Origin of the sequence: Streptomyces viridochromogenes (genome assembly GCF_001270495.1) — a bacterium.
Taxonomy (GTDB): domain Bacteria; phylum Actinomycetota; class Actinomycetes; order Streptomycetales; family Streptomycetaceae; genus Streptomyces; species Streptomyces viridochromogenes_A.
Genome location: NZ_LGUR01000200.1, coordinates 1 through 55,787, shown reverse-complemented (window position 1 = coordinate 55,787; position 55,787 = coordinate 1). Strand labels below are relative to the sequence as shown.

The 55,787-nt window shown below is 70.4% G+C and carries 55 protein-coding genes (1 of these 55 running past the window's edge); 31 read left to right on the top strand and 24 right to left on the bottom strand.

The genetic code is table 11. The features are described from left to right. The 3 genes in view from ADK36_RS22660 to ADK36_RS22650 are tightly spaced (at most 13 nt apart) and all read right to left on the bottom strand, a layout consistent with a single transcriptional unit that may run on beyond the window. Nucleotides 1-100, bottom strand: partial view of a cob(I)yrinic acid a,c-diamide adenosyltransferase gene (locus ADK36_RS22660; protein WP_048582928.1) — the 5' portion only. Its footprint begins 473 nt before the window's first position; the window shows 100 of its 573 coding nt (coding positions 1-100); it begins with the start codon at nt 98-100; its stop codon lies beyond the left edge, outside the window. A gap of 13 nt (nt 101-113) precedes the next feature. After that, nucleotides 114-863: an ABC transporter permease gene (locus tag ADK36_RS22655; protein ID WP_048582927.1), complete on the bottom strand. Its 750-nt coding sequence runs from the start codon at nt 861-863 to the stop codon at nt 114-116. A gap of 10 nt (nt 864-873) precedes the next feature. Next, nucleotides 874-1,656: an ABC transporter ATP-binding protein gene (locus ADK36_RS22650; protein ID WP_053198766.1), complete on the bottom strand. Its 783-nt coding sequence runs from the start codon at nt 1,654-1,656 to the stop codon at nt 874-876. An 80-nt stretch (nt 1,657-1,736) separates the two neighbouring features. Here ADK36_RS22650 and ADK36_RS22645 point away from each other — a divergent pair, with 80 nt between their 5' ends. The 4 genes from ADK36_RS22645 (at nt 1,737) to ADK36_RS22630 (ending at nt 6,748) form a co-directional block, all read left to right on the top strand. Continuing rightward, nucleotides 1,737-2,378, top strand: a complete 642-nt coding sequence (locus ADK36_RS22645) for a TetR/AcrR family transcriptional regulator (RefSeq protein WP_048582925.1) — start codon at nt 1,737-1,739, stop codon at nt 2,376-2,378. 137 nt (nt 2,379-2,515) lie between these two features. Continuing rightward, nucleotides 2,516-3,364 (top strand): 3-hydroxyacyl-CoA dehydrogenase family protein, encoded by an 849-nt coding sequence (locus ADK36_RS22640; protein ID WP_048582924.1) that lies wholly within the window; start codon nt 2,516-2,518, stop codon nt 3,362-3,364. A gap of 207 nt (nt 3,365-3,571) precedes the next feature. Further along, entirely contained in the window at nt 3,572-3,895 is a 324-nt protein-coding gene (locus tag ADK36_RS22635; protein WP_048582923.1) for an STAS domain-containing protein, read from the top strand. 261 nt (nt 3,896-4,156) lie between these two features. Continuing rightward, the gene (locus tag ADK36_RS22630) at nt 4,157-6,748 is read left to right on the top strand and encodes an ATP-binding protein (RefSeq protein ID WP_048582922.1); all 2,592 of its coding nucleotides are present in this window, start codon (nt 4,157-4,159) and stop codon (nt 6,746-6,748) included. 112 nt (nt 6,749-6,860) lie between these two features. Here ADK36_RS22630 and nucS read toward each other — a convergent pair whose 3' ends face one another. Further along, the gene (gene nucS, locus ADK36_RS22625) at nt 6,861-7,532 is read right to left on the bottom strand and encodes an endonuclease NucS (protein ID WP_048582921.1); all 672 of its coding nucleotides are present in this window, start codon (nt 7,530-7,532) and stop codon (nt 6,861-6,863) included. Nucleotides 7,533-7,796: 264 nt separating this feature from the next. On the opposite strand from nucS, the gene ADK36_RS22620 reads away from it, so the two are divergent. Further along, nucleotides 7,797-8,189 (top strand): SCO5389 family protein, encoded by a 393-nt coding sequence (locus tag ADK36_RS22620; RefSeq protein ID WP_048582920.1) that lies wholly within the window; start codon nt 7,797-7,799, stop codon nt 8,187-8,189. Between the two features lie 101 nt (nt 8,190-8,290). Here ADK36_RS22620 and ADK36_RS22615 read toward each other — a convergent pair whose 3' ends face one another. Beyond that, the gene (locus tag ADK36_RS22615) at nt 8,291-9,319 is read right to left on the bottom strand and encodes an LLM class flavin-dependent oxidoreductase (protein WP_048582919.1); all 1,029 of its coding nucleotides are present in this window, start codon (nt 9,317-9,319) and stop codon (nt 8,291-8,293) included. A 223-nt stretch (nt 9,320-9,542) separates the two neighbouring features. On the opposite strand from ADK36_RS22615, the gene ADK36_RS22610 reads away from it, so the two are divergent. Continuing rightward, nucleotides 9,543-9,875, top strand: a complete 333-nt coding sequence (locus tag ADK36_RS22610; protein ID WP_048582918.1) for a hypothetical protein — start codon at nt 9,543-9,545, stop codon at nt 9,873-9,875. Nucleotides 9,876-9,901: 26 nt separating this feature from the next. Here the strand turns inward: ADK36_RS22610 and ADK36_RS22605 are convergent, their stop codons facing one another. The 7 genes from ADK36_RS22605 to mce form a co-directional block, all read right to left on the bottom strand. Continuing rightward, complete coding sequence (locus tag ADK36_RS22605; RefSeq protein ID WP_053198764.1) at nt 9,902-10,771, bottom strand: ABC transporter permease subunit; 870 nt, start codon at nt 10,769-10,771, stop codon at nt 9,902-9,904. Continuing rightward, entirely contained in the window at nt 10,768-12,036 is a 1,269-nt protein-coding gene (locus tag ADK36_RS22600) for an ABC transporter ATP-binding protein (RefSeq protein ID WP_053198762.1), read from the bottom strand. Before ADK36_RS22600 ends, ADK36_RS22605 begins: the two co-directional genes overlap by 4 nt. 164 nt (nt 12,037-12,200) lie before the next feature. Continuing rightward, on the bottom strand, nt 12,201-12,971 hold the full coding sequence (locus ADK36_RS22595) for an ABC transporter permease (RefSeq protein ID WP_048582915.1): 771 nt from the start codon (nt 12,969-12,971) through the stop codon (nt 12,201-12,203). 2 nt (nt 12,972-12,973) lie between these two features. Beyond that, the gene (locus tag ADK36_RS22590) at nt 12,974-13,942 is read right to left on the bottom strand and encodes an ABC transporter ATP-binding protein (protein ID WP_048582914.1); all 969 of its coding nucleotides are present in this window, start codon (nt 13,940-13,942) and stop codon (nt 12,974-12,976) included. Nucleotides 13,943-14,028: 86 nt separating this feature from the next. Next, the gene (locus ADK36_RS22585; protein ID WP_030046672.1) at nt 14,029-14,964 is read right to left on the bottom strand and encodes a cellulose-binding protein; all 936 of its coding nucleotides are present in this window, start codon (nt 14,962-14,964) and stop codon (nt 14,029-14,031) included. 183 nt (nt 14,965-15,147) lie between these two features. Further along, a complete protein-coding gene (gene scy, locus ADK36_RS22580; protein WP_053198760.1) occupies nt 15,148-18,996 on the bottom strand; it encodes a polarized growth protein Scy in 3,849 nt (1,282 codons plus the stop codon). Between the two features lie 233 nt (nt 18,997-19,229). Next, complete coding sequence (gene mce / locus ADK36_RS22575; protein WP_048582912.1) at nt 19,230-19,670, bottom strand: methylmalonyl-CoA epimerase; 441 nt, start codon at nt 19,668-19,670, stop codon at nt 19,230-19,232. 148 nt (nt 19,671-19,818) lie between these two features. On the opposite strand from mce, the gene ADK36_RS22570 reads away from it, so the two are divergent. From ADK36_RS22570 to ADK36_RS22560, 3 genes are all read left to right on the top strand, one after another. Beyond that, entirely contained in the window at nt 19,819-21,021 is a 1,203-nt protein-coding gene (locus tag ADK36_RS22570; protein WP_048582911.1) for an acetyl-CoA C-acetyltransferase, read from the top strand. 48 nt (nt 21,022-21,069) lie between these two features. Further along, nucleotides 21,070-22,026 (top strand): methylmalonyl Co-A mutase-associated GTPase MeaB, encoded by a 957-nt coding sequence (gene meaB, locus ADK36_RS22565; protein ID WP_030046677.1) that lies wholly within the window; start codon nt 21,070-21,072, stop codon nt 22,024-22,026. Nucleotides 22,027-22,204: 178 nt separating this feature from the next. Beyond that, entirely contained in the window at nt 22,205-23,476 is a 1,272-nt protein-coding gene (locus ADK36_RS22560) for an MFS transporter (RefSeq protein ID WP_053198758.1), read from the top strand. 2 nt (nt 23,477-23,478) lie between these two features. Here ADK36_RS22560 and ADK36_RS22555 read toward each other — a convergent pair whose 3' ends face one another. Further along, nucleotides 23,479-24,171, bottom strand: a complete 693-nt coding sequence (locus ADK36_RS22555; protein ID WP_048582909.1) for a PepSY domain-containing protein — start codon at nt 24,169-24,171, stop codon at nt 23,479-23,481. Nucleotides 24,172-24,321: 150 nt separating this feature from the next. On the opposite strand from ADK36_RS22555, the gene ADK36_RS22550 reads away from it, so the two are divergent. Together ADK36_RS22550 and ADK36_RS22545 are read left to right on the top strand one after the other, a co-directional pair. Then, nucleotides 24,322-24,999, top strand: coding sequence for a response regulator transcription factor (locus tag ADK36_RS22550; RefSeq protein WP_053198756.1), 678 nt, complete (start codon nt 24,322-24,324; stop codon nt 24,997-24,999). Further along, on the top strand, nt 24,996-26,426 hold the full coding sequence (locus ADK36_RS22545; RefSeq protein WP_048582907.1) for a sensor histidine kinase: 1,431 nt from the start codon (nt 24,996-24,998) through the stop codon (nt 26,424-26,426). The genes ADK36_RS22550 and ADK36_RS22545 overlap by 4 nt, the downstream gene beginning before the upstream one ends. 12 nt (nt 26,427-26,438) lie before the next feature. Here ADK36_RS22545 and ADK36_RS22540 read toward each other — a convergent pair whose 3' ends face one another. The 4 genes from ADK36_RS22540 to ADK36_RS22525 all read right to left on the bottom strand — a co-directional run bounded on the left by ADK36_RS22540 (nt 26,439) and on the right by ADK36_RS22525 (nt 29,086). After that, the gene (locus tag ADK36_RS22540; protein ID WP_048582906.1) at nt 26,439-26,915 is read right to left on the bottom strand and encodes a MarR family winged helix-turn-helix transcriptional regulator; all 477 of its coding nucleotides are present in this window, start codon (nt 26,913-26,915) and stop codon (nt 26,439-26,441) included. A 101-nt stretch (nt 26,916-27,016) separates the two neighbouring features. Then, on the bottom strand, nt 27,017-27,805 hold the full coding sequence (locus tag ADK36_RS22535; RefSeq protein ID WP_048582905.1) for an AIM24 family protein: 789 nt from the start codon (nt 27,803-27,805) through the stop codon (nt 27,017-27,019). Then, a complete protein-coding gene (locus ADK36_RS22530; protein WP_048582904.1) occupies nt 27,802-28,452 on the bottom strand; it encodes an AIM24 family protein in 651 nt (216 codons plus the stop codon). The genes ADK36_RS22535 and ADK36_RS22530 overlap by 4 nt, the downstream gene beginning before the upstream one ends. 1 nt (nt 28,453) lies before the next feature. Beyond that, complete coding sequence (locus ADK36_RS22525; RefSeq protein WP_048582970.1) at nt 28,454-29,086, bottom strand: AIM24 family protein; 633 nt, start codon at nt 29,084-29,086, stop codon at nt 28,454-28,456. Nucleotides 29,087-29,259: 173 nt separating this feature from the next. Between ADK36_RS22525 and ADK36_RS22520 the strand changes: the two genes are divergently transcribed. The 9 genes from ADK36_RS22520 (at nt 29,260) to ADK36_RS22480 (ending at nt 35,677) form a co-directional block, all read left to right on the top strand. Continuing rightward, nucleotides 29,260-29,604 (top strand): DUF3817 domain-containing protein, encoded by a 345-nt coding sequence (locus ADK36_RS22520; RefSeq protein ID WP_048582903.1) that lies wholly within the window; start codon nt 29,260-29,262, stop codon nt 29,602-29,604. Next, a complete protein-coding gene (locus tag ADK36_RS22515) occupies nt 29,601-29,897 on the top strand; it encodes an MTH1187 family thiamine-binding protein (RefSeq protein ID WP_048582902.1) in 297 nt (98 codons plus the stop codon). The genes ADK36_RS22520 and ADK36_RS22515 overlap by 4 nt, the downstream gene beginning before the upstream one ends. 540 nt (nt 29,898-30,437) lie before the next feature. Next, on the top strand, nt 30,438-31,547 hold the full coding sequence (locus ADK36_RS22510) for a SchA/CurD-like domain-containing protein (protein WP_048582901.1): 1,110 nt from the start codon (nt 30,438-30,440) through the stop codon (nt 31,545-31,547). Between the two features lie 98 nt (nt 31,548-31,645). Beyond that, nucleotides 31,646-32,110 (top strand): cupin domain-containing protein, encoded by a 465-nt coding sequence (locus tag ADK36_RS22505; RefSeq protein ID WP_048582900.1) that lies wholly within the window; start codon nt 31,646-31,648, stop codon nt 32,108-32,110. Continuing rightward, entirely contained in the window at nt 32,107-33,378 is a 1,272-nt protein-coding gene (locus tag ADK36_RS22500; RefSeq protein ID WP_048582899.1) for a beta-ketoacyl-[acyl-carrier-protein] synthase family protein, read from the top strand. Before ADK36_RS22505 ends, ADK36_RS22500 begins: the two co-directional genes overlap by 4 nt. Continuing rightward, entirely contained in the window at nt 33,375-34,622 is a 1,248-nt protein-coding gene (locus ADK36_RS22495; RefSeq protein ID WP_048582898.1) for a ketosynthase chain-length factor, read from the top strand. The genes ADK36_RS22500 and ADK36_RS22495 overlap by 4 nt, the downstream gene beginning before the upstream one ends. 23 nt (nt 34,623-34,645) lie before the next feature. Further along, the gene (locus ADK36_RS22490; protein ID WP_048582897.1) at nt 34,646-34,912 is read left to right on the top strand and encodes an acyl carrier protein; all 267 of its coding nucleotides are present in this window, start codon (nt 34,646-34,648) and stop codon (nt 34,910-34,912) included. Nucleotide 34,913: 1 nt separating this feature from the next. Continuing rightward, the gene (locus tag ADK36_RS22485; protein WP_048582896.1) at nt 34,914-35,369 is read left to right on the top strand and encodes an SRPBCC family protein; all 456 of its coding nucleotides are present in this window, start codon (nt 34,914-34,916) and stop codon (nt 35,367-35,369) included. After that, nucleotides 35,354-35,677 carry a TcmI family type II polyketide cyclase gene (locus tag ADK36_RS22480; protein WP_053198754.1) on the top strand — a complete coding sequence of 108 codons (324 nt, stop codon included), beginning with the start codon at nt 35,354-35,356 and terminating at the stop codon, nt 35,675-35,677. The genes ADK36_RS22485 and ADK36_RS22480 overlap by 16 nt, the downstream gene beginning before the upstream one ends. A gap of 51 nt (nt 35,678-35,728) precedes the next feature. Here ADK36_RS22480 and ADK36_RS22475 read toward each other — a convergent pair whose 3' ends face one another. Both ADK36_RS22475 and ADK36_RS22470 read right to left on the bottom strand, forming a co-directional pair. Further along, nucleotides 35,729-36,697, bottom strand: a complete 969-nt coding sequence (locus ADK36_RS22475) for an amidohydrolase family protein (protein ID WP_048582894.1) — start codon at nt 36,695-36,697, stop codon at nt 35,729-35,731. Between the two features lie 134 nt (nt 36,698-36,831). Further along, complete coding sequence (locus tag ADK36_RS22470; RefSeq protein WP_048582969.1) at nt 36,832-38,487, bottom strand: FAD-dependent oxidoreductase; 1,656 nt, start codon at nt 38,485-38,487, stop codon at nt 36,832-36,834. Nucleotides 38,488-38,631: 144 nt separating this feature from the next. On the opposite strand from ADK36_RS22470, the gene ADK36_RS22465 reads away from it, so the two are divergent. From ADK36_RS22465 to ADK36_RS22445, 5 genes are all read left to right on the top strand, one after another. After that, nucleotides 38,632-39,900, top strand: coding sequence for a cytochrome P450 family protein (locus ADK36_RS22465; protein WP_048582893.1), 1,269 nt, complete (start codon nt 38,632-38,634; stop codon nt 39,898-39,900). A gap of 19 nt (nt 39,901-39,919) precedes the next feature. After that, nucleotides 39,920-40,234 carry an antibiotic biosynthesis monooxygenase family protein gene (locus ADK36_RS22460; protein ID WP_048582892.1) on the top strand — a complete coding sequence of 105 codons (315 nt, stop codon included), beginning with the start codon at nt 39,920-39,922 and terminating at the stop codon, nt 40,232-40,234. Between the two features lie 63 nt (nt 40,235-40,297). Further along, on the top strand, nt 40,298-40,807 hold the full coding sequence (locus tag ADK36_RS22455; RefSeq protein ID WP_048582891.1) for a MarR family winged helix-turn-helix transcriptional regulator: 510 nt from the start codon (nt 40,298-40,300) through the stop codon (nt 40,805-40,807). Nucleotides 40,808-40,884: 77 nt separating this feature from the next. Then, a complete protein-coding gene (locus tag ADK36_RS22450) occupies nt 40,885-41,217 on the top strand; it encodes a DUF3817 domain-containing protein (protein WP_048582890.1) in 333 nt (110 codons plus the stop codon). Between the two features lie 74 nt (nt 41,218-41,291). Beyond that, nucleotides 41,292-42,992: an acyl-CoA mutase large subunit family protein gene (locus ADK36_RS22445; protein ID WP_053198752.1), complete on the top strand. Its 1,701-nt coding sequence runs from the start codon at nt 41,292-41,294 to the stop codon at nt 42,990-42,992. Between the two features lie 27 nt (nt 42,993-43,019). On the opposite strand, the gene ADK36_RS22440 is transcribed toward ADK36_RS22445, so the two are convergent. After that, nucleotides 43,020-43,661 (bottom strand): TetR/AcrR family transcriptional regulator, encoded by a 642-nt coding sequence (locus tag ADK36_RS22440; RefSeq protein ID WP_048582888.1) that lies wholly within the window; start codon nt 43,659-43,661, stop codon nt 43,020-43,022. A gap of 222 nt (nt 43,662-43,883) precedes the next feature. Here ADK36_RS22440 and ADK36_RS22435 point away from each other — a divergent pair, with 222 nt between their 5' ends. From ADK36_RS22435 to ADK36_RS22415, 5 genes are all read left to right on the top strand, one after another. After that, the gene (locus ADK36_RS22435) at nt 43,884-44,858 is read left to right on the top strand and encodes a tetratricopeptide repeat protein (protein WP_048582887.1); all 975 of its coding nucleotides are present in this window, start codon (nt 43,884-43,886) and stop codon (nt 44,856-44,858) included. A gap of 662 nt (nt 44,859-45,520) precedes the next feature. Then, a complete protein-coding gene (locus tag ADK36_RS22430; protein ID WP_048582886.1) occupies nt 45,521-46,159 on the top strand; it encodes a DUF6230 family protein in 639 nt (212 codons plus the stop codon). Nucleotides 46,160-46,301: 142 nt separating this feature from the next. After that, nucleotides 46,302-46,886, top strand: coding sequence for a DUF6114 domain-containing protein (locus ADK36_RS22425; protein WP_048582885.1), 585 nt, complete (start codon nt 46,302-46,304; stop codon nt 46,884-46,886). Further along, complete coding sequence (locus tag ADK36_RS22420) at nt 46,876-48,243, top strand: membrane-bound hydrophilic protein (RefSeq protein ID WP_048582884.1); 1,368 nt, start codon at nt 46,876-46,878, stop codon at nt 48,241-48,243. Before ADK36_RS22425 ends, ADK36_RS22420 begins: the two co-directional genes overlap by 11 nt. A gap of 140 nt (nt 48,244-48,383) precedes the next feature. After that, on the top strand, nt 48,384-48,773 hold the full coding sequence (locus ADK36_RS22415; protein WP_159391182.1) for a hypothetical protein: 390 nt from the start codon (nt 48,384-48,386) through the stop codon (nt 48,771-48,773). Nucleotides 48,774-48,890: 117 nt separating this feature from the next. On the opposite strand, the gene pyk is transcribed toward ADK36_RS22415, so the two are convergent. The 3 genes from pyk to pta all read right to left on the bottom strand — a co-directional run bounded on the left by pyk (nt 48,891) and on the right by pta (nt 53,729). After that, nucleotides 48,891-50,321, bottom strand: a complete 1,431-nt coding sequence (pyk, locus tag ADK36_RS22410) for a pyruvate kinase (RefSeq protein WP_048582882.1) — start codon at nt 50,319-50,321, stop codon at nt 48,891-48,893. Between the two features lie 82 nt (nt 50,322-50,403). Continuing rightward, entirely contained in the window at nt 50,404-51,630 is a 1,227-nt protein-coding gene (locus ADK36_RS22405; RefSeq protein WP_053198749.1) for an acetate kinase, read from the bottom strand. Next, nucleotides 51,627-53,729: a phosphate acetyltransferase gene (gene pta / locus ADK36_RS22400; RefSeq protein WP_048582880.1), complete on the bottom strand. Its 2,103-nt coding sequence runs from the start codon at nt 53,727-53,729 to the stop codon at nt 51,627-51,629. The genes ADK36_RS22405 and pta overlap by 4 nt, the downstream gene beginning before the upstream one ends. Before the next feature lie 240 nt (nt 53,730-53,969). On the opposite strand from pta, the gene ADK36_RS22395 reads away from it, so the two are divergent. Continuing rightward, nucleotides 53,970-54,995, top strand: coding sequence for an ATP-dependent 6-phosphofructokinase (locus tag ADK36_RS22395; protein WP_048582879.1), 1,026 nt, complete (start codon nt 53,970-53,972; stop codon nt 54,993-54,995). 47 nt (nt 54,996-55,042) lie between these two features. On the opposite strand, the gene ADK36_RS22390 is transcribed toward ADK36_RS22395, so the two are convergent. Beyond that, nucleotides 55,043-55,777, bottom strand: coding sequence for a helix-turn-helix domain-containing protein (locus ADK36_RS22390; RefSeq protein ID WP_053198747.1), 735 nt, complete (start codon nt 55,775-55,777; stop codon nt 55,043-55,045). Nucleotides 55,778-55,787: the final 10 nt, after the last annotated feature.

Here is a 55,787-nt window from a genome sequence, read left to right as displayed (position 1 = left end):
CCGAGATCCGCAGATCGGTCTTGGCGACCCGGCTCATGTCGCCGAGGGCGGTGGTGCCCTGGTCGCCGGTCCTGGTGTAGATGCGCGTCAGATTGACCATGTGGCCAGCGTAGTTACGCTCCGGCGGTTCGGAACACGCGTGTGCCGACTGTCACGGCCAGTGCGGTGAAGGCGAGCGCGACCAGGCCGCCGTACAGCATGTGCGCCGTCGCGTACGAGCCGACGTACGCGTCCCGCACCGCGTCCACCAGATAGCGGAACGGCACGAAGTGGGAGAGGACGTCCAGCCACGCGGGCCCCAGTGTCATCGGCAGCATCAGGCCCGACAGCAGCATCATCGGCATCGTCATGGCGTTGATCGCCGGGCCGAACTCCTGCGGGGTGCGCACCTTCATCGCGAGCGCGTACGACAGAGAGGCCAGCGACACCGTCAGCAGCGCGACGAACGCGAAGCCGATCAGGACGCCGGGCAGGGGCGCCCGCAGCCCCATCACCAGCGCGGCCAGTACCAGCAGCACCGCCTGGAAGACGAACACGGTGGCGTCGCGCAGCACCCGGCCCAGCAGCAGCGCCAGGCGGCTGACGGGCGTCACGCGCATGCGCTCCACCACCCCGTGGCCCTGCTCGATGATGATCGAGAAGCCCGCGAACGACGCCCCGAACAAGCCGAGTTGGAGCAGCAGTCCGGGCACCAGCACCTGCCACGAGCTGCCGCGCCCGCCGAGCGGCAGGTCGGTGAGAAGCGGGCCGAAGAAGAGCAGATAGAGCAGCGGCATCAGCACGCCGAAGAGCAGGGCGAAGCGGGAGCGCAGGGACTGACGGAGATAGCGGCCGTAGATGAGGGCCGTGTCGTGCAGCAGCATCAGAGGCGTCCTATACGGCTACGGGGGCGGCGTCGGCCGGCGCGGCACTGCGGCCGGTGACGGCTAGGAACGTGTCCTGGAGCGAGGCGTCGACCGAGCCGCCGTACTCCAGCTTCAGCGCGCTCGGGGTGCCCTCCGCCACGACCACGCCCCGGTCGACGACGACCAGACGGTCGGCGAGGGCGTCGGCCTCGTCGAGGTAGTGGGTGGTGAGGAAGACCGTGGTGCCGTGCTCGTCGCGCAGGCGCCGGATCAGGTCCCACAGGTCGGCCCGGCTGCCGGGGTCGAGGCCCGTCGTCGGCTCGTCGAGGAACAGGACCTGCGGGCGGTGCGTGAGCGCCATCGCGATGTCGAGGCGCCGCCGCTGGCCGCCGGAGAGGGTGCCGGCCTTGCGGTCGAGGAGGTCGGTGAGGCCCAGGTCCCGGGCCAACTCCCCGGCGCGCTCGTTCGCTTGGGTTTTCGGTAGGCGGTACAGGCGGCCCTGGGTGACCAGTTCCTCCCGCACGGTGATCTGCGGATCGACCCCGCCCGACTGGGCCACGTATCCGCACGCCCGCCGCACCCCTGCCGGGTCGTTCGCGAGATCGCGGCCGGCCACGGTGGCCGCGCCGCCGGTGGGCGCCAGCAGGGTCGTCAGCATCCGCAGGGTCGTCGTCTTGCCGGCCCCGTTCGGGCCCAGGAAGCCGAGGATCTCGCCCTCGCGGACGGTCAGGTCGATGCCGCGCACGGCCTCGACGGGGCCGAGCTTGGTCTGGAAGGTACGGGCCAGTCCGGCCGTACTGATGATGGGCATGACCCCAGAAAAACAGAGTCTCTTAAATTTTGCAATGGCTCCAAAATTTCAGCGGACCCAGCGAAGCTAGGATGAGGACCATGGCTGAGGGGCTCAGGGAGCGGAAGAAGCGTGAGACGAGGCAGCGGATCTCGGACATCGCCACCGGGCTGTTCCTGGAGCGCGGCTTCGTGACCGTGACCATCGCGGAGGTGGCGGAGGCCGCCGACGTCTCCGTGAACACCGTCTACAACTACTTCCCGGCGAAGGAGGACCTCTTCTTCGACCGCTCCGCCGGCGTCGTCGAGCAGCTTTCCCGCTGGGTGCGCGCCCGGGACGAGGGGGAGTCGGCCGCCCGGGCCGTGCTGCGGGAGATGCGCGCCGAGGCGGAGGCGGTCTCGCCCCGGCTCGGCCTCATGGAGGGCTACGACCGTTTCATGCGCGTCATCCACGAGGCGCCGCCGCTGCGCTCCCGGCTCTGGAGCCTCCAGCAGGAGATCCACGACCACCTCGAAGCGACCCTGCGCGAGGAGGCGGGCGCGTGTGCCGGCGACCCGCTTCCGGGCCTGATCGCCGGTCAGATCGCCTGGATCCATCAGACGGTTTTCGTCGCCGTCGGCCGCGAGATGCTCAAGGGGCGCAATCCGGGCGAAGTGTCACGCGAGATGCTCGTACTTCTCGACGACATCGAGGAGCTGTTGAGCGAGAAGGTGCTCAACTACGCCGTCCGAGGCGTGGAATGACCCGTGCCGGTGTGATGTCCGTCAGATGAGACGTGACTCGCGTTACTAACCGGTCACACAGTCCCTCACGAGCGCTAAGGTCCGCCGAAGAGGCAACCTAAACAGGGTGTAAGGCGTTTCAAAGGGGAGTCGCAACAGTGGCACGGAAGCTTGCCGTCATCGGCGCCGGCTTGATGGGTTCCGGGATCGCCCAGGTCTCCGCTCAGGCGGGGTGGGACGTCGTCCTCAGGGACGTCACCGACGAGGCTCTCAAGCGTGGCACCGACGGCATCAAGGCGTCGTACGACAAGTTCGTCAGCAAGGGCAAGCTGGAGGCGCACGACGCCGACGCCGCCCTCGCCCGTATCACCGCGACCACCGACCTGGACGCCGTCGCCGACGCGGACGTCGTCGTCGAGGCCGTCTTCGAGAAGCTCGAGGTCAAGCACGAGATCTTCCGCGCGCTCGACAAGATCGTGCGGGACGACACCGTCCTCGCCTCCAACACCTCCGCCATCCCGATCACCAAGATCGCGGCGGCCACCGAGCGCCCCGAGCGGGTCGTCGGTGTCCACTTCTTCTCGCCGGTGCCGATGATGCAGCTGTGCGAGCTGGTCCGCGGCTACAAGACGAGCGACGAAACCCTCGCCACCGCACGGGAGTTCGCCGAGTCCGTCGGCAAGACCTGCATCGTCGTCAACCGCGACGTCGCCGGCTTCGTGACGACCCGCCTCATCTCGGCCCTCGTCGTCGAGGCCGCCAAGCTGTACGAGTCGGGCGTCGCCACCGCCGAGGACATCGACCTCGCCTGCAAGCTGGGCTTCGGCCATGCCATGGGCCCGCTCGCCACCGCGGACCTCACCGGCGTCGACATCCTGCTGCACGCCACCAGCAACATCTACACCGAGTCCCAGGACGAGAAGTTCGCTCCGCCGGAGCTGATGCGCCGGATGGTGGACGCAGGTGACATCGGCCGTAAGAGCGGGCAAGGCTTTTACAGCTACTGAGGTTTCGTAGACCGTCGCACAGCCCCCGCGCCCATCACGCGATGGGGTGAATTCGGTATCGGTTCGCTTACAGACGGCAACCTCTGGCCGCTCAACGCAGTCAGAGGTTGCATCACCCGTCACAGCGAAGACTCATAGCAAACACAGGCACAGGCACAAGCACAGGCAACGCATCGCGGAGCACCAACGCACGCTTGGGGAGCGCATATGCACATCAGGGGCGACCACGCCGAACTGGTCGTCGGGGGCGTCCTCGACGTCCGCAGCGCGGCGGACGCCCGTACGGTCCTGCACTCGGCCGTCGACGACGGAGTCGGCGATCTGGTGCTCGACCTGTCCGAGCTGGACACCTGGGACGCCACCGGACTCGGGGTGATCATGGGGGCCCACCGGCGGGCCGGCCGCTGCGGCCGGCGCCTGGTGCTGCGCGGCGTGCCGCCGCAGATGCAGCGCCTGCTGGTGGCCACCCGGCTGCACCGGATCCTGGCGATCGAGGGCGGTATCGGGGTGGAGTCCCTGCCCCGGGTGTGACACCCGGCACCGGTGGGGCGGGACAGTCGGACGTTCCGGTTGCGAACCGTACGTCGCGCACAATCCTCACGAGACTGTGACGTCTCGGACGGCGCGGTACCCCGACCTGTCGTAGATACTGTGCAAAGGTTTAGGGTTCGGCTGCCCGCCGCCTAGACAAACCCCTTCGAGCGGGCCCGGACCAGAAGCGACAGCGCAGTGTGCAGCAAGGCCGGGAGGGGCTTGGCTTGGGCACACGACGCTTTTGGGGGGCTTGAACCTATGGACCCGAACAACCGGGGACCCGAGGAGTACGGCCATGACGGTGACGGCCAGTCGTCGCGCCATCGCCCGCCCAGGGACCCCCTCACACCCGACTTCGGACAGCACTCGCCCGCGCTCGCCCGCACGGTGCAGCTGGTCTCGGGCGACTTCCTGCTCACCGTCAACCCCGTCGACGGCAGCGAGATCGAGGTCTGCCCGCCGGCGGAGCGGCCGTCGCGGCCCGAGAAGCTGACCCCGGCCGAACGCGCCGAGGTCGACCGCGCCGCCAAGCCGCCCGTCCCACCCGGGCCGGCCCGTTCCGCCGAGCCGCTGCTCACCCGCCAGGACGAGCGCGAACAGCTGGTCCGGATGCTTGCCCGCGGCCGCTCCGTACGCCTGGTCGGTTCCGCCGGCGCCGGCCGCACCAGCCTCCTCGACCTCGTCGCCGAGGACTGCGCGGACCTCGCCCCCGACGGCGTGGTCCGGCTCACCGGCTTCCACCGCACGCCCACCGACCTCCTGTACGACCTCTTCCACGCCGTCTACAGCGCACCCCTGCACCGTCCGGATCAGGACGACCTGCTCGCCCTCGTGCGTGAGATCGGCGCGGTCGTCGTCGTGGACGACCTCGAATTCGGCGGTGCCGCGCTCGACGAACTGCTGGACGCGACCCCCGAGTGCGCGTTCCTGCTCGGCGCCACGCCCGACGTGCCCGTGCCGTCCGTCGACTCCGGCGTCGAGGAGGTCGCCCTCGGCGGCCTCGACCGTGCCGCGAGCGTGGAGCTCCTGGAGCGCCGGATCGGCCGGGTCCTCACCGAGGACGAGGCGAACTGGGCGGGCGACCTGTGGTTCGAGTCGGAGGGCCTGCCGCTGCGGTTCGTCCAGGCCGGGGCCCTGCTGCGGCAGCGGGACCGGCTGCGGGCCGGCGCGGACGCCGTAGACGAGTACGGGGTCTTCGAGGACACACCGCCGCAGGACGCGCCTGTCGACGCGGCGTACGGCGGTACCGAGGCCCGGGGCGAGGAGACACCCCTGCCGTCGCTCGGCGAGGCCGCCGGACCCGCGCCGCTGCTCGCCTCACGGCTCAGCGCCTCGGCCCGCGCCACCCTGACGTTCGCCGTGGCGCTCGGCGGCGAGGTGCCGCACCAGGCGCATCTGCCCGCGCTGGTCGGTGACACCCACGCGGACGCCGCCCTGGGCGAGCTGGCCGACTGCGGGCTGGTCTCGCCGGTCGGCTCCCGCTACCGGCTCGCCGCGGGCGTACAGGCGCAGCTGGCGGCCGCCGGCTACGCCGAGGACATCCGCGGCAGCGCCCTCACCGCCGCACGCCACTACGCCTGGTGGGCCGGGCACCCCTCGGTCACGCCGGAGCGCGTGTGCGCCGAGGCGGACGCCGTGCTCGCCGCGCTGGGCGTGCTCGTGCCGGGTACGACGCCGCCCGCCGAGGACGAGGAGAGCCCGACCGTGCGGCTGGCCCGCACCGCGGGGCCCGCGTTCGCGGCCGGGCTGCACTGGAGCGCCTGGGAGCGCGCGCTGCGGGCGGGCGCCGAGGCCGCTCGCCTGGCCGGTGACGTCACCGAACAGGCCTACTTCCACCACGAGTTGGGCATCCTCGCGCTCTGCGGCGGCCAGCTGGACCGGGCCCGTGCCGAGCTGGAGACCTCCATCGGCCTGCGCGGAGCCCTCGCCGACAAGCGCGGCACGGTCGCGGGCCGCCGCGCCCTCGCGCTGGTCTCGGACCGCTCCGGTACGACGCCGGGGTTGGTCGCGTTCGGTGCGACGGCGGGGGAGGAGGTGCCGGACGCGCGGTACGAGGAGTCGCAGTCGCCGCCGGGAGGAGTGCCGGCCGCGGCGTTCCCGCCGGGCGGGGACGGCACGACCCTGGTCACCCACCGGGCCTCGTCGACGGCCTCGCCGTCGTCCTCGGCGCCCTCGCACAAGGGCCGTGGCGGCGTCCGGGGCTTCGCGCGGCGCAACCTCGTCGCGGCCGGCTCGGGCGCCCTGCTCGTGGCCGTGCTCGGCACGGTGGTGACGCTCGGCGCCACGTCCGACAACGACCCCAACAGCCCGGCCACCCAGGTCGGCGTGAACCCGTCCGCCAGCCAGGGCATCGGCGACGACAGCATCGGCGCCGACAAGGCGGAGGGCGACGACGGCAAGGGATCCGGCGACACCGGCACGGCCACGAGCCGCCCGACCGACCCGGGCCCCGACGGGACGTACGGCACGTCGGACGACCCGACGCCGACGGACGGCGCGACGGAGCCGTCGGACGACCCGAGCGGGACGCAGGGGTCCGGGGGCCGGCCGACCGACCCGACGGATGACCCGACGAAGCCGACGACCAGCCCGACGAAGCCGACGACCAGCCCGACGAAGCCGACGACCACCCCGACGGATCCGACGGACGACCCGACGCCCACCGACGATCCGACGCCGACGGACGATCCGACCGACGACCCCACGGACCAGCCGACGGATCCGCCGTCCACCTCGACCTCGGCCAGCAGCTCGACCTCCGCCACGCCGACCGAGGCCGGCAGCTCCGCGAGCGCCCCGCAGAGCACGGACGACGGCACGCCCAGCACCAGCTCGGACGCCGTGATCTGACGCCCGCTGCGGGACAAGCCGGGAGACAAGAGGGCCGGGTCCGTTCTCAGGACCCGGCCCTCACCGTCGTACAACCGCAAACCGCAAACCGCCGACTGCCGAGAAGGGCGCGTCAGAAGAGCCGCAGCTTGTCGTCCTCGATCCCGCGCATGGCGTCGTAGTCCAGCACCTGGCAGCCGATCCCGCGGTCCGTCGCGAGGACGCGGGCCTGGGGCTTGATCTCCTGGGCCGCGAAGATGCCGCGGACCGGGGCGAGGTGGGGATCGCGGTTCAGCAGCTCCAGGTAGCGGGTGAGTTGCTCCACGCCGTCGATCTCGCCGCGGCGCTTGATCTCGACCGCGACGGTCCGGCCCTCGGCGTCCCGGCACAGGATGTCGACCGGGCCGATGGCCGTCATGTACTCGCGGCGGATGAGTGTGTAGCCCTCGCCGAGGGTCTCGATGCGGTCGGCCAGGAGCTCCTGGAGGTGCGCTTCCACGCCGTCCTTGATCAGGCCGGGGTCCACGCCGAGTTCATGGGAGGAGTCGTGGAGGATCTCCTCCATCGTGATGATGAGCTTCTCGCCCCCCTTGTTGGTGACCGTCCAGACGTCCTTCTGCTCGCCGTCACCCTCCTTCAGGGTGCAGGGCGGCGACATCCAGTTCAGGGGTTTGTAGGCCCGGTCGTCCGCGTGGATCGAGACGCTGCCATCCGCCTTGACCAGGATCAGACGGGGCGCCGAGGGCAGGTGGGCGGTGAGCCGGCCCGCGTAGTCGACGGAGCATCGGGCAATGACGAGACGCATGGTCCGCAACGCTACTCGACGGGTCCCGGTCGACGCGATTCGCCCTGGGGGAGTCCGTATGACCCCGGACTGCCCCTGTTCATTTCTGGCCGATTGTGCGCCTAACGAGGACTGCCCATGTACGCATTCTCCTGGTGCCGTCACCGTCTGTTGCCTACCGTATTAAACGGGAGGTCGCGATGCGTGTACGCAGAGTGTTCGGTATCGCGAACTCCCCTATCTGTCAGGCAACCCCCGCTGTTTGGGGGTGCGAGAGGAGAACCCATGTCGCTCGACGTCTCACCGGCCCTACTCGAACAGGCCGAGCGAGGCGAGGTCGACGAAGCAGCCTTCGTCGACTGCGTCCGGACCTCCCTGCCCTATGCGTGGGAGATGATCAGCTCCCTGGTGGCCCAGCTGAAGGTCGACGGCGGTCAGTTCGCCGACAACCAGACGCCCCCGCCGGACGAGCAGGCACGTGGCCAGTTGCTGCGTGCGCTTGCGAGTGACGCGATACGCGGCGCGCTGCAGCGGCACTTCGGGGTGCGACTGGCCTTCCAGAACTGCCACCGGGTGGCGGTGTTCCCGCTTGACGCCTCGGTCGACGAGACGCATGCCCGCTTCACCTCGGTGCGCAGCCAGCTGCTGAACCAGTCCCCGGAATTCAGGGACTGCTGACGCGGTAAGCCGCTTGCTTGCCGCTCCGTACGCGGGAGGTGCGATCAGTACGGGGCGGCAAGTCCCCGGCGGTACCGGCCGTCGATCCGCGACCGGGCGATTCAGCCGAGGTGCGGCAGCACTTCGGCGCCCAGCCGTCGTACGTTCTCCTCGGTCGCCGCCAGGTCGCCCGAGCCCTCCACGAGCAGGGCGAAACGGGAGATACCGGTCCGTTCGCTGGTCGCCGCCAGGCGGTCGGCGCACAGGCGCGGGGTGCCGACCGGGTGCAGTCCGCAGAGCAGTTCGGTGTACGCCAGCGGGTCGCGCATCGCGCGATGGCGGCCGTCCACCGTCACATGGGCCTCCAGGCCCTGGCGGAGCCAGCCCGGCATCGCCTTCGTCAGCGTCTCCACCGCGTCCGTGCGCCGGTCCGCGATCTGGCAGACCCCGGCCGACACATGGGCCGCGCCGCGGATCTCGTCCGGCGACCGCCCGGCCGCACGCGCGTGCTCCCGCCACAGGGCGACCATCTCGGCCTTCTCCTCGTCGCCCACATGCATCCCGAGCAGCATCGACAGCCCGCGCTCGGCGGCCAGGCGCACGCTCTGCGGAGACGTACACGCGACGACGACCTCGGGCCCCTCGGCGTCCGTGAGGCACTCCGACGGCCGCGGTACGACGGGGACTTCGCGGAAGTCGAACTGCTCGCCGGCGGACGCGACCGAGGGCTCGCGCAGCCAGCGCAGCAGCAGATCGAGCGATTCGGGGAACCCCTGCTCGTACGCCTTGAGACCCGAGCCGAAGACCTCCAGGTCGACCCATGGCCCACCGCGCCCCACACCCAGCGAGAACCGTCCGCCGGAGGTGATGTGCAGCAGTGCGGCCTGTTCGCCGAGGGCCACCGGGTGGGCGGTGGGCAGCACGCTGACCGCGGTGCCGACCCTCAGTCGCCGGGTACGGCCGAGCAGCAGGGCGGCCAGGGTGATCGCGGACGGACAGGTGCCGTACGGCACGAAGTGGTGCTCGGCCACCCAGGCCGTGTCGAGCCCTGCTTCCTCGGCGACCTCGGCGGAGCGGACGGCGCGGTGCAGCGCCTCCCCCTCGCCCTGTCCCGGGAACCGGGCCGCCAACACGAAACTTCCTACGTGCATTGACTTTTCCTGCTTCCTTGGCTCCGACGCGGAGCTCCCCCACCCGGCATAACCGTCTGACACGTGCCGAGGACACGGCTTGACGAAGAGATTTGCGGATTGTCTGCAGAATCGATCGTCGGCGTGGGGGACTTGTGGGGGTTGGTGCCGCACGAGTACCCGTGTCCGCGCCGCGTAGGCTGGACATGCCCCCTGCATCCTGTATAGCCCCGTGAGGTGTTCCGTGTCCCCGCGTCGCAACCGACCCAAGGGAGTCGGCTCGTCCGGAAACAGCGCCGAGGACGACCGTTCCGGCCGCTACGGCGGCTGGCAGTCCACGGAGAACTGGCAGGGCGAGGAGTGGAACGTACGGCATGTGGCGGGCGCCAGCGCGCAGGGCAAGGCGTACCGCTGCCCCGGCTGCGACCAGCTGATCCCGGACGGCGTCCCGCACGTCGTCGCCTGGCCGGACCACTCGGGCGTCGACGACCGCAGGCACTGGCACAAGGCGTGCTGGAACGCGAAGGACCGCCGCACCACGCGGGTGCAGCGGTCCCGTAACGCGCCGAAGTTCTAGGCCGGACACGGCCTAGCCGGAAACGCTCACACGTCCCGCTTCTCCAGCAGCGCGTAGGCGGCGGCGAACGCGGCAGCCGTCACGCCGAGCATGATCCACAGGGGGTCCCAGCCGGACGGGCCGGAGTCGCTGAGGGACTGGGAGTAGAAGACGCTGAGCTGGTTCGGGATGGAGTACTCGAACAGGGCCTGCTGCAGGTCCTGCAGCGACTCCGAGAACATGAACAGCGCGATGACCAGCGGCGCCAGCAGCACACCGATCATGATCGTGATCGCGCCCGCCGAGTGCCGGATGATCGAGCCGACGACGAGCGAGAGCAGGCCGAGCAGCGCCATGTAGAGCGAGATGCCGACCGTGCCCTTCAGCCACTCCTCGCCGCTGGGGTCCCGCGCGTCCAGCATGGACACGTCGGCGAGGGCGACGAGCAAGGCCGACGCCAGCGTCACCACGAACGCGACCGCGAAGAACACGATCGCCTTCGCGGTCAGCACCCGGCCGCGGGACGGGCATGCGGTCATCGTGGTCCGGATCATGCCGGTGCCGTACTCCGAGGCGGTGGTCAGCACGCCGAGCGTGATGACGCACATGCTGCCGAGCAGCAGCCCGAAGAAGCCGAACGACAGCGGGTTCTCCCGGCTCAGGCTGCCGTCCGGGGAGCTGCCGGCGACCAGCGCGGCGGTGCCCAGGCCGATGCCGACGACGAGCAGCACGAACACGCCGAGCGTCCACATCGTGGAGCGCACCGAGCGGATCTTCGTCCACTCGGAGGCGAGCGCGTGCCCGAGGTGCGTGCGCACGACGGGGATCGGCGAGGTGTAGCCGGGGTACGACGAGCCGGGCGCCGCCTGCCAGTTCGGTGCGGCGGTCTGCGGCATCGGAGGCTGGGGCGTGCTCATCGGGCGTCCTCGGGCTTGGTCGGGGCGGCAGGGGCGGAGGGGGCGACGGGTGCGGGGGCCACGGGCGGCTGTGCCGGGGCCTGCGGCGGCGCGGCAGGGGGCTGAGCCTGGCCCTGGGGCGCCTGGGGCGCGTGCTGGGCGTACGGGTTGGGCGCGTCCGCCCCCGGTGCCGCAGCGGGCGCGCCAGGGGCGCCGTACGGCCCCGGCCCGCCCTGCGGCGCGGCGAACGGCTGCCCGCCCTGCTGGGGCGGCGGCGGGGCGTACCAGCCGGGCTGGCCCTGCCCCGGCACCGGCATCGGCGGCTGGGCGCCCGGCGGCAGCGGCTGTTGGAGACCTGCCTTCTGGTCGATCGTCGAGCGGTAGTCGACGGCACCCTGTGTCATCCGCATGTACGCCTCCTCCAGCGAGGCCTGGTGCGGCGACAGCTCCCACAGCCGTACGTCCGTGTCGTGCGCGATGTCGCTGATGCGAGGGAGCGGCAGCCCGGTCACCCGCAGCGCGCCGTCCTGCTCGGGCAGCACCTGCCCGCCCGCCTCGGCGAGCGCCGTGGACAGCTTCTCGCGCAGCTGCGGCTCGGTGTCGGGCGTACGGACCCGGGCGAAGCCGGCCGAGTTCGCCGCGATGAAGTCCTTGACGCTCATGTCGGCGAGCAGCTGGCCGCGCCCGATCACGATCAGGTGGTCGGCGGTCAGCGCCATCTCGCTCATGAGGTGGGAGGAGACGAAGACGGTACGGCCCTCGGCCGCCAGCGACTTCATCAGGTTCCGCACCCAGAGGATGCCCTCGGGGTCGAGGCCGTTGACCGGCTCGTCGAACAGCAGCACCTGAGGGTCGCCGAGCAGCGCGGCGGCGATGCCGAGCCGCTGACCCATGCCGAGCGAGAAGCCCTTGGAGCGCCTGCCGGCCACGTCCTGGAGGCCGACCACGCCCAGCACCTCGTCCACCCGCCGGGCCGGGATACCGGACAGCTGGGCCAGGGACAGCAGGTGGTTGCGGGCGGCCCGGCCGCCGTGCACGGCCTTGGCGTCCAGCAGGGCGCCCACCTGGCGGGGGGCGTTGGGCAGCTTGCGGTACGGATAGCCGCCGATCGTGACTTGTCCCGCGGTCGGGTTGTCCAGGCCGAGGATCATCCGCATCGTCGTCGACTTGCCCGAGCCGTTGGGTCCCAGGAATCCGGTGACGGAACCGGGCCGCACCTGGAAGGACAGGTTGTACACAGCGGTCTTGTCGCCGTAGCGCTTGGTCAGGCCGACTGCCTCGATCATGCTCCGCACCCATCGAAAGGTTCAGGACAGCGGGGCACACGCCCCCCGTAAGGGTTAGGAGGATACCGAGGCGCTGACGGTTCCGCTCAAGGGCAGGTAAAACTTCGCGCGCCGACGGCTCTCCGGAGCCCCCACGTCCCGCCGCACGCCCCCTGCGCGTCCCGCTATGCGTCCCGCTTCCTGAGCGTGACGTAACCGCCGACGAGTGCCGCGATCACCCACAGCACCATGATCCCGAGCCCGCCCCAGGGTCCGTACGGTGTCTCGTCGTCGACCGGGGTGACCACCTGCATGATCTTGCTGCCGGCCTGGTCGGGCAGATAGCGGCCGATCTTCTCGGTCGCCGAGACGTTGCCGAGGATGTTGGAGACCAGGAAGAAGAACGGCATCAGGATGCCCAGCGACAGCATCGGCGAGCGCAGCATCGCGGCGACGCCCATCGAGAACATCGCGATGAGGGCCATGTAGAGCCCGCCGCCGATCACCGCGCGCAGCACTCCCGGGTCGCCGATCTCCGCCCGGTGCTCGCCGAGCATCGCCTGCCCGAGGAAGAAGGTGACGAAGCTGGTCGCCAGGCCGACGACGAGTGCGAGGCCGGTCGCCACCGCGATCTTGCTGGCCAGGAAGGTCCCGCGGCGCGGTACGGCGGCCAGCGAGGTGCGGATCATGCCGGTGCTGTACTCGTTCGAGACGACGAGCACGCCGAACACGATCAGCGCGAGCTGACCGAGGCTCATCCCGGCGAAGCTGATGAAGGTCGGATCGAAGGAGAGCCTGTCCCGCTCGCTCATGTTGTCGAACTCGTTCGCCGACAGGCCCGAGATCAGCATGCCGAGGGCGATGGTGACCACCACGGCGAGGGAGAGCGTCCACACGGTGGAGGCCACGGACCGGATCTTGGTCCATTCGGAGCGGACGACCTGGGTGGCTGCCATGCTCAGCTCCTCCTCCACTCGTTGCCCCACGACTGCTGCACCTGTCGCTGCTCACGACGCGGCGTGTCCGCGTGTGCGTGGTACTCCACCGACTCCGCGGTCAGCTGCATGAACGCCTCCTCCAGGGAGGCCTGTTGCGGGCTCAGCTCGTGCAGCACGATCCCGTGCCGCGCCGCCAGCTCCCCGATCTGCTCGGCCTTGCTGCCGTCGACCTCCAGCGTGCCGTCCCCGCTCTCCACGGCCGTCGTCCCGGCCGTGTGCAGGACGTCGAGCAGCCGCTCCCGCTGCGGGGTGCGGATACGGACGTACGACCGCGAGTTCCGCTCGATGAAGTCGGCCATGGACGTGTCGGCGAGCAGCCGCCCCTGGCCGATGACCACGAGGTGGTCGGCGGTCAGGGCCATCTCACTCATCAGATGGGAGGAGACGAACACGGTCCGCCCCTGGGCGGCCAGGGATTTCATCAGGTTGCGGATCCAGTGGATGCCCTCGGGGTCGAGCCCGTTGACCGGCTCGTCGAACATCAGGATCCGCGGATCGCCGAGCAGCGCGCCCGCGATCCCGAGCCGCTGCCCCATACCCATCGAGAAGCCCTTGGTCTTCTTCTTCGCGACCGCCGTCAGCCCGACCGTCTCCAGCACCTGGCGCACCCGGCTCCGCGGAATGCCGTTGCTCTGCGCGAGGCACAGCAGATGGTTGAAGGCGCTGCGCCCGCCGTGCCAGGCCTTGGCCTCCAGCAGGGCGCCGATATACGTCAGCGGGTCCTTGAGCTGGTCGTAGTGCTTGCCGTCGATACGGACGTCGCCGACGGTGGGGTGATCGAGGCCCAGGACCATCCGCATGGTCGTGGACTTCCCGGCGCCGTTGGGGCCGAGGAAACCGGTGACGATGCCCGGTCTGACGGTGAAGGTGAGGTTGTTGACCGCCACCTTCTCGCCGTACCGCTTGGTCAGCCCCTCGAGCTCGATCATGCCGCCCACGCTAAAACGGGACAAAGCCCTCTGCCACCCCAGTGGCAGAGGGCTTTGCCAAAATTCAGCAGACGTGTACCGGATCGTTACCGGGTCTGCTGGGCGGGAACCCCCCGGGAGATCGGCTCGTCCTCGGCCGGGGTGCCGGCGGCGGCCACCGCGGCGCCCGTGAGGGTCGCCAGCATCTCGCGGACGTTCGTCAGCTGAGCGTTGATGCTGTCGCGGCGGTTGGTGAGAGCCGCGAGCTCGCGCTCGGATTCCGAACGGATGCGGTCGGCCTTGGCGTTGGCGTCCGCCACGATGTCCTCGGCCTGACGCTGGGCCGTCTCCACCGTCTGGCGGGCCCGGCGCTCGGCGTCGGTGCGCAGCTTCTCCGCCTCCAGGCGCAGCTGCTCCGCGCGGTGCTCGATCTCCGCGAGGCGCTTCTCCGCCTTCTGCTGACGGGACGCCAGGTCGCGCTCGGACTGCTCGCGGCGCTTGGCGAGGTTCGTCTCGAAGTCGGCGGCGGCCTGAGCGGCCTTGGCACGGGTCTCCTCGAAGAGGGCGTCGGCCTCCTCGCGCTTGGACTGCGCGTCCTTCTGCGCCTCGGAACGCAGCTGGGAAGCGTCGCTCTTGGCCTTCTCGACGATCCGGACGCCTTCGTCCTCGGCCTTGGCCTTGCGCTCCGCAGCGAACGATTCTGCGTCGTTGCGGACCTGCTGGGCCGCCGACTCCGCGAGCTCGCGGTGCTGCTCGGCCGCGCGACGTGCCTCCTCGCGCAGATCCTTGGCCTCTTCCTCGGCGAGGCGGAGGATCTTCTCGACACGCGCGCCGAGACCGGCGTACGACGGCTCTGCGTCGGTTACCTGAGCCTGGGCGTTCTGCGTTTCGAGGTGGAGCTCCTCGATGCGCTTTTCCAGAGCGGTGATGCGGGCGAGAGCGCTGTCACGGTCGGAGACGAGCTTGGAGATCCGTTCGTCCACCTGAGCGCGGTCGTACCCACGCCGCACAAGCTCGAAGCCGTAGGGGGAAGTGTCGCTCATGGGGTTCCTGTCGAATGAGACCGGTGAGGTGATAAGTGGAATCCTAGGGGCCGAAGCGGTGTGTCATCGAGCGGATACGTGTTTGATCTGGAGAATGAGACCCCTTTTGAGTGGCTAACCGTCGGACGGCTTGCCAAAAACTTGGTCAAAGGCCCCAGGAGACACCGGAACCCGCTCGCTCCGCTAGCTGTCTGACGACTTGCCACCCGATCGAGGGGCGCCCACCGTCGCACCCGCCTTGACCCCGCCGTCCTTCGCCGCGGCCGGTGTCTCGAAGGACTCCAGCGCCTCCAGGACGTCCTGGACCCGGGAGATTTCGGCGTTGATGTCCTCGCGGCGCCGGACCAGGACCTCCAGCTCGCGCTTGCCCTCCTCGACCGTGCGCCGGGCCTCGCGGACCGCCTCGGCCTTGAGCTCCTCGGCCTCCCGGATCAGCGTGGACCGCTTCTGCTCGGCCTCCTTCAGCAGGCCCTCGGCCTTCTTCACGGCGGCGATACGGACCTTGCCCGCCTCGGAGTTCGCCTCCGAGACCAGCTCCTTGGCCTTCGCCTGCGCCTTGGCCAACTGCTCCTCGGCGGCCTTGATGAGGGCGTCGCAGCGGTCGCCGGTCGACTTCATCGTCTCGGCGGCCTCACGGCGGGCCCGCTCGTGCAGGTCCTCGATCTCGCTCGTGATGCGGTCGCGCAGCTCCTCCGCGCGCTCCCTGATCGAGGTGGCGTCCCGGCGGGCGCCGACGAGCAGCTCGTCCGCGTCCGTACGGGCCTTCTCCACCATCGAGTTGCCCTCGACCGTCGCCTCGGAGACCAGCCGGTCGGCCTCCTTGCGGGCGGCGCCCACCATGGTGTCGGCCTGTCCCTCGGCGTCCGCGGTCGTCTTGTGCGCCTGCTGTTGCGCCTCGGTGAGCAGCTTGTCGGCCTCGGCCGTGGTCTCCGTGATGAGCTTGTCGACCTGCTCGGCCGCCTCGGAGCGCCGCTTGTTGGCGTTCTTGCGGGCCTCGTCGAGGGTGCGCTCGGCCTCCTCGCGCGCGGAGCTGACCAGCCGCTCGGCCTCCGCCGCCGCCTCTGCCTTGACCCGCTCGGAGTCACTGCGGACCCGCTCGGCGTGCTGCTGTGCCGACCCGACCGTCTCCGCGGCCTCGGCGCGCAGCCGCTCCGCGTCCGACGTGGCGTCCCCGACCAGCTTCTCGGCCTTCGCGAGCGCGTCGGTGCGCACCCGGTCGGCCTCCGCGACCGTCTCCGACTGGAGCCGCTCGGCTTCGTTGCGCGCCTCGGTGATGAGGGTGTCGGCCTGCGTCGCCGCGTCCGACCGGATCCGGTTGGCGTCCTCGCGGGCGTCGGCCCGGGTGCGCGACGCGGCCTGGTCGGCCTCGGCGATCGCGTCCGACGCCTCCGTACGCACCCGCTGGGCGTGCTCGGCGGCGTCCGACCGCAGCCGCTCCGCCTCGGCGATGGCCTCCCCGACCGTCCGCTCGGCGAGGGACTTGGCGGCCTCGGACTCCTCGTTCGCCTCGCGCCGGATACGGCCCGCGTCCTCGCTGGCCCGCTCCCGCTCGGCGTAGGCGTCGGAGCGGACCCGGTCGGCCTCCTCCTGCGCCTCCCGACGGGTACGGTCCGCCGCGTGCTCGGCGGCGCTGCGCAGCCCGGCGATCTCCTCCTGGGCCTGCTCGTGCAGCCCGGACACGGAGTCGCGGACCTGCTGGGCGTGCTGCTCGGCCGCCGACACCATCTCGGTGGCGCGCCGGTCGGCCTCCTCGACCAGCCGCACCGCCTCGGCCTGGGCCTCCTCCACCCGCTTACGGGCGGAGGCCAGCAACTCCTCGCTCTGCTCGCGGGCCCGCTCGCGCTCCTGGTCCGCCTCCTGGCGGGCGGAGCCGAGGGTCTCCTCGGCCTCGCGGTGGCGCCGGGCGGCCTCCTCCTGGGCGGCGGCCAGTGTCTCGGACGCCTCCGTGGCGAGCCGCTCGGCGGCGGCCTGCGCCTCCGCTCGGACCCGGTCGGCGGTGTCCTGCGCCTCCGACTTCAGCCGCTCGGCCTCGGCCGCGGCCTCCGACCGCAGGCGTACGGCGATGGCCTCGCCCTCGGCACGGGACGCGGACGCGTCCGACGCGGCCTCGTCGCGCAGCCGGTCGGCCTCGTCCTCGGCCTGCTGCTGGAGCGTACGGATTCGCTCGGCGGCCTCGGCGCGCAGCCGGTCGGTCTCCTCGACGGCCTCGCGCCGGATGCGCGCGGCCTCCTCACGGGCGTCGGTGAGCGCCTGCTCGGCGGCGGCGAGGCGCTGCTCGGCCTCCGACTGCAGCCGCGTCAGCTCCTCGGCGGCTTCAGCGCGGCGACTCTCTATGGCCCGCTCGGTCTCCTCGTGCAGCTCACGCGCGGCGCGCTCGGCGTCGGCCTTGATGCCCTCGGCCTGCTCGACGACCTCCTCGCGGTGCCGTTCGGCCTCCTGGCGGGTGCGCTGGAGTGTCTCCTCGGCCTGGCGGCGCAGTGTCGTCGCCCGCTCGATGGCCTCGGTACGGACCTTCTCGCTGTCCGTCGTGGCCTTCTGGCGCAGCTCGTCCGCGTCCTGCCTGGTCTTGGACAGCAGCTCCTCGGCGGTCTTGGCCGCCTCCTCGATCTGCTGGACGGCCTCCTTGCGGGCCTCCGCGCGGATCTTCTCGCCCTCGGCGACCGCCTCGGAGCGCAGCTGCTCGGCCTCGCCGCGCAGCCGGCGGGCCTCCTCCTGAAGCTCGACCGTCTTGGCCCGGTACTCCTTGGTGTCGTCCTTCGCCGACCCCTTGAGCTGCTCGGCGATGTCGTGCGCCTCGGCCCGCAGCCGGTCCGCCTCGGCCTCGGCCTCGGTGCGGATCCGCTCCGCCTCCTCGGCTGCCGCCTTGGTGGTGTTCTGGGCGTCCTCCTGCGCCTTGTTGAGGACGTCCTCGGCCGTCTTGGCCGCCTTCGACAGCTGGGTCGCGCTCTCCTCGGCGGTGATCGTGCGGGCCTTCTCGGCGGCCTCCTCGACGATCTTCTCGGCCTCGGCACGCGCGTCCGCGACGATCTGCTCGGCGTCCGCCTTGGTGCTCTCCGCCTCCTTGGTGGCCTCGCTGACCAGGCGGGCGACCTGCTCCTTCGCCGTACGCGTGCGCTGCTCGTTGGCCGACTCGGCGCTGGAGAGCGTCTTCTCGGCGGCCGTCTTGGCCTCGGCGACCAGCTTCTCGGCCTCGGACTGCGCCTTGCGCAGCGCCTCCTCGGCCTCCGCCATGCGCTGCTCGGCGGCCCGGCTGAGCTCGGTGGCCTGGCGGCGCGCGGTGTCCGACTCGGTCGCGGTGGAGCTGCGCAGCTGCTCGGCGTGGTCGGTGGCCTCCTGGGCCTGCGTGGACGCGGCGTTCAGCAGCCGCTCGGCGTCCGTACGGGCCCGGAGCAGGATCTGCTCGGCCTCCGCACGGGCCTCCTCGGCCGCGCCGGTGAGGCGCTGCCGGGCCTCGCTGGTGAGCCGCTCGGCCTCGGCGCGTGCGGCGGCCATGGCCTGGTCGGCCTCGGCGCGCGACTCGTCGAGGAGCCGACGGGCCTGCTGCTCGGTCCGGGCGCGCAGCTGCTCCGCCCACGCCACGTTCTCGTTGACGTGCGACTCGACCGTCTGCCGGCGCTCGGCCAGCTCCTGGTCCAGCTGCTGGCGGCGGGTCACCGCCTCCTGGTGCAGCTCGGCCTGCAACCGGGCCGCGTTCTCCGCGTGCTCCTGGAGGATGCGCTGGGTCTGCGCCCGGGCCTGGCTCAGCTCCCGCTCCGCCTCCTGGCGCAGCTGGTCGGCCTGGACCTGGGCGTTCCGCAGCAACTGCTCGGCCTGATAGCCGATGTCACCGCCGTCGAAGGCCGGCCGGGACATGATGGTGCGCCGCGCCTCGTGCAACTTGGCGCGCAGCACCTCGACCTGGTAGCCGAGGTCCTCGGCGTGCTGGATCGCCTTTTCCCGCTCGGTCTTCAGCCGATCCATCTCGGCCTCGAACCGAGAGAGGTGGTCGACGTCAGCCGCCGGCTCTCGCTCCTGGCGTTCGTAGCCCCGCACTGCGCGGTCCCATCCGTCCCCTGGTCGCAAGTCTCTCCATACGAGCACCGTCCATCCGCCGAACGGGGCCCCCGGGGAATGGTGTCAGATCAACGGCGGAGCACGGGCTGTTGCCCCACCCTCGTCCCCCGAAACCCGGACCCCGGAAACGGTCCCACCGTTGACGGAGGGGCCGGGTCACCCTGGACTGAGCGGCGACCGCCCCCAACCCTACCGGCCCATATGTACGGGGGTCAGTGCTCAGGTGACTCAACAGGCGCCGAAGTGACCAGTTCTGTCAGTACGCCATGGCAATCCTTGGGGTGCAGGAAGGTGATCCGTGACCCCATGGAGCCGCGTCGCGGCTCTTCGTAGAGAACGCGTACGCCCTTGTCCTTGATGTCCGCGGCGTCGCCGTCCACGTCCGCCGTACCGAAAGCGATGTGGTGGACACCCTCGCCGTTCTTGTCGAGCCACTTCGCGACGGTGGAGTCCGGGCGGGTGGGTTCGAGAAGTTGCAGGTAGGAGGCTCCGCCGTCGGAGGTGTCATTGATCTTGAGCATGGCCTCGCGGACGCCCTGCTCCTCGTTGACCTCGGAGTGGAACACCTCGAAGCCGTAGGTGGCCCGGTAGAACTCCACGGTCTTGTCCAGGTCGAAACAGGCGATCCCGATGTGGTCGATTCGCGTCAGCATGGAACTCAGTGCAGCGCTCCCGAGGTGGTTACGCAACGTGCGCGCGATCACACCGACGGCCCGGTGACGGCACGGAGTGCCACTCAGTACATTCGAAGTAAACCCTCGTTCACTCCTCGGCAGTGCAGCCGGAAGGGGATCGCACCTCATGTCTGGAACGAACAGCACGACCTCGGTCATCGTCGCGGGCGCCCGTACGCCCATGGGACGGTTGCTGGGCTCGCTGAAGTCCTTCTCGGGAGCCGACCTCGGCGGCTTCGCGATCAAGGCCGCCCTCGACCGCGCGGGGATCGGCGGCGACCAGGTGCAGTACGTGATCATGGGCCAGGTGCTGCAGGCCGGCGCGGGCCAGATCCCGGCCCGCCAGGCCGCCGTGAAGGCCGGCATCCCGATGAACGTCCCAGCGCTCACCGTCAACAAGGTGTGTCTCTCCGGCCTCGACGCGATCGCGCTCGCGGACCAGCTGATCCGCGCCGGCGAGTTCGACGTGATCGTCGCGGGCGGCCAGGAGTCCATGACCAACGCCCCCCACCTGCTGCCGAAGTCCCGCGAGGGCTTCAAGTACGGCGCGGTCGAGATGATCGACGCGATGGCGTACGACGGTCTGACCGACTCCTTCGAGAACATCGCCATGGGCGAGTCCACGGAGAAGCACAACACCCGCCTCGGCATCCGGCGCCCCGAGCAGGACGAGATCGCCGCCCAGTCCCACCAGCGCGCGGCCGCCGCCCAGAAGAACGGCATCTTCGAGGCCGAGATCACCCCGGTCGAGATCCCGCAGCGCAAGGGCGAGCCGGTCGTCTTCAGCAAGGACGAGGGCATCCGCGCGGAGACCACGGCGGAGTCGCTGGGCAAGCTGCGCCCGGCGTTCTCGAAGGACGGCACGATCACCGCGGGTTCGTCGTCCCAGATCTCGGACGGCGCGGCCGCGGTCGTCGTCATGAGCAAGGCCAAGGCGCAGGAGCTGGGCCTGGACTGGATCGCGGAGATCGGCGCGCACGGCAACGTGGCGGGGCCGGACAACAGCCTTCATTCCCAGCCCTCCAACGCCATCGCGCACGCCCTCAAGAAGGAGGGCCTGGAGGTCGCCGACCTCGACCTGATCGAGATCAACGAGGCCTTCGCCGCCGTCGCGGTGCAGTCAATGAAGGACCTCGGAGTGTCATCGGAAAGGGTGAACGTCAACGGCGGAGCGATCGCCCTGGGGCACCCGATCGGTATGTCGGGTGCGCGGCTCGTCCTGCACCTGGCCCTGGAGCTGAAGCGGCGGGGCGGCGGCGTGGGCGCGGCCGCCCTGTGCGGTGGCGGCGGCCAGGGTGACGCGCTGATCGTGCGGGTACCCAAGGCCTGAGTCCCCTGTGCGGGACGTCGTAGGACCTCTTTCGTGAACGGAGCTGTGATGCAGGACGTCTCCACCCTGGTGGCCCAGGCCAGGGAAGGCCGGCCGCGGGCCGTGGCCCGGCTGATCTCCCTGGTGGAGGGGGCGTCCCCGCAGCTGCGGGAGGTCATGGCGGCACTGGCCCCGCTGACGGGCAACGCGTACGTCGTCGGCCTCACCGGCTCCCCGGGCGTGGGCAAGTCGACGTCCACGTCCGCCCTGGTGACGGCGTACCGCAAGCAGGGCAAGCGGGTCGGTGTCCTGGCCGTCGACCCGTCCTCGCCGTTCTCGGGCGGCGCCCTGCTCGGCGACCGGGTGAGGATGTCCGACCACGCCTCCGACCCCGGCGTCTACATCCGCTCGATGGCGACGCGCGGCCACCTGGGCGGCCTCGCGTGGGCCGCCCCGCAGGCGATCCGCGTCCTGGACGCGGCGGGCTGTGACGTGATCCTGGTCGAGACGGTGGGCGTCGGCCAGTCGGAGGTGGAGATCGCCTCGCAGGCGGACACCTCGGTGGTCCTCCTCGCCCCCGGCATGGGCGACGGCATCCAGGCGGCGAAGGCGGGAATCCTGGAGATCGGCGACGTGTACGTCGTCAACAAGGCCGACCGCGACGGCGCGGACGCCACCGCCCGCGAGCTCAACCACATGCTCGGCCTCGGCGAGTCGCGCGGCCCCGGCGACTGGCGCCCCCCGATCGTCAAGACGGTGGCCGCACGCGCCGAGGGCGTCGACGAGGTCCTGGAGGCGCTGGAGAAGCACCGCGCCTGGATGGAGGAGCACGGCGTCCTCGCGGAGCGCCGCCGCGCCCGCGCCGCCCGCGAGATCGAGACCATCGCCGTCACCGCCCTGCGCGAACGCATCGCCGACCTCCACGGCGACCGCCGGCTAGGCGCGCTGGCAGAGCGGATCGTCGCCGGGGAACTGGATCCCTACCGGGCGGCGGACGAACTGGTGGCCGGGCTCACGCGGACCTGAGCCCCGCCCCCGCGCGGGCACTTCGTGGAGGCAACTCGCGGACCCCGCTGATAAGTTGAACGACATGTACCTCCTCATGGCATAGGGCTCGCCCTGACCGCGCACGGTCCACGGCCTGTCGGCCGGGGCCGTCGCGGCGGTTCGGCGTCCCCTTTCCGCCTCGAGTCGAGGAACTCCCGTGTCTTCCACGTCTGTCGCGCGGCCTTCGTATGCCGCCGTTCTCCGGATCCCGTACGCCCGTCGCACCTTCGCCGCCGCCCTGCTGGGCAGGCTGTCGTACGGGATCGTCCCGCTGGCCGTGATGCTCGCCGTGACCCGGGCCTCCGGGTCGTACGCGGTGGCGGGCACCGTGATGGCGCTGTTCTCCGGGACCAGCGTCTTCCTGTCGCCCGCGAGGGCGGCCCTGATCGACCGGTACGGGCCGCGCCGGGCGCTCGTGCCGATGGCCGCGGCCTATACCGCGTCGCTCGGGCTGCTGACGGTGGTCGTCTGGCGCCCGGGAGCCGCCTCCCCGCTCGTGCTGGCTGCCGTGACCGCCGCCGCGGGCGCCTGTACGCCGCCGCTGGGGCCGACCATGCGGGCCGTGTGGGGCAGGATCGCCGGCGACCGGGCGTTGGTGCAGCGCGCCTACAGCCTGGACGCCGTCGCCGAGGAACTGCTCTTCGTCTCGGGGCCGTTGCTGGTCGGCGTGGTCGTCGGGTTCGCTCCGCCGGCCCTCGGGATCGTCGTCGGGGCGGTGCTGATCGCGGCCGGGACGGCGGGGTTCGTGTCCTCGCCGGCCGTTCGGGAGGTGCCGCCCGGCGACGCGCGGGAGAAGTCGCGCGGCGAGGGGCGGCGTCGGGTGCTGCGGGGGATCCGGCGGCCCGTGCTCGCCGCCACGGGGGTCGGGCTCGCGCTGGGTGCCGTCGAGTTGCTGGTCGTGGCGTTCGCCGACGGGCGCGGTCACGGCGGTGAGAGCGTGGCCTGGGTGCTGGCCGCGCTGTCGGCCGGAAGCGCCGTGGGCGGCCTCGCCAACGGGGCCGTCACCTGGCGTACCGCGGCAGGGCTACGGCTGGTGTTGCTGGCTGCCGGCCTGGGGCTGGCGTTGATCGGCGCGGGGCTGGCCCCGGGGCTCGGCACGCTCGCGGCGGCCATGGCGGTCGCCGGGCTCTTCGTGGCCCCGACGATCACCACCGCGTATCTCATCGCCGACGAGGCCGCCGCGCCCGGCGCCCGGGTCCAGGCCGGGGCCTGGGTGAACACGGCCGTCAACGCCGGGATCACTGCAGGCACCGCGGCCGCAGGGGTGCTGGTCGGACGGCTGTCCACGGGGTGGTGCTTCGCGGTGACCGGCGCGGTGACACTGCTCGCTGCCCTGGCCGTGGCGAGGGGCGCCACCCGTGACGGGGGCGCCCCTGCGGAAGAGGAGGTGAGGGAGGCACGGGACGGGGGTGCCGTGCGGGCGGTCTGACGTCAGTCGTCGTCGCCGTCGCGGTCGTCCTGACCGTTCCGGCCGTCCCGGTCGTCGTCGTGGACCTGGGTGACCTTGCCGGTCTTGAGGTCGACCTTCCACTCGCCCTTCGTGGTCTCCACGCTCCAGGCCGCGGGGCCGTCGTCGTCCAGGTCGACGTCGGTGACGGTGCCCTTCGCCGCGGCGGCCACGGCGGCCTCGCGGGCGTCCACGCTCGCGCCCTTCAGCGCGGTGAGGTCCTCGCGGCCGTCGTTGTCGTCATCGGCGTCGCGCTGGGCGCCGAGGACCTTGCCGTTGTCCGCGGAGACCCGGACGTCGTAGTCGGTGCCGTCGCCCTTCACGACGTTCACCTCCCAGACGTTCGAGCGGTCGTCGTCCAGGTCGGCGGCGACCGCCGTGCCCGGCGTGTGCTTCAGCGCGGCCGCGATCGCGTCGGCGGCGGTGACCTTGGTGGCGGTGGTCGCCGTACGGCCGTCGGCGGCGTCGTCGTCCCGGTCGTCGGCGGCGTCGTCCGCCCGGTCCGCCCGGTCCTCCGCCGCGTCCTCCGCGCTGTCGTCCCGGTCGTCGGTGACCCGGACACTGGACTGACGCTGCGTGGGCGCGCTGTCGTCGTCACCGGACGCGTAGGCCGCGACGGTGCCGCCTCCGATCAGGGCCGCGGCGGCGACGGTGGCGATGACGATGTTGCGCTTCATGGGGTTCCCTCCCGGGTCGTTGCGTTTCGCGTCGTTCCGTGTGACTTCGTGTCGCTTGGTTTCGACGAGGACCAATCTGCCGAACCGACGCTGAGAGGAACCTGAAGCCCCCTGAAGAGATCTTCAGCTTCGCTTTGCGAACCTTTACGCATGCGCCTGTTGATCGTGGAGGACGAGAAGCGGCTGGCCCTGTCGCTCGCCAAGGGCCTGACGGCCGAGGGATACGCCGTGGACGTCGTCCACGATGGCCGGGAGGGGCTGTACCGGGCCTCGGAGGGGTCGTACGACCTCGTGATCCTCGACATCATGCTGCCCGGCATGAACGGCTACCGCGTCTGCGCCGCCCTGCGCGCCGGCGGCCACGACGTGCCGATCCTGATGCTCACCGCCAAGGACGGCGAGTACGACGAGGCCGAGGGGCTGGACACCGGCGCCGACGACTACCTGACCAAGCCGTTCTCGTACGTCGTCCTCGTCGCTCGCGTGAAGGCGCTGCTGCGGCGCGGGGGACAGGGGGCAGGGGCCTCGCCCGTGCATGTCCACGGAGATCTCAAGGTCGACACCGCCGCCCGCCGGGTCTTCCTCCGTGACGGCGAAGTGGTCCTCACCACCAAGGAGTTCGCGGTGCTCGAGCACCTCGTGGTGCGGGCCGGGGAGGTGGTGTCCAAGACCGAGATCCTGGAGCACGTCTGGGACTTCGCCTACGAGGGCGACCCGAACATCGTCGAGGTGTACATCAGCACCCTGCGACGCAAGCTGGGCGCCGGGCTCATCCGGACGGTGCGCGGGGCCGGTTACCGGCTGGAGAGAATCGAGGCAACGCCATGAGCGGCCGTCTGTTCGGTTCCGTCCGGTCCCGGGCGACGCTGGCCGCCACCCTGGTGGTCGCCGTGGCACTGGTCGCGGCCGGGACCGCCGTACTGCTGTCGCTTCGGTCCAACCTGGTCGGGCAGGCCGGCACGGAGGCGGAACACACCGCGCGTGCCGTCGCCACGGACATCGCGCTCACGCGCCCCGGTCAGCCCCTGTCGGCGGACAACGACGAGCCCGTCCAGGTCCTCGACGAGAAGGGGAAGCTGCTCGCGGCCAGCGAGGACCTTGAGCGGATCAGCGGCACGGGCACCCAGGCGGTGCGGCCGCAGCCGCAGACCTCACCGGGCAGGGACGGGAGCGGCGAGGACTCCGACGACGACGCCGACGACGAATCCGCCCTCGAATCCCTCGAACCGGGCGAGATCAGCGAACACACCAGCTTCACGAACGGCACCGCCACGCTCGACGGCGAGACCGACGACTACCGCTTCGCCGAGGTCCACGTCGAGGTCGAGGGCCGGGGACAGCTCACCGTGTATGCGGGCGCGCCCCTCTCCGCCGAGCAGAGCGCCGTCCGGACGGCGTTGACCGTCATGCTGATCGGCTTCCCGCTGCTGCTGGCGGTCGTCGCGGGCGTCACCTGGCTGGTCACCCGGCGCGCCCTGCGCCCGGTGGAGGGCATCCGCAGCGAGATGGCCGCGATCACCGCGTCCGAGGACCTCGCGCGCCGCGTGCCGGTGCCGGACACCCACGACGAGGTCGCCCGTCTCGCGCTGACCACGAACGAGACGCTGGCCGCGCTGCAGACCTCGGTGGAGCGCCAGCGCAGCTTCGTCGCGGACGCCTCGCACGAGCTGCGCAGCCCGATCGCGTCCCTGCGCACCCAGCTGGAGGTGGCCGCCGCGCACCCCGAGCTGCTCGACCTCGACGGCGCCGTGGAGGACACCGTACGGCTCCAGGACCTCGCGGCCGATCTGCTGCTGCTCGCCCGTCTGGACGCGGGGGAACGGCCCGCTGACACACGGTTCGACCTCGGTGCGCTGGCCCGCGAACAGGCCGCGGGGCGTGCGGGTGTGACGGTGGATGCGCAGACCCTGGAGGTGGCCGGGTCACGGGCGCAGGTGGGGCGGGTGCTCACCAACCTGCTGGACAACGCCCGGCGGCACGCCCGCTCGGAGGTCACGGTGACCGTGCGGCGGGAGGGGGACCGGGCTGTCGTGGCCGTCGCCGACGACGGGGACGGGGTGGCCGAGGCCGACCGGGAGCGGATCTTCGAGCGGTTCGTACGGCTGGACGAGTCCCGTAGCCGCGACGACGGCGGTGCCGGGCTGGGCCTGGCCATCGCCCGCGACGTCGCCGTACGGCACGGGGGCACGCTCACCGTGAGCCGGGGGCCGGCGGGCGGAGCCCTGTTCGAACTCCGCCTGCCGCAGGCTCACTAGTACCGGTCCGTGTTACGGACGTCCCCGCTGGCCGCGCAGGTGCTCCGCGATGGGCTTGAGGGCCTTGTCGAGTTCGGTCATGGACTCGGGGGCCAGCAGGTCGATGAAGTGTCTCCGCACAGACGCCACATGATGCGGCGCGACCTTCTTCATGGTCTCCATACCGTGCTCGGTGAGGACCGCGTAGAGCCCGCGGCGGTCGGACTCGCAGTTCTCCCGCCGGACCAGGTTCGCGTTCTCCATCCGGGTGATCTGGTGGGAGAGGCGGCTCTTGGACTGCAGGGTGGCCGACGCGAGGTCGCTCATCCGCATCCGTACGTCTTCCGACTCGGAGAGATTCACCAGGATCTCGTAGTCGTTCATTGTCAGGCCGAACGGCTGCAGGTCCTTTTCGAGCTGGTACGTCAAGAGCCTGTTGACCTCCAGGTGGGTGCGCCAGGCGCACTGCTCCGCATCGGTCAGCCAGTGGGTGGCCGTCTCGGTCTCCATGAATGAAGTCTACCTAAAAAGTTGAAAGGCGAACTAGTGAGGGTTTTCTGTGACATCCCTGTGTGCGCACACGTTCGATGTCACACTCCGCAGACTACCGCTCACAGCCCGAAGCGACGCTGGAGGTCTCCCAGCTGTCCGGGAAGGCGCTGTGTCCCGGCCGTCTGTGAAGGGCCTGTGTGCGCCCCGCCGGCACCCGGTACTCCGGCCTCCGGCGGAACCGCCCCCGTGGCCTGCTCGGCCATCAGGGTCTCGGTCGACTGGAGCAGGACCGTGCCGGCTCCGACGAACTCGAACTGATGCTCCTCTCCGGAGGCCCCGCCGAGGCCTGTCAGTGCACGTAGACCGCCCATTACGCCGGTCATGTAGCCATGGTCGTAGTGGTGGCACGGCGACGGGCAGTCGGCCCAGCCGACGAGTGCCTGCGGGTCCACCCGGATCGGGGGTTCCATGAACACCACCGGACCGTTAGATGCGGCCACGAACTTTCCGGTTCCGATGAGTGTCAGAAAACCCGGCACGATCGATTGTTTGAGTGCGAGAGTTGGCTGAAAAGCGAGCAGGTTGCCCGAGCGAATGGTCAGATTGCCGTCTTCGAGGTCGTACGAGTTCACGTCGAATGCCCGGTCGGCCAGCAGCATCTTCCCCGAGCCCGAGGCCACGACCCAGTCGCTCGCGTGCAGAGGCGAATGAAAGGACGTACGGACAAGACGGTCGAGTCGGCCGTGCCCGACGCCGTTGAACTCCATGGAGCCGTAGTAGGCGATCATCTTCCCCTTCTGGAGGAACCACTGGCTCCCCTTGAGCTCCACGCAGAAGGTGTAGGCGTTGACGTTGTCGTCGGAGGGCAGCGTCGCCGGGTCGAGGACGGGGGGTCCGTAGGGGCTCACAGCTTCTCCTCCGACGCCTGGACGTACACCGCACCGCTCCCACTCAGCTCCAGCTGGAAGGCCTCGCCGGAGCCGCGCCCCACCATGTCCCGCCAGCCCAGCGCCGTGGACAGCTTGTTGCGCACGTCGCCGTGGTGTGCCACATAGGCCTGGGGATCGACATGGACGGGCCGCTGCGGGGTGATCGGAATCTCGAAGACACCGCCATGCGCCATGACGGCCACAGCGCCGTGCCCCTTGAGGGTGGTCGTGAACAACCCCTGCCCGCTGATCTGCCCCCGGACCATGCCCATGACGCCGCCCTGCGAGCCGAGGAACATCGTGCCCTGCTGGAGCGTGCCCTCGAAGGCGAGGAGGCGGTCCGCCTCGACGCACAGGGTGTCGCCGGAGAGGTTGATCACCTGGACGTGATGGCCGCCGTGCCCGAAGAGCACGGTCCCACTGCCCTCGACGCTCATCAGCGGGGTGTCCTCGTTCGCGACCCGGCGCCCGATCATCGACATGATCCCGCCCTGGCCGCCGGCCACGTTCGGGGTGAAGGACACCTCACCCTTGTAGGCGAGCATCGCGCCGCGCTGACTGAACAGCCGCTGGCCGGGCGCGACCACGGCCTCGACCATCCTGGAATTGATCTCACGGAAGCCCATCTCACACGTCCCCCGCGATCGTGTTCCGCTCGCTCGGCTGTACGTACACGAGCCCGTCCCCCTCGAACCGGATCTGGAAGGCCTCGCCACCGCCTTCCCCCATGAGCGTGCGGAACGTCACACCGGACTGGAAGGACTGCCGCAGATTCCCCTGATGGGCCACGTACGCCCCCGGATCGACCGTCAACGGATACTGCGCACTGACCCGCAGTATGACGGCCGGCCCGTCCGACATGATCGCCGCCTGTCCATGCCCCTCGACCGTGGTGGTGAACAGCCCGTTGCCCTGCGAGGCGCCACGCATCCCCGTGAAGCTGGTCCCCGTCCGCAGCCCCGCGTCCGTGGCGAGCAGATTGCTCGACTCCACGAACAGCTTGTCGCCCTGGAGGTTCACGAGATTGATCTCGGAGGCCCGGTCCGCGAACCAGCACGTCCCGTGCCCCTTCACCTCCATCACCGTCATCTGCTCACCGGTCAGGCGCCGCGTCACCATGCCACGCAGCCCCTCCCCACCGCCGCTCATCTTCTTGAAGGCCATCTGCCCGTCGTACGCGACCATCGAGCCGTTCTTCGCCTTCACGGCATCCCCGGTCATGTCGACGGCGAGCACCTTGCTTCCTTGAAGTCGGAACATCGCCACGGGGCGAAGGTAGCCCGCGGTGCCCGCCGCCAACAGATCCTGTGGGTGGACTTCACCCCTGACGCGACCCCCACCCGCACCCACCCCCAAACGTTTGCCACAATGGGCGAGCGTTTGTGCTTGCGTTCACAAGCGCCCGTCTCCTCCCAACCCACCGAAGGTGACCCGTGGACATCAAGACCGCCACCGCCCTCCGCCGCCTCCGCCTCGTCTCTGCCCCCGAGGCGGTGTCGTTCCTGCTCCTCCTCGTCTGCTCGGTGCTGAAGCGGACCACGGACTTCAACGCGGTACCCGTGATGGGCGCGGTCCACGGCATCCTCTTCATCCTCTACGTGATCTTCTGGGCGGACGCCTGGAACCGCACCAAGTGGTCGCTGAAGACCGCGGCGCTCTACTTCGTCCTCTCTGTCCTGCCGACCGGCGGCTTCTTCGCCGACCGGAAGCTCAAGCGCGAGGCCGAGAACGCGGTCATCGCCTCCCGCGCCCGCAAGGAAGGCATCGTCAACGCATGATCGTCGCGTTTTCCGTGACCCCGCTCGGCGTCGGCGAGGACGTGGGGGAGTACGTCGCCGACGCCGTCCGCGTGGTCCGCGAGTCCGGCCTGCCCAACCGCACCGACGCGATGTTCACCTCCATCGAGGGCGAGAGCTGGGACCAGGTCATGGACGTGGTCAAACGAGCCGTGGCCGCCGTAGAGGCCCGAGCCCCGCGCGTCTCCCTGGTCCTCAAGGCCGACATCCGCCCCGGCGTAACCGACGGCCTCACGTCCAAGGTGGAGACGGTAGAACGCCACCTCGCCGAGTAGCCACCACAAGTCCCCTTTCTGAACGGGGACTTCGCTCCCAGCCGGGAACCCCCGCGGCGCCGCAGTCGCCCACGGCGGCGGGGGGACGTGTCGGGGGGGGGGCCTGCCCGAAGAGTCCGGTGTCAAGTAACAGGACCTCCTGGCAGTACGCCGGCCCACCGGACCGAGGACGGACACCCCCCGACGCGGCCCCGACCCACCCCCCCCCGCAGGCGCTACGCGCACCCCACCGGAGAGCAACGGGCCGCCGCAGGCACAGCCGCGAACCCCCACGCACCGCAACGGGCCGCCGCAGGCATGCCGTGGCGCGAACCTCACCCAACCCCCACTCATCCCGCGCCACATGCCGCCCCCCGGCCCCGCCTGACAAGGCGTCGACACCCGGCGGCCACCCCCTCGCGCCCAGTTCCCTCAATTGGCCCGCGTGGCTCGCGGACCCCAGGGCCCTGACCCACGATGAAGGCTCAGGGCCGGAACCCGCGTTCGCGCTGGTGGACGAGGACGGCCGCCGCTTGCTCCCGCGAAGGAAGGGTCTGCCGGATGACCACTTCGCCCTACACATCCCAGTCGGCGTTCGACGGCTCCAGGATGCGAGTCCTCCTGCTGGTCGACCTTCACGAAGGCGCCGAGCAACAGTTCCTGGACGCGTACGAGCAGATGCGCGACCGTGTCGCGTCGGTTCCCGGTCACCTCGGTGACCAGCTGTGCCAGTCCCTGGAGAACCCGTCCCAGTGGCTCATCACGAGCGAATGGGCCACCGCCCCGCCGTACCACGCCTGGGTGAACAGTGACGAGCACATCGAGACGGTCCGGCCCCTGACGCGCTGCGCCCGTGAGCTCCGCTCGATGCGGTACGCCATCGTCCGCGAGACCGGCGGCGCCCGCCCACAACCCGGCGGACTACAAAGACACGTACGCGTCGGCGACGGGGTCGTCCGCCACGCCCTGACCTTCACCGTCAAGCCCGGCTCCGAGTCCAAGGTCGCCGAGATCCTCGCCGGATACGCCCCGCCCGAGGCCCGCGTGGACGACACCACGCGCCTGCGCCGCACCACCCTGTTCATGCACGGCAACCGTGTCGTCCGCACCGTCGAGGTCGAGGGCGACCTGATGGCGGCGTTGCGCCACGTCTCGCGGCAGCCCGAGGTACGGGCCGTCGAGGAGGCCCTCAACCCGCATCTGGAGCAGCACCGGGATCTGACCGACCCCGAGTCCGCCCGGACCTTCTTCGCCCGCGCCGCCATGCCGCCCGTCCACCACGTGGCGCGCGGCGGCCCGGAGCCCGCCGACCTCACGCGACACGCCCTCTACTACCCGGCCAAAGAGGGCTGCGGGATGGCACTGGCCCGGCTCCTCTCCCAACAGGACGAGACCGCGGCGGCCGACCCGGCCGGCCCCGTGCACCGCAGCACCGTCTTCCAGCGGGAGGACATCGTCGTCCGCCTCATCGACGTACGGGGTGATCCCGAAGCCGATCCGGTGCCGGCGCTCGGCATCCACGGCCCGAGGAAGGCCGCCGTGCTGGCACGGCTGCTCGACGGTGACGCCCTCGGTGTCGAGGGACGGCTCGCGAGCGCACGGGAGGCGACCCGCCTCCTGACCCACGCCGACATGGCGCTGATCACGGACCGCAGGGCCGCGCAGTCCTGACCGCACAGGCCGGCTCAGGCCCGCACCGGCCCACGCAGGGACCCGCCACACGGACCCGCACACGGACCACACCCCACCGAACGACATGGAGACAGACCATGGACAAGATGCGCCCGCGCGTCGTGGACCTCAAAGAGATCGAGCCCAACCGCAAGCGCGGCGGCGACCTGCGCACCCTGCTCACCCCTGTCACGGTGGGTGCCACCAGCGGCTTCATGGGCCTGGCCATCATCCGGCCCGGCGAACGCATCAGCGAGCACTACCACCCGTACTCCGAGGAGTTCATCTACGTCGTCGAGGGCCGGCTGGAGGTCGACCTGGACGGAGAAACGTTTCCCCTTCGTTCCGACCAGGGCCTCATGATCCCTGTCGACATGCGGCACCGCTTCCGCAACGTCGGCGACGAGGAAGCCCGCATGGTCTTCCATCTGGGCCCCCTCGCACCGAACCCGAAGCTCGGCCACGTCGACACCGAGGCCCCGGAGATCAGCGACGACGTCCAGGCGTACCCGCTCGTCCAGGAGGAGGGTGCGCAGCCGGAACGCCCAGGGGTGCTGTCATGACCCGGCGCGTGGCGGTCACCGGCATAGGTGTGGTCGCCCCCGGCGGGATCGGCGTGCCGGCGTTCTGGGACCTGCTCTCCAACGGCCGTACGGCGACCCGTGGGATCACCCTGTTCGACCCCGAGGGGCTGCGGTCCCGGATAGCCGCCGAGTGCGACTTCGACCCGCTCGCGCACGGCCTCGCCCCCGACGTCGTCGAACGCGCCGACCGGTACATACAGTTCGCCCTCGTCGCCGCGCAGGAGGCCGTCACCGACAGCGGTGTCGACTTCGCCGCGGAGGATCCCTGGCGGGTGGCCGTTTCCCTGGGCAGCGCGGTCGGCGGCACGACCCGCCTGGAGCACGACTACGTCCTGGTCAGCGAACGGGGACAGCGCTGGGACGTCGACCACCGCGCCGCCGAGCCGCAACTGCACCGGGCGTTCTCGCCCAGCACGCTCGCGGCCGACGTCGCGGAGCGGTTCGGCGCCCAGGGCCCGGTGCAGACCGTCTCCACCGGCTGCACCTCCGGACTCGACGCGGTGGGCTACGCCTTCCACACCATCGAGGAGGGCCGCGCCGACATCTGCATAGCCGGGGCCTCGGACTCCCCGATCTCCCCGATCACCATGGCCTGCTTCGACGCCATCAAGGCCACGTCGCCCAACAACGACGACCCGGAGCACGCCTCCCGCCCCTTCGACGCGCGGCGCGACGGCTTCGTCATGGGCGAGGGCGCCGCCGTACTCGTCCTGGAGGACCTGGAGCACGCCCGCGCGCGCGGCGCGCACATCTACTGCGAGATCGGCGGCTACGCCACCTTCGGCAACGCCTACCACATGACCGGACTGACCTGTGAGGGCCTGGAGATGGCCCGGGCCATCGACGACACGCTCAACCACGCGCGCGTGGACCCCACGGAGATCGACTACGTCAACGCGCACGGCTCGGGCACCCGCCAGAACGACCGGCACGAGACCGCCGCGGTCAAGAAGTCGCTGGGCGCCCACGCCTACGACACGCCCATGAGCTCGATCAAGTCCATGGTGGGCCACTCGCTCGGCGCGATCGGCGCGATCGAGGTCGTCGCCTGTGTGCTCGCCCTGGCCCGGCAGGTGGTGCCGCCGACGGCGAACTACGAGACCCCGGACCCCGAGTGCGACCTGGACTACGTCCCGCGCACCGCCCGCCCGCGCAGGCTCGACAACGTGCTCTCCGTGGGCAGCGGCTTCGGCGGGTTCCAGTCCGCGGTGCTCCTGACGGGGCCGAGTGGGAGGAGACGACGATGAGTGGTCCACACACCCGGCACACCGCGGTCACCGGCCTCGGCGTGGTCGCGCCCAACGGCCTGGACGCGGACACCTACTGGAAGTCCGTCAAGGAGGGCGAGAGCGTACTGGACCGGGTCACCCGGGACGGCTGCGAGCACCTTCCGCTCCGGGTCGCCGGCGAGGTCCGGGGATTCGACCCCTCGGCCCTGATCGAGGAGACCTTCCTCGTCCAGACCGACAAGTTCACCCACTTCGCGCTGGCCGCCGCCGACGCCGCCCTCCAGGACGCGGGGCTGAGCAGCAGCGCCGCCGACTCGCCGTACTCCGTCGGGGTGGTCACCGCGGCCGGGTCCGGCGGCGGTGAGTTCGGGCAGCGGGAACTTCAGAAGCTGTGGGGACAGGGATCCCGGTTCGTCGGGCCGTACCAGTCCATCGCCTGGTTCTACGCGGCCAGCACCGGCCAGATCTCCATCCGCAAGGGCTTCAAGGGCCCCTGCGGAGTGGTGGCCAGCGACGAGGCGGGCGGCCTGGACGCCGTCGCGCACGCCGCCCGCGCCGTGCACCGGGGAACGGACGTGGTCGTGGTCGGGGCCGCCGAGGCGCCGCTCGCCCCCTACTCGGGGGTCTGCCAGCTCGGCTACCCCGAGCTCAGCACCGTCGAGGACCCGACCCGCGCCTACCGCCCCTTCACCTCGGCGGCCTGCGGTTTCGTGCCCGCCGAGGGCGGTGCCGTGCTGGTCGTGGAGGACCTGGAGCGGGCCCGGCGCCGGGACGCGTTCGTCCGGGCCACCGTGGCCGGACACGCCGCCACCTTCACCGGCGCCTCGCGCTGGGACCGGTCGCGTGAGGGACTCGCGCACGCCATCCGCGGCGCCCTCGACGAGGCCGGCTGCGCGCCGGAGGAGATCGACGTGGTCTTCGCCGACGCGATGGGCGTACCCGAGGCGGACCGCGCGGAGGCCCTCGCCCTCGCCGACGCCCTCGGCCCGCACGGCACCCGGGTGCCGGTGACCGCCCCCAAGACCGGCATCGGGCGGTCGTACTGCGGGGCACCCCTGCTGGACATCGTGGCCGCGGTGCAGGCCATGGAGCACGGGCAGATACCGCCGACGCCGGGCGTCTTCGACATCTGCCACGACATCGACCTGGTGACCGCCACGGCACGCCCGGCCGAGCTCCGCACCGCCCTGGTCCTCAGCCGGGGACTCATGGGCTCCAACGCGGCGCTCGTGTTGCGTCGCGGCCCCGGATCCGCCGCCTGAACAGAACAACAAGGAGAACCCGTATGACCACGGACGTGACCCAAGTGACCGTCGCGGAACTGGCCGCGCTGATGAAGAAGGCCGCCGGCGTGAGCGTCGACCCGCAGGAACTCGAACGCCGGGTGGACACCCCCTTCGGTGAGTTCGGGCTGGACTCGCTCGGCCTGCTCGGCATCGTGGGCGAGCTGGAGAACCGGCACGGCCGGGCGCTGCCCACCGACGCCGAGCGCTGCAAGAGCCCCCGCGCCTTCCTCGACCTCGTCAACGGCGCCCTCACGACAGGAGCCTGAAGTGCCCGGACACACCGAGAACGAGATCACCATCGCCGCACCCGTCGACCTCGTCTGGGACATGACGAACGACCTGGAGCGCTGGCCCCAGCTGTTCAGCGAGTACGCGTCCTGCGAGGTGCTGTCCCGAGAGGGCGACACCGTGACCTTCCGCCTGACCATGCATCCCGACGAGAACGGCAAGGTGTGGAGCTGGGTGTCGGAGCGGGTCGCCGACCGCGAGAAGCTCGTCGTCCGTGCCCGCCGGGTCGAGACCGGCCCCTTCGAGTACATGAACATCGTCTGGGAGTACGAGGAGACCCCGGCCGGCACCCGTATGCACTGGACGCAGGACTTCGCCATGAAGCCCGAGGCCCCGGTCGACGACGCCGGGATGACGGACATCATCAACCGCAACTCGCCCATCCAGATGGAGCTCATCCGCAAGCGTGTGGAGGCCGCATGCACCACGCACTGATCGTCGCCAGGATGGCCCCGCAGTCGGCAAAGGACATCGCCGACGTCTTCGCGGCCTCCGACCGCGGCGAACTCCCGCACCTCGTCGGCGTGACCAAGCGCTCCCTGTTCCAGTTCGGCGATGTGTACATGCACTTCATCGAGGCCGAGCAGGACCCGGGACCCGCCATCGCGAAGGTGGCCGGACACCCCGAGTTCGTCGACATCAGCAAGCGGCTCGAAGCCTTCGTCAGTCCGTACGACCCCGAGACCTGGCGGAGTCCGAAGGACGCGATGGCGCGGTGCTTCTATCAGTGGGAGAAGCACTGAGCGAACACGGAGGCCGCCGCCCGAGCGTGGGCGGCGGCCTTCTCGTGCGCCTCAACGGCCCGCGAGCCCGGGCATCAGTCGCAGCGCGTTCTCCCGGTTGATGCCCTGGAGTTGCTGTTCCGAGAGGAAGGGGTCGCTGTCCAGGGCGGGTGTCACGCTGTCGACGATGACGTGCGCGGGGGTGGGCGGCCAGTCGGTGCCGAAGAGGATGCGGTCGGGATCGACCGCGGCCAGCAGGGTGGGCGTCGCCGAGGGCGACATGGGGCCGGCGGTGTCGAAGTAGAACCGGTGCAGGTAGTCATGGACCCGGCCGGGCTCGATCGGCGGGTTGATCCGCCCGCCGAAGAGGTCGAGCCGGGTGGCCATGTAGGGGAGGAAGCCCCCTCCGTGCGGAAGGATGAAGCTGAGGTTCGGATAGCGGTCCAGGGTGCCGTTCCTGATGAGGTTGATGGCCGCACGCGTGGTGTCCAGCAGGAAGTCGCACACGAAGGGCGGCGTGCCCGGGAGCCCCTCGCCGCCGTCCTTGCCGGGGACCGCCACCTCCATGGGGTGCGTGCTGATGACCGCGGACCGTTCGTTCAGCTCCCGCAGCAGACGGTCGTGCGACTCGTCACCGAGGAAGACACCGTTGACGCTGGTCCGGGTGGACACCCCGATCGCCCCGAGCTCGTCGAGACCGTGCCGCACGCTCCACGAGGAGAGCTCCGGGTCGTCGAGGAAGACGGGGGTGAAGAAGGCGAACCGCGCGGGGTTGGCCTCGACGACGTCGGCCGCCGCCCGCAGGGCGACCCGTGCGCTCTCCTGGCGCTCGGCGCGCTCCCGCAGCCGGCCCAGCATCGCCACGGTCATGACGGAGGTGGCGATCCCCGTCTTGTCCATGATCTCCAGCGCCGCGTTCAGGTCCCAGCGGGTCCACCAGGGCAGCTTCTCGCGGCTGACGACACCGCGGGCCTCGGCCCAGTCCAGCCAGGCCGGGGCGGTGAAGTGGTGATGGACGTCGATGCGTCCGGCAAGGGTCATAACGGTGTCCTAGTCGTTCGGTGTGGGATGGCGGACGGTTCGGCAGCGCCCCTCGGGGGCGCGGGGCTGTACCGATGTGCGGCTCCGCCGCGAGGGCGCGACCAACCACGACGGGCCCGCGGACGGTCGACGGCCTATCGCGGCACATCCAGCGGAGCGCCCTCGCGGCAGAGCACGCTCTGCAGCACGTTCGTCAGCACGCGATCGGCGTCCGGCATCGCGGCGTCCGCCCGCCAGGCGACGAATCCGTCCGGGCGCACGAGCAGGGCACCGTCCTCGGCCGTGCCGTGCAGCTCCGCCCAGTCGGCGTCCGTATCGGGGGCGAGGTCGTGATCGGGTCCCGTTCCCACGAGATACGCCTCCACCGGGACGCCCAGGTTCAGGGAGGCCTTCTCCACGGCGCTGCGCCACTTCTGCCCGCCGGACCCGGCGAGCAGTACGAAGGAACGCTCGTACAGGTCGAGCGTGGAGATCCTGCTGTCCCCTCGCATCACCCACATGTGGGGCGCGCGGCTGCCCGGCTCACCCCCCAGCTGGAAGGTGTCGGGGACGATCGGCTGCTCCGCGTGGGCACCCACCACGGCGTTCGACGCGTACCGGTAGCAGAGGGCGACGGTCATCAGGTCAGCCGGGTCGTTGTTGCGTCCGGCGGCGGGACTGAACCCCGGGTGCTGTTCGTCGGCCGCCTGCACGCACGCGCGTGTGCCGGTCGCGAGGGCGACGGGCCGTCGTTCGAGCTCGTAGCTGTCGAGCAACGAGGGGCAGGCCCAGCCGCGCAGTACCGCGGCGAGCTTCCAGGCGAGGTTGTGGGCGTCCTGGATCCCGGTGTTGGAGCCGAACGCCCCGGTGGGCGGCATCTCGTGGGCCGAGTCGCCGGCCAGGAAGACGCGGCCGGCGCCGTAGCTGTCGGCCACCCGCTTCGAGGCGTGCCAGGGCGCCTTGCCGGTGATCTCGACGTCGATGTCCGGCGCTCCGACGGCGGCGCGGATGTGTGCCGTCAGCCGTTCGTCGGTGAAGTCCTCCAACTCCTCGCCGCGATCGGGGTACCAGGGAACGTGGATCACCCATCGCTCCTTGTTGTCCACCGGCAGCAAGGCGCCTTCCCCGTCGGGGTCGGTGACGTAGCAGACGACGAACCGCCTGTCTCCGACGTGGTTCTGCAGGGTCCTGCTGCGGAACGTCACGCTGACGTTGTGGAACAGCTCTCCCGGCCCCGACTGGCCGATCCCCAGGTGGCCCCGGACGGGGCTGCGGGGGCCGTCGGCGGCCACCAGGTACCCGGCGTCCACCGTGTAGGTCTCGCCGGATTCCCGGTTCCTGATCTGCGCCCGTACGCCGTCCGCGTGCTCGGTGAAGGAGAGCAGCTCCGAGTTGAAGCGGATGTCGGCACCCTGCTCGCGGGTGTACTCCAGCAGCACCGGTTCGAGGTCGTTCTGGCTGCACAGGCACCAGTCCGAGGAACTCACCCGGGAGATGTCCATGCCTCCGGAGATGTCCCCGACGATCCAGCGGCGCTGCGTCCCGGTGAGTCTGTCGACCTGGAGAATGCCGTCGTTCCCGGCGAGAACGCTGGCTGCCGCCCGGATACGCGACTCCAGGCCGGCGGTCCGGTAGATCTCCATGGTGCGCACGTTGTTGCCGCGGCCACGCGGATGCGTCGATGTCCCGGCATGCCGCTCCACGAGCATGTGCTCAATTCCGAGGCGCCCAAGGAAAACCGAAGTGGAAAGACCCACCAGGGAACCGCCGACGATGAGAACTGGTACAGATTCCGCTTCGTGTCCGCTCACGTCGACGATGTTTACCAAGGAGGACTGTCACACACACGTCATCCGGCGAGCCGACCCATATGGACCAGCACCGTTTGCGACGCCCTGTCGCCCGGGAAACTGTGGCACCGACCACGGAAATTCACGCCGACCCGGGGACCAGTCATGACGCAAGCATTCGCATCCGAGGAATCCGAGGCACTGTCACCCGAGGAGGCCGCGGCAGCGGCCTCGAACTGCACCCGGGAGTTTCGGGCCAACCCGCATCCCGTGTACGCCGCGCTCAGGGAGAAGGCGCCGGTCTGCCCGCTGTCTCCGCCGCACGGTGTCGAGACGTACCTCATCACGCGTTATGACGACGCCCGGGCCGCCCTGGCCGACCCGCGGCTGAGCAAGGACATGTACGGCGCCATCGACGCCTACCACCGCATCTTCGGCGACTCGTCGATCGCGCTCGACGACAACATGCTCTTCTCGGACCCCCCGAAGCACACCAGACTCCGGAGAATCGTCGGCAGCACCTTCACTCCGAAAAGAGTGGAATCGCTGCGGACGCGCGTCCAGCAGATCACCGACGAACTGCTCGACGCATGCCCGACGTCGGGCGCGGTGAACCTGCTCCCCGAGTTCTGTTTCCCGCTGCCGCTGCATGTGATCTGTGAACTCCTGGGCGTTCCGGAGAACGAGCGCAAGCAGGCCCAGGAATGGTCCGCCACCGTCGCGCAGACCGGTTTCGGACCGGAGGCGCGAAAGAAGCTGGAAATCGCCGAGGGAAACCTGCGCGACTATCTCGTCGACCTGTGCGCGCGGAAGCGGCAGGAGCCCGACGGAGGTCTGCTCAGCGCACTCGTCACGGCCCAGGACCAGGAAGGCGCGCTCACCGACCACGAACTCGTCTCGACGGCGTGGGTGCTCCTCTTCGCGGGCCACAAGTCGACGGCGTACCAGATCGGAAACGCCGTCTACCACCTGCTCAGCCGGCCGGACCAGAAGGAACTGGCGCTCCGGGACGCGAACTCCATGAACGCGGCCATCGAGGAGATCTTCCGGTTCGAGACCTCCGTGGAGAACTCGACCTTCCGGCACGCGAAGGAGGACGTCGTGATCCGGGACGTCCTCATCCCCAAGGGTGCGCTCGTCCAGATCTCGATCACCGGGGCCAACCGCGACCCGGAGATGTTCGCCGCGCCCGACGAGATGGACGTCCGGCGCCCGAACGTCCAGGCGACCCATCTCGCCTTCGGCTACGGCCCGCACTACTGCATCGGCGCGCCGCTCGCCCGGCTGGAGATGCAGCTCGCCCTCACCGCGCTCTTCGCCCGGTTCCCCCGGATGACCCTGGCCGTGGCACCGGAGGACGCGCGCTGGATGACCGTGCCGTTCCCCGCCTTCCGCGGGCTGGCGGAACTCCCGGTCGTCCTCGACCCGTCCTGACGGGAGCACCGTGCAACCCATGGAACGTGTGCGCGTCATGCGACTGCTCCACGTCCGGGAGGGACGCGAGAGCGACTTCGTGGACTCCTACCGGTCCGTGCTGAAACGCGCCGAGCGCTTCCCCGGACACCTCGGCGAGCAGCTCTGCCGCTCCCTCGACGATCCCGCCCGATGGCTGCTCACCAGCGAGTGGGAGAGCCTGGAGTCCGTCCAGCGGTGGCGGACCGACCCCGATCACCAGGCCCTGGTCGGACCGATGAACGCCTGCCTGCACGACGACCGGTCGACCTCGGTCTTCCGGATCAGGGACCTGGCCGACCTGGTGGTCGAGTAGAGCGGCCGACCGAAAGGCGAGACAGGGCTGACCGGCATGTGACCGGCCGGTAAGGTCGGTCGCGTGCCGAAGCCGCTCAGTCTTCCCTTCGACCCCATCGCGCGCGCCGACGAACTCTGGAAGCAGCGCTGGGGAAACGTGCCGTCGATGGCCGCCATCACCTCGATCATGCGCGCACAGCAGATCCTGCTCGCCGAGGTCGACTCGGTGGTCAAGCCGTACGGGCTGACGTTCGCGCGGTACGAGGCGCTGGTGCTGCTCAACTTCGCCAAGGCCGGCGAGCTGCCGATGTCCAAGATCGGCGAGCGGCTCATGGTGCATCCCACGTCCGTGACGAACACCGTCGACCGGCTGGTCAGGTCCGGCCTGGTCGACAAGCGGCCCAACCCCAACGACGGGCGCGGCACGCTCGCCTCCATCACCGAGAAGGGCCGGGAGGTCGTCGAGGCGGCCACCCGCGACCTGATGGCCATGGACTTCGGCCTCGGCGTGTACGACGCGGAGGAGTGCGCGGAGATCTTCGCGATGCTGCGTCCGCTGCGGGTGGCGGCGCACGACTTCGAGGAGAGCTGACCTCGGGGGAGACCCGGGGAGAGCCGAGCCGGGGCCCGGGGCAAGATCTCCCGGAACCGGTGGTTACGCTCGTACGCATGAAGAAGAGCGTCCTGACCCGCTACCGGGTGATGGCCTACGTCACCGCCGTCATGCTGCTCGTGCTGTGCACCTGCATGGTGTTCAAGTACGGCTTCGACAAGGGCGAGGACGTCACCTTCGCCGTCTCCCAGGTCCACGGTTTCCTCTACATCATCTACCTGGTCTTCGCCTTCGACCTCGGCTCCAAGGCCAAGTGGTCGTTCGGCAAGCTGCTGTGGGTGCTGCTCTCCGGGACGATTCCCTTCGCCGCCTTCTTCGTCGAGCGCAAGGTCACAGCCCAGGTCGAGCCCCTGGTCAGCGGGCCGGTCCCGGCTGTCGCCAAGGCCTGACGCAACCGCCGTACCGACGCGTACGGCGGTTCTCCCATCGACATTTACTAGGACGTCCTAGTAAATTCGAAGGTATGGACGCTGACGCCATCGAGGAGGGCCGCCGCCGCTGGCAGGCCCGGTACGACGCCGCGCGCAAGCGCAACGCAGACTTCACGACGCTCTCCGGGGATCCCGTGGAGCCGGTCTACGGGCCCCGGCCTGGAGACACCTACGAGGGCTTCGAACGGATCGGGTGGCCCGGGGAGTACCCCTACACCCGCGGCCTGTACCCCACCGGCTACCGAGGGCGGACGTGGACCATCCGGCAGTTCGCCGGGTTCGGGAACGCCGAGCAGACCAACGAGCGCTACAAGATGATTCTCCGCAACGGCGGCGGCGGACTCTCGGTCGCCTTCGACATGCCGACGCTCATGGGACGCGACTCCGACGACCCGCGCTCGCTGGGCGAGGTCGGGCACTGCGGGGTCGCCATCGACTCGGCCGCCGACATGGAGGTCCTGTTCAAGGACATCCCGCTGGGCGACGTGACGACGTCGATGACCATCAGCGGCCCGGCCGTACCGGTCTTCTGCATGTACCTGGTGGCGGCGGAGCGCCAGGGCGTCGACCCGGGCGTGCTCAACGGCACCCTCCAGACCGACATCTTCAAGGAGTACATCGCCCAGAAGGAGTGGCTCTTCCAGCCCGAGCCGCACCTGCGCCTCATCGGCGACCTCATGGAGTACTGCGCGGCCGGCATCCCCGCCTACAAGCCGCTGTCCGTCTCCGGCTACCACATCCGCGAGGCCGGATCGACGGCCGCGCAGGAGCTGGCGTACACCCTCGCCGACGGGTTCGGGTACGTCGAGCTGGGCCTGTCGCGCGGGCTGGACGTGGACGTCTTCGCCCCCGGCCTGTCCTTCTTCTTCGACGCGCACGTCGATTTCTTCGAGGAGATCGCCAAGTTCCGGGCCGCCCGCCGGATCTGGGCGCGCTGGATGCGGGACGTGTACGGCGCGCGGACCGACAAGGCCCAGTGGCTGCGCTTCCACACCCAGACCGCCGGTGTCTCGCTGACCGCGCAGCAGCCGTACAACAACGTCGTCCGTACGGCCGTGGAGGCGCTGGCCGCCGTGCTCGGCGGGACGAACTCGCTGCACACCAACGCCCTCGACGAGACCCTCGCCCTGCCGTCCGAGCAGGCCGCGGAGATCGCCCTGCGCACCCAGCAGGTCCTCATGGAGGAGACCGGCGTCGCCAACGTGGCCGATCCGCTGGGCGGTGCCTGGTACGTCGAGCAGCTGACCGACCGGATCGAGGCCGACGCCGAGAAGATCTTCGAACAGATAAAGGAGCGGGGACTGCGGGCGCACCCGGACGGGCAGCACCCGATCGGGCCGATCACGTCCGGCATCCTGCGCGGGATCGAGGACGGCTGGTTCACCGGGGAGATCGCGGAGTCCGCGTTCCGGTACCAGCAGTCGCTGGAGAAGGGTGACAAGCGGGTCGTGGGCGTCAACGCCCACACCGGCTCCGTCACCGGCGACCTGGAGATCCTGCGGGTGAGCCACGAGGTGGAGCGGGAGCAGGTGCGGGTGCTCTCCGAGCGACGCACGGCGCGGGACGAGACGGCGGTCCGGACGGCCCTCGACGCCATGCTGGCCGCCGCCCGGACCGGCGCCAACATGATCGAGCCGATGCTGGACGCGGTCCGCGCGGAGGCGACCCTCGGCGAGATCTGCGGGGTGCTGCGGGACGAGTGGGGGGTGTACACGGAGCCGGCGGGCTTCTGAGACGCCCGCCACCGCTCACGTACCGGCTCAGGGACCGTCGGGGGACGCGGCCGCTCCCCGCAGGCCCAGCAGCAGCACCTGGGTGAAGCCGCGCACCCACTCCTCGTCGGCCGGGCGGCCGCTCACCAGGGTGCGGTGGACGACCGCGCCGGCGACGACGTCGAAGATGAGGTCGACCGTGCGGGCGGCGTCCTCGGGGTCGGAGGACTCGGGGGGAAGCTCGCCGCGTGCCTGGGCGCGGGTCCGGCCCTGAAGGACCAGGCGCTTCTGGCGCTCGACGATCGAGTCCCTGATACGTTCCCGCAGCGCCTCGTCCCTCGTCGACTCCGCCACCGCCGCCATCAGGCCGCTCCTGGCCTCGGGCCGGTCCAGGATCGCCGCGAACTGAAGGACCACGCCCTCGATGTCGGCGGCCAGGGAGCCCCGGTCGGGGAGCTCCAGTTCGTCGAAGAGTTCCGCCACGGCGTCGACCACCAGCTCGTTCTTGCCGGGCCAGCGGCGATAAATGGTCGTTTTCGCAACCCCCGCGCGTGCGGCCACGTCTCCCAGGGTGAGTTTGGACCAGCCCAGTTCGACCAGCGCTGCCCGCGTCGCCGCCAGGATCGCCGTGGCCGCGGCCGCGCTGCGCGGGCGGCCGGGGCGGGTGGTGGCGGGGGTGCGGCTCTGCATTCTCCGACCATATCCCCGGGATATCCGGGGATTCTGTGTGGTCGTGAGGGAGATCACCGGGGGGTGGTGTCCCGGAGGCACTCGATGCCATTACGCTACGACTCGTAGCGAAAGCGACGACCACTGACGTGGGGTGGGGACCCGGCGTCGAAATCACGGCCGGACGAGCCCGGCTTTCACACCGCTTTTCACAGTGCGCGCCGGACGGGGGAGGATAGACGCATGCAGCCACGGAACATGTCCATGAGCGGGGTCGTCGACCTCGCCGCGGTGAAGGCGGCCCAGGAGGCCAAGGCGAAGGCGGAGCAGGCGCGTGCCGAGGCCGCCCGGCAGGGCGGGGGAGGGGGCGTGTCGCCCGCGGACCTCGTCATCGACGTCGATGAGGCGGGCTTCGAGCGGGACGTCCTTCAGCGGTCCGCCGAGGTGCCCGTCGTCATCGACTTCTGGGCCGAGTGGTGCGAGCCCTGCAAGCAGCTGAGCCCGGTACTGGAGCGGCTCGCCGTCGAGTACAACGGCCGGTTCCTGCTCGCCAGGATCGACGTCGACGCCAACCAGATGCTGATGCAGCAGTTCGGGGTGCAGGGGATCCCCGCTGTGTTCGCCGTCGTCGCAGGCCAGGCGCTGCCGCTCTTCCAGGGGGCGGCCGGTGAGGCGCAGATCCGCGAGACGCTGGATCAGCTCGTCACCGTAGCCGAGCAGCGGTTCGGTCTCACCGGCCTCACCGTCGACCCCGACGCCGAGCCCGGTGGTGCCCAGAGTGCTCCCGCCGTACCGGTCGGCCCCTACGACGCGTTGCTCGAAGCCGCCGTACAGGCCCTGGACGCGGGGGATTTGGCCGGTGCCGTCCAGGCGTACAAGAACGTGCTGAGCGAGGACCCGGCGAACATGGAGGCGAAACTCGGACTCGCCCAGGCCGAGTTGTTGCAGCGCGTGCAGGGTGCCGACCCGCAGCAGGTGCGCAAGGACGCCGCCGACAAGCCCGCCGACGCGCAGGCGCAGATCGCCGCCGCCGACCTGGATCTGGTGGGCGGACATGTCGAGGACGCCTTCGGGCGGCTCATCGACACCGTGCAGCGCACGGTGGGTGACGACCGGGAGACCGTACGGCTTCGGCTGCTGGAGCTGTTCGAGGTCGTGGGCGCCGAGGATCCGCGGGTGGCGGCGGCGCGCCGGGCGTTGGCGCGCGCACTGTTCTGACCGGGCCTTCGGGCGGGGCGTCGGCCCCGTTCTGACCAGTCACTAAACGCAGCGGCACGTGTTGCCGGAGTGAAAGATTTGCTGACAGGGCATCACTGTGGCCGCGCTTTACCAAATCTTGGTAATCGCGGCCACAGTTACTGCGGGTAAGTCGCGGGCGTCGTTCTGTCGGATTCTGTCCGGTGATTACTGGACTTGTCCGGTCACTGGACAACACCCTGCGTCGCTGCCCGAGACCGGCGGGTCGTTGTTCGGTTATCCGGCCGTTACTACTGAGTAACGAAGCCCCTTGTGCGGGCGGCGAGAATGCACCACGATCGGCCACGCTCGGTCCATTTCCGCACCCCGACAGCCGGTCGGGTCACGGGAGTTCCTGGGTCCCCACCGAGCAGAGTCGGCGGCAGTGGCGCCGGCTCTTGGACAGGGGGGTCTTCGCCCACCCGGCGAAGCCTGTCCAGCAAGGTTGTGCGTGATGCGTGTCAGGCGCGACCAGTGGTTGTCGCTCGGGGGTGATCGCCGGTGATTCGGGCGCGGTTCGCGCCACCGAGCGCAGGCGCTCTCCTTCCCGAGGACGTAGCACTTCTCCCATCCCTGCCCGGCTGAGCCGTCGAGTCGACGGTGGCAGCAAGGGCCAGGAGATGTACGTCCGAGAAGGAGGAAATATGGAGTCCCAGGTGCGTGGCGGGACCAGATGGAAGCGGTTCGCTGTGGTCATGGTGCCCAGCGTCGCCGCCACGGCTGCGATAGGTGTCGCCCTCGCGCAGGGCGCTCTCGCCGCGTCGTTCAGTGTCTCCGGCCAGTCGTTCAAGGTCACGACCGACAAGCTCGTCGGTACGGGTTTCTCGCAGTACGGCGCTCTTGACGAGGGCTACACGCTCTCCGGCAAGAAGACGGTTCACCCCGTCGCGGTCTCGGGCTTCAAGTCCGCGACGATCAACAGCCTCTGCCAGTCCGTGGTCACCCCCGACGTCCCGATCCTCGGGAGCGTCAGCCTGATCCTGCGGGCGGGTGAAGACCCGAACAAGCCGGTCGAGGCCAAGAACCTGTACATCGACGTGGCCGACCTGCAGGCCGACGCCACGTTCGAGAACATCGACATCGGTGTGGCCGCCAAGGACGCCAGCAAGGGTCCGGGCATGAAGGGCGGCGGCGAGCAGGCCAACCCCTTCGGGTTCGCCCAGCAGGCCGACAAGGCCACGCTGGTCGGCGTGAAGCAGACGGCGTGGGCGACCACCGCCGGAACCTTCAAGCTCAGCGGTCTGAAGATGTCGCTGTCGACGGGTGTCAAGGAGTGCTACTAAGCACTCTCTGACGGGCGGGGGAGCCGATGGCGCCCCCGCCCGTCCACTCTCCGCCCGCTTTCTTCACAAGTGGTCACAGGCACCACAACTCACCACCACCGCACCACCATCACAGCAACGCTGTACCAGGGAGCTGTTTTCGATGAGCGCCGAGACTCCTGCCGCGCCCGGCCATGACGAGCACTACCTCCGGGTCTTTCGGCGGAACTTCCGCGCCTGGCGGGGTACGAGGCCGTTCTGGGCCGGTCTGTTCGTCATGTTCGGCGGACTCCCGATCGCCTACTTCCCGTACGCGAACCTCCAGATCGGTCACCTGACGCTGGCGATGCAGACCGCGGGGGGCTCCAGCTCCCTGATCATCGGTGTGCTGCTCGTCGTCCTGGGCTTCACTCTGTGGTTCCAGAAGCACGTCCGCACCTTCGCGGGCGTCGCGGCGATCCTGCTGGCGCTCGTCTCCATCCCGCTGTCCAACCTCGGTGGCTTCCTCATCGGCTTCCTCTTCGCCCTCGTCGGCGGAGCGATGGCCGTGTCGTGGGTCGAGGGCACGCCGCCCGACTCGGAGCAGGCGCAGCAGGGCACGACGGGAACGGGTGGCGCTCCCGAGGGCGTGGACCCCGACACCACGGTCCTCAAGCCCGTTCAGGACGCGGACGCGTGGGGCACGTCGAACGATCTGTCAGGAACGAGCCCGGCGAACGGGGCGAACGGGAGGCACAGTGCCGGCTGACGAGGTGACCCACGGGACTGAGGTGGACAAGTCCCGTGTGAGAACCGGGCCGCGACACGCGGCACCCAAGAAGCCGCTGTTCACCAGGTTCCACATGCCGGCCGGCAAGGCGATAGCCCTGGCGGCGATGCCCACCGCGGTCCTCATGGGAATGGGGTTCACGCCCACGCTCGCCCAGGCCGACAGCGACAATGCCACGAAGCCGACGTCCAACAGCCTCACGGCGGACGAGTACAAGGAGTGCGTGGCGGCGCTGGAGAACGAGGACTCCGCGTCCCCGTCCCCGAGCGCCAGTGAGTCCACGGACAAGGACGAGACGGCCGAGCCGACCCCGTCGGCGTCCGCGGGCGAGGACTCCTCCGACTCCTCGGGTTCTTCCGACTCCTCGGGCTCTGCGGGTTCATCGGGCTCCGCGGGCGACTCCTCCTCGGCGGATTCAGGTTCCGACGAGGCGGCCGAGCCCACGCCGACGCCTTCCCCGAGCAAGTCGGGCGAGGCCCAGTCCGGCGACACCGCCACGGCGTCCCCCTCGCCGTCCGAGAGCGGCGGCAACCTGCTGGAGAACATCGGCGACGCCATCGAGGACGTCTTCACGGGCGGCAACTCCTCCGAGGAGACCGCGAGCCCGACGCCGACGCCCTCCGCGAGCGCGAGCGAGGAGGCGTCCGACGGCTCCTCCGACTCCGGTACGGACACCTCCGAGGGCTCCGACCCCGTCAAGGAGACCGCCGAGAAGGCCACCGACACGGTGAAGGACACCGTCGAGGGCGCCACCGGCAAGGCGTCCGACACGGTGAAGGACGCCACCGAGGCGGCCCAGGAGGCGGCCGACGAGGCCACCGCCACGCCGAGCCCCTCCGCGAGCTCCACCACGGACCCGGAGAACTGCCCGGCCGCCACGGACGAGGAGGGCGGCGTCGACAACCCCGTGCCGCTGCCCGACGACCCGTGGTACCTGAACGCCAGCTCGCTGCTGCTGAAGGGCGCCGACTACCAGGGCATCGTCAAGGTGAAGACGGCCAACGGCACCACCAAGAAGGTGCTCAAGTACGTCATCTCCGACGGCACCGACATCGGCGACCTGCACCAGACGGTGAAGGACGAGCAGTCCGGCAAGACCTACCACGTGCAGGCGGCCGCGGGCTCGACGTCCACGATCCGCGACGGCAAGACGGTGATGTACACCGAGAGCATCTCGGGGAACCTGCTCGGCCTGATCCCGATCACGTTCGACCCGGAGCACCCGCCGCCGCTGAACATCCCGCTGATCTACTTCACCAAGGTGAAGGTCACCCAGGCCGGCCAGTTCGGCGGCACCCTGCACGTGCCCGGCCTGCACAACTTCGTCACCGACTGAGCCGGGGCGTCCCGGGGCACCCCCGCCGGACGCCCCCCACAGGCCCGTTCGGGAGCCGCACACCGGCTGTGGCCCGGTCCCTCGTTCGAGGGCCGGGCCACAGCCATGCACGGCTCGGTCCCCTTCCGCAGGAGAGACGTTTGAGAACCCAGTTGAAGCTGACCCGCGACGGTGACGCCTTCCTCGCCCGGCTCACGCCCCGCCAGGCATCGGCGATGTACGAGGCGCTGAGCTATCTGAGCGAGCGGGACTCCGGTGACACGGAGCTGACCCTGCTGGTCGGCGCGGGCCGGGAGGCGGTCGACGCGCTCGTGGCACGTCTGGCCGGACGGCACACGGAGTCCCGCGACTTCCACCTCACGCTGGCGGAACTCCACATGGCGCACAGCGCGCTGACCGCCGCGCCGGCCATGTTCGTCGAGCGCGGTGGCCTCTTCGCGGAGGAGCCGTTCCACATCCGCTTCGGCTTCTACCGCGAGAACTTCCACGCCCTGGCCTTTGCCGTCGTCCGGGCGGTGGCAGAGGCGTGACACCCCGCGGAAGCCGCTGAGCACACGAAACCGCTGCACACATGGACGAGGGCGCCCCCTGCTCCAGGGGGCGCCCTCGTGCGTCGTACAGGCCCTACAGGGGGGGCGTCGGGACGGTCAGTCCCGCGCGCCGCCACCGAGGTGGTGGACGCGGACCATGTTCGTCGTACCCGGAACCCCGGGCGGGGAGCCGGCGGTGATGACCACGATGTCGCCCTCGTTGAAGAGGCCGAGCTTGACGATCTCCTGGTCCACCAGGTCGACCATCTCGTCGGTGCTGTTGACGAACGGCACGACGTGCGGCTCCACGCCCCAGCTGAGCGTCATCTGGTTGCGGGTGGACTCGTCCGTGGTGAACGCGATGATCTGCTGGGCGGCGCGATAGCGGCTCAGGCGGCGAGCGGTGTCGCCGGACTGGGTAAAGGCGACCAGGCCCTTGCCGCCGAGGAAGTCGGCGATCTCGCAGGCGGCACGGGCCACCGAACCGCCCTGCGTACGGGGCTTCTTGCCGGGGACCAGCGGCTGCAGGCCCTTGCTGAGCAGTTCCTGCTCGGCCGCGGCGACGATCTTCGACATCGTCCGGACGGTCTCGATCGGGTACGCGCCCACGCTCGACTCGGCGGACAGCATCACCGCGTCGGCGCCGTCCAGGATGGCGTTGGCCACGTCGGAGGCCTCGGCGCGGGTCGGACGGGAGTTGGTGATCATCGACTCCATCATCTGGGTCGCCACGATCACCGGCTTGGCGTTGCGGCGGCACAGCTCGATGAGCCGCTTCTGCACCATCGGGACCTTTTCGAGCGGGTATTCGACGGCGAGGTCACCACGGGCGACCATCACGGCGTCGAACGCCATCACGACGTCCTCCATGTTCGCCACCGCCTGCGGCTTCTCCACCTTGGCGATGACGGGGACGCGGCGGCCCTCCTCGTCCATCACCTTGTGGACGTCCTGCACGTCGTGGGCGTCCCGGACGAAGGACAGGGCGACCATGTCGCAGCCCATGCGCAGCGCGAACCGCAGGTCCTCGACGTCCTTCTCGGACAGCGCCGGCACGTTCACGGCCGCGCCGGGCAGGTTGATGCCCTTGTGGTCGGAGACGACACCGCCCTCGATGACGATCGTCTTCACCCGGGGGCCCTCGACGTCCAGGACCTTCAGCTCGACGTTGCCGTCGTTGATGAGGATCTGGTCGCCGCGCGAGACGTCGCCCGGCAGCCCCTTGTAGGTGGTCCCGCAGATCTGCTTGTCACCCGGGACGTCCTCGGTCGTGATGACGAACTCGTCACCGCGCTCCAGCTCCACGGGGCCCTCGGCGAAGGTCTCCAGCCGGATCTTGGGGCCCTGGAGGTCGGCGAGCACACCGATGGCCCGCCCGGTCTCCTTGGCGGCGGCCCGCAGGCGCTCGTACCGCCCCTGGTGGTCTTCGTGGGTGCCGTGGCTGAAGTTGAAGCGGGCCACATTCATGCCGGCCTCGATCAGCGAGACAAGCTGCTCATGGGAGTCGACCGCGGGGCCGAGAGTACAAACGATTTTCGAACGGCGCATGGGACGATCCTATCGGTTTGTTTCGCTACGGAATATTCCGTCTGGCGGAAGATACAAATGAGCTGCGCTTTGCTCAGCCGTGTTACTCAACCGTTTTGATGTTCTTCCCGACCAGCGCGTAGGTCTGCGTCGCGATCTCCAGTTCTTCATCCGTCGGAACCACGGCGACCGCGACCCGCGCGCCCGCCCGCGAGATCAGCCGCGGCCCGTCGGCGCGTATGGCGTTCAGCTCGGCGTCCACCGCGAGGCCCAGCTGTTCCAGGCCCGCCACGGCGGCTTCCCGCACCGGCGCCGCGTTCTCGCCGACGCCGGCCGTGAACGCGATCGCGTCCACCCGGCCGAGCACCGCGTAATAGGCCCCGATGTACTTCTTCAGTCGGTGAATGTAGATGTCGAAGGCCAATTGGGCCCGCTCGTCACCTTCGTCGATCCGTCGGCGGATCTCCCGCATGTCGTTGTCGCCGCACAGGCCGATCAATCCGCTCTTCTTGTTGAGAAGAGTGTCGATTTCCGCGATGGACATTCCGCCAACACGCGCCAAATGGAGGATGACGGCGGGATCCGTGTCACCGGAGCGCGTACCCATCACGAGCCCCTCCAAAGGCGTCAGCCCCATGGAGGTGTCCACGCAACGACCGCCCCGTACGGCGGACGCGGACGCCCCGTTGCCGAGGTGCAGCACGATGACGTTCACGTCCTCGGGCGCCTTGCCCAGCAGCTTCGCGGTGGCCCGGGAGACGTACGCGTGCGAGGTGCCGTGGAAGCCGTACCGGCGGATCCGGTGGGCGTCGGCGGTCTCGACGTCGATGGCGTAGCGGGCGGCCGACTCCGGCATCGTCGTGTGGAACGCGGTGTCGAAGACGGCGACCTGGGGCAGGTCGGGGCGGAGCGCCTGGGCCGTGCGGATGCCGGTGAGGTTGGCCGGGTTGTGCAGCGGGGCCACCGGGATGAGCCGCTCGATCTCGGCGAGTACGGCGTCGTCGATGACGGTCGGCTCGGTGAACCGCTTGCCGCCGTGCACCACCCGGTGGCCGATCGCGGTCAGCTCGGGCGAGTCCAGCCCGAGGCCGTCCTTGGCGAGCTCCGCCGACACGGCCTTCAGGGCGGCGTCGTGGTCGGCGATGGGCGCGGTCCACTCGCGGCTCTCGCCGCCGCTCGCCAGCGGGGTGTGCTTGAGCCGGGAGGTCTCCTCGCCGATGCGCTCGACGAGGCCCATGGCCAGCCGGCTGCTGTCGCGCATGTCGAGCAGCTGGTACTTCACCGACGAGGAGCCGGAGTTGAGGACGAGGACGCGGGACGACGAGCTCACTGGGCGGTGGCCTTCTCGTGGTGGGACGGGGCGGGGGACTGGGCCTGGATCGCCGTGATGGCGACGGTGTTGACGATGTCCTGGACCAGGGCGCCCCGGGACAGGTCGTTGACCGGCTTGCGCAGACCCTGGAGCACGGGGCCGACGGCGATGGCGCCCGCGGAGCGCTGCACCGCCTTGTAGGTGTTGTTGCCGGTGTTGAGGTCCGGGAAGATCAGCACGCTGGCCTGACCGGCGACGTCGGACTCCGGCAGCTTGGTCGCCGCGACCGACGGCTCCACGGCCGCGTCGTACTGGATCGGCCCCTCGGTCTTCAGGTCGGGCCGCCGCTCGCGCACCAGCTCGGTCGCCTCGCGCACCTTGTCGACGTCGGCGCCGGAACCGGACGTACCCGTCGAGTACGACAGCATCGCGATCCTCGCCTCCACACCGAACTGCTCGGCGGTGGCCGCCGACTGGATGGCGATGTCGGCCAGCTGCTCGGCGTTCGGGTCGGGGTTCACGGCGCAGTCGCCGTAGACGAGGACCTTGTCGGCGAGGCACATGAAGAAGACCGAGGAGACGATGCCGGCGTCCGGCTTGGTCTTGATGATCTCGAAGGCCGGGCGGATGGTCGCGGCCGTCGAGTGGACCGAACCCGACACCATGCCGTCCGCGAGGCCCTCCTGCACCATCAGCGTGCCGAAGTAGTTCACGTCGGAGACGACGTCGTACGCCAGCTCCACGGTGACGCCCTTGTGCGCGCGGAGCTGGGCGTACTTCTCGGCGAAGGTGTCGCGCAGTTCGCTGGTCGCCGGGTCGATCAGCCGGCAGTCGCCCAGGTCGATACCGAGGTCGGCGGCCTGCTTGCGGATCCGGTCGACCGGGCCCAGGAGCGTGAGGTCGCAGACGTCGCGGCGCAGCAGCACCTCGGCGGCGTGCAGCACGCGCGGCTCGGTGCCCTCGGGCAGCACGATGCGGCGCATGTTCGAGCGGGCCCGCTCCAGCAGCTTGTGCTCGAACATCATCGGCGTGACCCGGTCGCTGCTCGGCGCCGAGAGCCGCTTCAGCAGGTCGCCGGTGTCGACGTACCGCTCGAACAGGCCGAGGGCGGTCTCCGCCTTGCGCGGGGTGGCCGCGCTCAACTTCCCCTCCAGGGAGAAGAGTTGCTCGGCCGTGGGGAAGCTGTAGCCCGGCACCGAGAGCACCGGGGTGCCCGGGGCGAGGCGGGCGGCGAGGGTGAGGACCTCGTCGCCGGGGTGCTCGTCCAGGGTGAGCAGCACGCCGGCGATCGGCGGGGTGCCGGCGCTGTGGGCGGCCAGCGAGCCGACGACCAGGTCGGCGCGGTCGCCCGGGGTGACGACCAGGCAGCCCGGGGTCAGGGCGGTCAGGAAGTTCGGCAGCATCGCGCCACCGAAGACGAAGCCCAGGGCGTCGCGCGCGAGCCCCGAGTCGTCACCGAGCAGGACCCTCGCGTCCAGGGACTGGGCGATCTGCGACACGGTCGGCGCGGCCAGCGCGGGCTCGTCCGGGACGACGTGACAGGGCACGGGCAGCCGCGACCGGAGCTGCTGGGCGATCTCGTCCCGGTCGTCCCGGGCCACCCGGTTGGTGATCATGGCGAGCACGTCACAGCCCAGGTTCTCGTACGCCCGGTAGGCGTTGCGCGTCTCGGCGAGCACCGACTCGGCGGTCTGCTTGCGGCCGCCCACGACGGGTATGACGCTCGCGCCGAACTCGTTGGCGAGCCGGGCGTTGAGGGACAGCTCGTCCGGGAGCTGGGTGTCGGCGAAGTCGGTGCCGAGGACGAGCACGAAGTCGTAGTCGCGGGCGACGGCGTGGAACCGGTCGACGAGCGTGGACACCAGCTCGTCCGTCCCGCGCTCGGCCTGGAGGGCGGACGCCTCGTGGTAGTCCATGCCGTAGACCGTCGCCGGGTCCTGGGAGAGGCGATAACGGGAGCGCAGCAGCTCGAACAGGCGGTCGGGGACGTGGTGGACCAGCGGCCGGAACACCCCCACCCGGTCGACCTGACGGGTCAGGAGCTCCATGACCCCCAGTTCGACGACCTGTCGTCCGTCGCCGCGGTCGATACCGGTCACGTACACGCTGCGCGTCACGCGTGCTCTCCGTTTCGTCTGTCGTCCGTCGTTTTCGTGTGTCGTCGTCATGCGGGTGCCCGCCATGGGGGCCGCCATCACGGGGTCGCAAAATCGCCCAGTGAGGTGAGCGAAACCCTCTTGACAATACCCTTGGCGGTGGATAAGGCGCCCGTCAGTACGAGAGCGACATCGTCCTCGCGGACGTGAAACAATCGGACTGGCTCACCGGTGTCAACAGCGAGCAGGAGACACAGCACGATGCGTATCGGAGTTCTCACCGCAGGCGGCGACTGCCCCGGCCTGAACGCCGTGATCCGGTCGGTCGTGCACCGAGCCGTCGCGCAGTACGGCGACGAGGTGATCGGCTTCGAGGACGGCTATGCGGGCCTGCTGGACGGCCACTACCGCGGTCTCGACCTGGAGGCGGTCAGCGGCATCCTGGCCCGCGGCGGCACCATCCTGGGCTCGTCGCGACTGGAGCGCGACCGGCTGCGTGAGGCGTGCGAGAGCGCCGTCGACATCGCCCGCGACTTCGGCATCGACGCGCTGATCCCGATCGGCGGCGAAGGCACCCTGACGGCGGCCCGCATGCTGTCGGACGCCGGCCTGCCGGTGGTCGGGGTCCCCAAGACGATCGACAACGACATCTCCTCGACGGACCGGACGTTCGGCTTCGACACGGCGGTCGGCGTGGCCACCGAGGCCATGGACCGCCTGAAGACGACGGCGGAGTCGCACCAGCGCGTGATGGTCGTGGAGGTCATGGGCCGCCACGCGGGCTGGATCGCCCTCGAGTCCGGCATGGCGGCCGGCGCCCACGGCATCTGCCTGCCCGAGCGCCCCTTCGACCCCGCCGACCTGGTGAAGATGGTCGAGGAGCGCTTCGCGCGCGGCAAGAGGTTCGCGGTGATCTGCGTCGCCGAGGGCGCCCACCCCGCCGACGGCACCATGGACTACGGCAAGGGCGCCATCGACCAGTACGGCCACGAGCGCTTCCAGGGCATCGGCACGGCCCTCGCCTTCGAGCTGGAGCGCCGCCTCGGCAAGGAGGCCAAGCCGGTCATCCTCGGCCATGTCCAGCGCGGCGGTGTGCCCACGGCGTACGACCGTGTCCTCGCCACCCGCTTCGGCTGGCACGCGGTGGAGGCCGCGCACCGGGGCGACTTCGGCAGGATGACCGCGCTGCGCGGGACCGACATCGTGATGGTGCCGCTGGCGGAGGCCGTGACCGAGCTGAAGACGGTGCCGAAGGACCGGATGGACGAGGCGGAGTCGGTGTTCTAGGGCCCGGCAGGACCCGGCACGCGCGGCGCGGTACGACCGCTGAGCGCTCAGGCCGTGGCGCCCCCGACCGTCGCCCAGAAATGGTCCACGATCCGGTCCAGGAACTCGCGGCCGGCCGCGCTGGACTCACTGCCGGCGCCGCCCCAGCTGAGCGTGGCGGTCATCTGCCCCTGGTAGTTCTGGTGCAGCTCCTGGAGGGCGTCCCCCAGGAGACGCCGGTCCAGGGGCACCATCTTGCCGACCGGACGTACGTACGCCTGCCAGCGCGTCGTCACGGCACTGCGCAGCAGCTCGGCGAGTTTCGTGTCACGGCCGGTGACGGTGATGAGGTCCGGGACCGTCAGGCCGAGCACATCGGCGAGGGCGGCGGACTGGCGGTCGGTGCCCTCCCAGCCGTCGTTCTCCTCCATGCGGAGGTACGCGACCAGTTCATGCCCGACGATGCGCGCCACGTCCTCGGGCGCGAGGCCCCGGGCGATGCGGTGTTCGCGCAGCGTCCGGGGCTTGCCGAGCAGCTCACTGGGCGAGCACCAGAGCACGCCTGCGAGGGCGGTGAGCTCGTTGTTGTCGGGCGCGGCGATCTCGCGTTCCCAGGCGACGACGAGGTCCTGGGTGACGTAGGGCAGTCCGTACGAGGAACGCATGCCGTAGGCGACGTGCTCGGGCCCCATGTTGAGGGCGGCGCGGAGTCTGCGGGCGGCGGGGGCGTTGAACGGGGGAGTGGGCGGGGTTCGGCGGCTGGAGCGGTTGGGCTGGTTCGGCTGGGCTTGGGGTCGGCGCACGGGGCACAAC

What these genes read in the sequence shown, in the direction of transcription:
- ADK36_RS22655 (WP_048582927.1), bottom strand. Translation starts at nt 863, where the DNA reads ATGCTGCTGCACGACACGGCCCTCATCTACGGCCGCTATCTCCGTCAG.
- ADK36_RS22650 (WP_053198766.1), bottom strand. Translation starts at nt 1,656, where the DNA reads ATGCCCATCATCAGTACGGCCGGACTGGCCCGTACCTTCCAGACCAAG.
- ADK36_RS22645 (WP_048582925.1), top strand. Translation starts at nt 1,737, where the DNA reads ATGGCTGAGGGGCTCAGGGAGCGGAAGAAGCGTGAGACGAGGCAGCGG.
- ADK36_RS22635 (WP_048582923.1), top strand. Translation starts at nt 3,572, where the DNA reads ATGCACATCAGGGGCGACCACGCCGAACTGGTCGTCGGGGGCGTCCTC.
- ADK36_RS22630 (WP_048582922.1), top strand. Translation starts at nt 4,157, where the DNA reads ATGGACCCGAACAACCGGGGACCCGAGGAGTACGGCCATGACGGTGAC.
- nucS (WP_048582921.1), bottom strand. Translation starts at nt 7,532, where the DNA reads ATGCGTCTCGTCATTGCCCGATGCTCCGTCGACTACGCGGGCCGGCTC.
- ADK36_RS22620 (WP_048582920.1), top strand. Translation starts at nt 7,797, where the DNA reads ATGTCGCTCGACGTCTCACCGGCCCTACTCGAACAGGCCGAGCGAGGC.
- ADK36_RS22615 (WP_048582919.1), bottom strand. Translation starts at nt 9,319, where the DNA reads ATGCACGTAGGAAGTTTCGTGTTGGCGGCCCGGTTCCCGGGACAGGGC.
- ADK36_RS22605 (WP_053198764.1), bottom strand. Translation starts at nt 10,771, where the DNA reads ATGAGCACGCCCCAGCCTCCGATGCCGCAGACCGCCGCACCGAACTGG.
- ADK36_RS22600 (WP_053198762.1), bottom strand. Translation starts at nt 12,036, where the DNA reads ATGATCGAGGCAGTCGGCCTGACCAAGCGCTACGGCGACAAGACCGCT.
- ADK36_RS22595 (WP_048582915.1), bottom strand. Translation starts at nt 12,971, where the DNA reads ATGGCAGCCACCCAGGTCGTCCGCTCCGAATGGACCAAGATCCGGTCC.
- ADK36_RS22590 (WP_048582914.1), bottom strand. Translation starts at nt 13,942, where the DNA reads ATGATCGAGCTCGAGGGGCTGACCAAGCGGTACGGCGAGAAGGTGGCG.
- ADK36_RS22585 (WP_030046672.1), bottom strand. Translation starts at nt 14,964, where the DNA reads ATGAGCGACACTTCCCCCTACGGCTTCGAGCTTGTGCGGCGTGGGTAC.
- mce (WP_048582912.1), bottom strand. Translation starts at nt 19,670, where the DNA reads ATGCTGACGCGAATCGACCACATCGGGATCGCCTGTTTCGACCTGGAC.
- ADK36_RS22570 (WP_048582911.1), top strand. Translation starts at nt 19,819, where the DNA reads ATGTCTGGAACGAACAGCACGACCTCGGTCATCGTCGCGGGCGCCCGT.
- meaB (WP_030046677.1), top strand. Translation starts at nt 21,070, where the DNA reads ATGCAGGACGTCTCCACCCTGGTGGCCCAGGCCAGGGAAGGCCGGCCG.
- ADK36_RS22555 (WP_048582909.1), bottom strand. Translation starts at nt 24,171, where the DNA reads ATGAAGCGCAACATCGTCATCGCCACCGTCGCCGCCGCGGCCCTGATC.
- ADK36_RS22550 (WP_053198756.1), top strand. Translation starts at nt 24,322, where the DNA reads ATGCGCCTGTTGATCGTGGAGGACGAGAAGCGGCTGGCCCTGTCGCTC.
- ADK36_RS22545 (WP_048582907.1), top strand. Translation starts at nt 24,996, where the DNA reads ATGAGCGGCCGTCTGTTCGGTTCCGTCCGGTCCCGGGCGACGCTGGCC.
- ADK36_RS22540 (WP_048582906.1), bottom strand. Translation starts at nt 26,915, where the DNA reads ATGGAGACCGAGACGGCCACCCACTGGCTGACCGATGCGGAGCAGTGC.
- ADK36_RS22530 (WP_048582904.1), bottom strand. Translation starts at nt 28,452, where the DNA reads ATGGGCTTCCGTGAGATCAATTCCAGGATGGTCGAGGCCGTGGTCGCG.
- ADK36_RS22525 (WP_048582970.1), bottom strand. Translation starts at nt 29,086, where the DNA reads ATGTTCCGACTTCAAGGAAGCAAGGTGCTCGCCGTCGACATGACCGGG.
- ADK36_RS22515 (WP_048582902.1), top strand. Translation starts at nt 29,601, where the DNA reads ATGATCGTCGCGTTTTCCGTGACCCCGCTCGGCGTCGGCGAGGACGTG.
- ADK36_RS22510 (WP_048582901.1), top strand. Translation starts at nt 30,438, where the DNA reads ATGACCACTTCGCCCTACACATCCCAGTCGGCGTTCGACGGCTCCAGG.
- ADK36_RS22505 (WP_048582900.1), top strand. Translation starts at nt 31,646, where the DNA reads ATGGACAAGATGCGCCCGCGCGTCGTGGACCTCAAAGAGATCGAGCCC.
- ADK36_RS22500 (WP_048582899.1), top strand. Translation starts at nt 32,107, where the DNA reads ATGACCCGGCGCGTGGCGGTCACCGGCATAGGTGTGGTCGCCCCCGGC.
- ADK36_RS22495 (WP_048582898.1), top strand. Translation starts at nt 33,375, where the DNA reads ATGAGTGGTCCACACACCCGGCACACCGCGGTCACCGGCCTCGGCGTG.
- ADK36_RS22490 (WP_048582897.1), top strand. Translation starts at nt 34,646, where the DNA reads ATGACCACGGACGTGACCCAAGTGACCGTCGCGGAACTGGCCGCGCTG.
- ADK36_RS22480 (WP_053198754.1), top strand. Translation starts at nt 35,354, where the DNA reads ATGCACCACGCACTGATCGTCGCCAGGATGGCCCCGCAGTCGGCAAAG.
- ADK36_RS22475 (WP_048582894.1), bottom strand. Translation starts at nt 36,697, where the DNA reads ATGACCCTTGCCGGACGCATCGACGTCCATCACCACTTCACCGCCCCG.
- ADK36_RS22465 (WP_048582893.1), top strand. Translation starts at nt 38,632, where the DNA reads ATGACGCAAGCATTCGCATCCGAGGAATCCGAGGCACTGTCACCCGAG.
- ADK36_RS22460 (WP_048582892.1), top strand. Translation starts at nt 39,920, where the DNA reads ATGGAACGTGTGCGCGTCATGCGACTGCTCCACGTCCGGGAGGGACGC.
- ADK36_RS22450 (WP_048582890.1), top strand. Translation starts at nt 40,885, where the DNA reads ATGAAGAAGAGCGTCCTGACCCGCTACCGGGTGATGGCCTACGTCACC.
- ADK36_RS22445 (WP_053198752.1), top strand. Translation starts at nt 41,292, where the DNA reads ATGGACGCTGACGCCATCGAGGAGGGCCGCCGCCGCTGGCAGGCCCGG.
- ADK36_RS22440 (WP_048582888.1), bottom strand. Translation starts at nt 43,661, where the DNA reads ATGCAGAGCCGCACCCCCGCCACCACCCGCCCCGGCCGCCCGCGCAGC.
- ADK36_RS22435 (WP_048582887.1), top strand. Translation starts at nt 43,884, where the DNA reads ATGCAGCCACGGAACATGTCCATGAGCGGGGTCGTCGACCTCGCCGCG.
- ADK36_RS22430 (WP_048582886.1), top strand. Translation starts at nt 45,521, where the DNA reads ATGGAGTCCCAGGTGCGTGGCGGGACCAGATGGAAGCGGTTCGCTGTG.
- ADK36_RS22425 (WP_048582885.1), top strand. Translation starts at nt 46,302, where the DNA reads ATGAGCGCCGAGACTCCTGCCGCGCCCGGCCATGACGAGCACTACCTC.
- pyk (WP_048582882.1), bottom strand. Translation starts at nt 50,321, where the DNA reads ATGCGCCGTTCGAAAATCGTTTGTACTCTCGGCCCCGCGGTCGACTCC.
- ADK36_RS22395 (WP_048582879.1), top strand. Translation starts at nt 53,970, where the DNA reads ATGCGTATCGGAGTTCTCACCGCAGGCGGCGACTGCCCCGGCCTGAAC.